The 57,671-nt window shown below is 58.7% G+C and carries 36 protein-coding genes; 12 read left to right on the top strand and 24 right to left on the bottom strand.

Annotated elements, in window-relative coordinates:
• Positions 1-74: 74 nt before the first annotated feature.
• Entirely contained in the window at positions 75-1,133 is a 1,059-nt protein-coding gene (locus tag OK351_RS11760) for a 3-isopropylmalate dehydrogenase (protein WP_265159116.1), read from the bottom strand.
• 236 nt (positions 1,134-1,369) lie between these two features.
• Here OK351_RS11760 and OK351_RS11755 point away from each other — a divergent pair, with 236 nt between their 5' ends.
• Entirely contained in the window at positions 1,370-2,503 is a 1,134-nt protein-coding gene (locus OK351_RS11755) for a sensor histidine kinase (protein ID WP_265159114.1), read from the top strand.
• Between the two features lie 5 nt (positions 2,504-2,508).
• Complete coding sequence (locus OK351_RS11750) at positions 2,509-3,198, top strand: response regulator (RefSeq protein ID WP_265159112.1); 690 nt, start codon at positions 2,509-2,511, stop codon at positions 3,196-3,198.
• Positions 3,199-3,257: 59 nt separating this feature from the next.
• On the opposite strand, the gene metG is transcribed toward OK351_RS11750, so the two are convergent.
• Both metG and OK351_RS11740 read right to left on the bottom strand, forming a co-directional pair.
• Positions 3,258-4,814, bottom strand: a complete 1,557-nt coding sequence (gene metG / locus OK351_RS11745; RefSeq protein WP_265159110.1) for a methionine--tRNA ligase — start codon at positions 4,812-4,814, stop codon at positions 3,258-3,260.
• Positions 4,815-4,871: 57 nt separating this feature from the next.
• The gene (locus tag OK351_RS11740; RefSeq protein WP_265159108.1) at positions 4,872-5,879 is read right to left on the bottom strand and encodes an NYN domain-containing protein; all 1,008 of its coding nucleotides are present in this window, start codon (positions 5,877-5,879) and stop codon (positions 4,872-4,874) included.
• Positions 5,880-6,384: 505 nt separating this feature from the next.
• On the opposite strand from OK351_RS11740, the gene OK351_RS11735 reads away from it, so the two are divergent.
• Positions 6,385-7,320, top strand: coding sequence for a polysaccharide pyruvyl transferase family protein (locus OK351_RS11735; RefSeq protein WP_265159106.1), 936 nt, complete (start codon positions 6,385-6,387; stop codon positions 7,318-7,320).
• A 465-nt stretch (positions 7,321-7,785) separates the two neighbouring features.
• Here OK351_RS11735 and OK351_RS11730 read toward each other — a convergent pair whose 3' ends face one another.
• The 7 genes from OK351_RS11730 to OK351_RS11700 all read right to left on the bottom strand — a co-directional run bounded on the left by OK351_RS11730 (position 7,786) and on the right by OK351_RS11700 (position 20,845).
• The gene (locus OK351_RS11730) at positions 7,786-9,195 is read right to left on the bottom strand and encodes a LicD family protein (protein ID WP_265159104.1); all 1,410 of its coding nucleotides are present in this window, start codon (positions 9,193-9,195) and stop codon (positions 7,786-7,788) included.
• A gap of 61 nt (positions 9,196-9,256) precedes the next feature.
• Positions 9,257-13,093 carry a CDP-glycerol glycerophosphotransferase family protein gene (locus OK351_RS11725; RefSeq protein ID WP_265159102.1) on the bottom strand — a complete coding sequence of 1,279 codons (3,837 nt, stop codon included), beginning with the start codon at positions 13,091-13,093 and terminating at the stop codon, positions 9,257-9,259.
• A gap of 34 nt (positions 13,094-13,127) precedes the next feature.
• Complete coding sequence (locus OK351_RS11720) at positions 13,128-15,698, bottom strand: glycosyltransferase (protein ID WP_265159100.1); 2,571 nt, start codon at positions 15,696-15,698, stop codon at positions 13,128-13,130.
• A 250-nt stretch (positions 15,699-15,948) separates the two neighbouring features.
• Positions 15,949-17,547 carry a phosphoglycerate dehydrogenase gene (gene serA / locus OK351_RS11715; protein WP_265159098.1) on the bottom strand — a complete coding sequence of 533 codons (1,599 nt, stop codon included), beginning with the start codon at positions 17,545-17,547 and terminating at the stop codon, positions 15,949-15,951.
• A 324-nt stretch (positions 17,548-17,871) separates the two neighbouring features.
• Positions 17,872-19,122: a sulfate adenylyltransferase subunit CysN gene (gene cysN, locus OK351_RS11710; RefSeq protein ID WP_265159097.1), complete on the bottom strand. Its 1,251-nt coding sequence runs from the start codon at positions 19,120-19,122 to the stop codon at positions 17,872-17,874.
• 1 nt (position 19,123) lies between these two features.
• On the bottom strand, positions 19,124-20,053 hold the full coding sequence (cysD, locus tag OK351_RS11705) for a sulfate adenylyltransferase subunit CysD (RefSeq protein WP_265159095.1): 930 nt from the start codon (positions 20,051-20,053) through the stop codon (positions 19,124-19,126).
• Between the two features lie 45 nt (positions 20,054-20,098).
• Positions 20,099-20,845, bottom strand: a complete 747-nt coding sequence (locus OK351_RS11700; RefSeq protein ID WP_265159093.1) for a 3'(2'),5'-bisphosphate nucleotidase CysQ — start codon at positions 20,843-20,845, stop codon at positions 20,099-20,101.
• A 190-nt stretch (positions 20,846-21,035) separates the two neighbouring features.
• Between OK351_RS11700 and cysC the strand changes: the two genes are divergently transcribed.
• Positions 21,036-22,202, top strand: a complete 1,167-nt coding sequence (gene cysC / locus OK351_RS11695) for an adenylyl-sulfate kinase (protein ID WP_265159091.1) — start codon at positions 21,036-21,038, stop codon at positions 22,200-22,202.
• Between the two features lies 1 nt (position 22,203).
• Here cysC and OK351_RS11690 read toward each other — a convergent pair whose 3' ends face one another.
• The gene (locus OK351_RS11690) at positions 22,204-23,967 is read right to left on the bottom strand and encodes an SLC13 family permease (RefSeq protein WP_265159089.1); all 1,764 of its coding nucleotides are present in this window, start codon (positions 23,965-23,967) and stop codon (positions 22,204-22,206) included.
• Positions 23,968-24,227: 260 nt separating this feature from the next.
• A complete protein-coding gene (locus tag OK351_RS11685; protein WP_265159087.1) occupies positions 24,228-29,297 on the bottom strand; it encodes a PKD domain-containing protein in 5,070 nt (1,689 codons plus the stop codon).
• 468 nt (positions 29,298-29,765) lie between these two features.
• Here OK351_RS11685 and OK351_RS11680 point away from each other — a divergent pair, with 468 nt between their 5' ends.
• Genes OK351_RS11680 through OK351_RS11660 form a run of 5 tightly spaced genes read left to right on the top strand, consistent with a single transcriptional unit; the run spans position 29,766 to position 34,915 of the window.
• Positions 29,766-31,034 (top strand): O-antigen ligase family protein, encoded by a 1,269-nt coding sequence (locus OK351_RS11680; protein ID WP_265159085.1) that lies wholly within the window; start codon positions 29,766-29,768, stop codon positions 31,032-31,034.
• Positions 31,031-32,254 (top strand): hypothetical protein, encoded by a 1,224-nt coding sequence (locus OK351_RS11675; protein ID WP_265159082.1) that lies wholly within the window; start codon positions 31,031-31,033, stop codon positions 32,252-32,254. Before OK351_RS11680 ends, OK351_RS11675 begins: the two co-directional genes overlap by 4 nt.
• 3 nt (positions 32,255-32,257) lie before the next feature.
• Complete coding sequence (locus OK351_RS11670) at positions 32,258-33,127, top strand: sulfotransferase family protein (protein ID WP_265159080.1); 870 nt, start codon at positions 32,258-32,260, stop codon at positions 33,125-33,127.
• The gene (locus OK351_RS11665) at positions 33,124-33,984 is read left to right on the top strand and encodes a GumC domain-containing protein (protein WP_265159078.1); all 861 of its coding nucleotides are present in this window, start codon (positions 33,124-33,126) and stop codon (positions 33,982-33,984) included. The genes OK351_RS11670 and OK351_RS11665 overlap by 4 nt, the downstream gene beginning before the upstream one ends.
• Positions 33,985-34,012: 28 nt before the next feature.
• Positions 34,013-34,915, top strand: a complete 903-nt coding sequence (locus OK351_RS11660; RefSeq protein ID WP_265159076.1) for a glycosyltransferase family 2 protein — start codon at positions 34,013-34,015, stop codon at positions 34,913-34,915.
• Here the strand turns inward: OK351_RS11660 and OK351_RS11655 are convergent.
• The 6 genes from OK351_RS11655 to OK351_RS11630 form a co-directional block, all read right to left on the bottom strand.
• Positions 34,912-35,496 carry a glycosyltransferase gene (locus tag OK351_RS11655; protein WP_265159074.1) on the bottom strand — a complete coding sequence of 195 codons (585 nt, stop codon included), beginning with the start codon at positions 35,494-35,496 and terminating at the stop codon, positions 34,912-34,914. The genes OK351_RS11660 and OK351_RS11655 overlap by 4 nt on opposite strands.
• Complete coding sequence (gene pssD / locus OK351_RS11650) at positions 35,493-35,942, bottom strand: PssD/Cps14F family polysaccharide biosynthesis glycosyltransferase (RefSeq protein ID WP_265159072.1); 450 nt, start codon at positions 35,940-35,942, stop codon at positions 35,493-35,495. The genes OK351_RS11655 and pssD overlap by 4 nt, the downstream gene beginning before the upstream one ends.
• 111 nt (positions 35,943-36,053) lie before the next feature.
• The gene (locus OK351_RS11645; protein ID WP_265159070.1) at positions 36,054-36,719 is read right to left on the bottom strand and encodes a hypothetical protein; all 666 of its coding nucleotides are present in this window, start codon (positions 36,717-36,719) and stop codon (positions 36,054-36,056) included.
• Positions 36,720-36,911: 192 nt separating this feature from the next.
• Positions 36,912-38,558: a CBM96 family carbohydrate-binding protein gene (locus tag OK351_RS11640; RefSeq protein ID WP_265159068.1), complete on the bottom strand. Its 1,647-nt coding sequence runs from the start codon at positions 38,556-38,558 to the stop codon at positions 36,912-36,914.
• A gap of 147 nt (positions 38,559-38,705) precedes the next feature.
• The gene (locus tag OK351_RS11635; RefSeq protein WP_265159066.1) at positions 38,706-40,241 is read right to left on the bottom strand and encodes a lipopolysaccharide biosynthesis protein; all 1,536 of its coding nucleotides are present in this window, start codon (positions 40,239-40,241) and stop codon (positions 38,706-38,708) included.
• Positions 40,228-41,622, bottom strand: coding sequence for a hypothetical protein (locus tag OK351_RS11630; RefSeq protein WP_265159064.1), 1,395 nt, complete (start codon positions 41,620-41,622; stop codon positions 40,228-40,230). Before OK351_RS11630 ends, OK351_RS11635 begins: the two co-directional genes overlap by 14 nt.
• 397 nt (positions 41,623-42,019) lie before the next feature.
• On the opposite strand from OK351_RS11630, the gene OK351_RS11625 reads away from it, so the two are divergent.
• Positions 42,020-43,060, top strand: a complete 1,041-nt coding sequence (locus OK351_RS11625) for a sulfotransferase (protein ID WP_265159062.1) — start codon at positions 42,020-42,022, stop codon at positions 43,058-43,060.
• A 599-nt stretch (positions 43,061-43,659) separates the two neighbouring features.
• Here OK351_RS11625 and OK351_RS11620 read toward each other — a convergent pair.
• Complete coding sequence (locus tag OK351_RS11620) at positions 43,660-44,727, bottom strand: IS110 family RNA-guided transposase (protein WP_265159060.1); 1,068 nt, start codon at positions 44,725-44,727, stop codon at positions 43,660-43,662.
• 458 nt (positions 44,728-45,185) lie between these two features.
• Here OK351_RS11620 and OK351_RS11615 point away from each other — a divergent pair.
• A protein-coding gene (locus OK351_RS11615; protein ID WP_265159320.1) for an IS3 family transposase occupies positions 45,186-46,600 on the top strand; the annotation gives its coding sequence in 2 pieces (ribosomal slippage) (positions 45,186-45,507 and positions 45,507-46,600; 1,416 coding nt in all).
• 82 nt (positions 46,601-46,682) lie between these two features.
• On the opposite strand, the gene OK351_RS11610 is transcribed toward OK351_RS11615, so the two are convergent.
• The 3 genes from OK351_RS11610 to OK351_RS11600 all read right to left on the bottom strand — a co-directional run bounded on the left by OK351_RS11610 (position 46,683) and on the right by OK351_RS11600 (position 53,727).
• Entirely contained in the window at positions 46,683-48,062 is a 1,380-nt protein-coding gene (locus tag OK351_RS11610; protein ID WP_265159058.1) for a sugar transferase, read from the bottom strand.
• A 601-nt stretch (positions 48,063-48,663) separates the two neighbouring features.
• The gene (locus OK351_RS11605; RefSeq protein ID WP_265159057.1) at positions 48,664-51,177 is read right to left on the bottom strand and encodes a response regulator transcription factor; all 2,514 of its coding nucleotides are present in this window, start codon (positions 51,175-51,177) and stop codon (positions 48,664-48,666) included.
• Between the two features lie 36 nt (positions 51,178-51,213).
• Positions 51,214-53,727, bottom strand: coding sequence for a helix-turn-helix transcriptional regulator (locus OK351_RS11600; protein WP_265159055.1), 2,514 nt, complete (start codon positions 53,725-53,727; stop codon positions 51,214-51,216).
• An 88-nt stretch (positions 53,728-53,815) separates the two neighbouring features.
• Here OK351_RS11600 and OK351_RS11595 point away from each other — a divergent pair, with 88 nt between their 5' ends.
• Positions 53,816-54,319 (top strand): hypothetical protein, encoded by a 504-nt coding sequence (locus OK351_RS11595; RefSeq protein WP_265159050.1) that lies wholly within the window; start codon positions 53,816-53,818, stop codon positions 54,317-54,319.
• An 832-nt stretch (positions 54,320-55,151) separates the two neighbouring features.
• Here OK351_RS11595 and wecB read toward each other — a convergent pair.
• Together wecB and wecC are read right to left on the bottom strand one after the other, a co-directional pair.
• The gene (gene wecB, locus OK351_RS11590; RefSeq protein ID WP_265159048.1) at positions 55,152-56,339 is read right to left on the bottom strand and encodes a non-hydrolyzing UDP-N-acetylglucosamine 2-epimerase; all 1,188 of its coding nucleotides are present in this window, start codon (positions 56,337-56,339) and stop codon (positions 55,152-55,154) included.
• Positions 56,332-57,597: a UDP-N-acetyl-D-mannosamine dehydrogenase gene (gene wecC, locus OK351_RS11585; protein WP_265159046.1), complete on the bottom strand. Its 1,266-nt coding sequence runs from the start codon at positions 57,595-57,597 to the stop codon at positions 56,332-56,334. Before wecC ends, wecB begins: the two co-directional genes overlap by 8 nt.
• Positions 57,598-57,671 lie beyond the last annotated feature (74 nt).

Below are 57,671 nucleotides of genomic sequence, written 5' to 3'. Positions count from 1 at the left end.
CAATCAGCGGAACACCCGTTCGTGGTTTGGCTTACCTGGCATCCAATTCTGCCAGATAGACCGTTATCAGTAGCTTATGCCAGCAATGCCACAATTGCATCGCCGATCTCGGCGGTAGTGCGCGGATCGGTCAATTCCTGACGCGAAGTGATCTCGGTTTCCACAGCCTGCTCAACCGCTGCTGCTTCCTTGGCCAGGCCCAGGTGGTCGAGCATCAGGGCAACGGACAGGATCGCGGCAGTCGGATCGGCCTTCTGCTGACCGGCGATATCCGGGGCCGAGCCGTGGACCGGTTCGAACATTGACGGGTAGGTGCCGGACTTGTTGATGTTTCCGCTGGCAGCCAGCCCGATACCTCCGGTGATGGCACCTGCCTGGTCGGTGAGGATGTCGCCGAAGAGGTTATCGGTGACGATCACATCGAACCGGGAGGGGTCGGTGGTCAGGAAGATGGTGGCGGCATCCACATGCAGGTAGTCGTGGGTGACCTCCGGGAAATCCACCGCAACGGCTTCGACGGTGCGGCGCCACAGGTGGCCGGCATGCACCAGTACATTGTGCTTGTGGACCAGGGTCACATGCTTGCGCGGGCGGCGTGCAGCGCGGCTGAACGCGTCACGCACCACACGTTCGACACCGTAGGCGGTATTAACCGATACCTCGGTGGCGATTTCCTGCGGGGTGCCGGTACGCACCGAGCCACCGTTGCCCACGTAGGGCCCTTCAGTTCCTTCGCGTACCACCACGAAGTCGATCGCTCCGGGGTTCGCCAGCGGGCTTTCGATCCCCTGATACAGCTTGGCCGGACGCAGGTTCACATAATGGTCCAGGGAGAACCGCAACTTCAGCAAGAGTTCACGCTCGATAACCCCGGAAGGGATCCGGGTGTCCCCCGGGGCCGCTCCGACAGCACCAAAAAGGATGGCGTCATGCTTCTTGATGGATTCAAGGGTTTCAGGATTCAGCGCCTCACCGGTTTCCAACCAGTGCTCGGCACCCAGCTTATAGTCGGTGAGTTCCAGCCGGCGACCGCTCGCGGCAGTGGCAACCTTCAGGACCTTGACGGCTTCGGCCACAACTTCCGGCCCGATTCCGTCTCCGGCAATGACAGCAATATCTAAGACGTTTCCCATACCCCGATATTAACGGACAGAATCCAAGATGTGAGAACTCATCTCAAATAATGAGATTTTTGACTTGTGTGCGGTCACGAATCTCAGACCTGGGCAGGAGGTTGGGCTTGGTGGAATTCAGTATGCTGGAGAGGCAAGTCGCCATCCTGAACAGTTGAGCAGATATTTTGAATCTTCGTAGCCCACACCGCCGGATCGATCAGTGGATTCGAAGCAATCCCCACAAGGTCGATTTCATGGCCGGGGCCGCCTACACCCTGGTCGTCTCGGCTGGAACGCTTGGCATGGGTTATGGGGTCTACAATCCCTGGTATCTGTTTGTGCTCTGCCTGCTGCAAACGGCCCCGCTGATGTACAGGCGCAGGCACCCTTGGGCCGTCACCCTGATCGTGATCGGCGGCCACTTGTTGCAGGTCGCGACCTATCCGGGTCTGCTCCCTTCGCAGTTCTCGGTCCCGATTCTTGTTTACACCATCGCCGTCTACGGCAAGCGCTGGCAATCTTTCGCCACCCTGGCAACGGGGATCGTTGGCGCCATGTTGGTCACTGGCCGGATGTTCGTGCCATACAGTGACAGTCAGCTGATCAGCTTTGACATGATCATCTCCTTTGTCGGCCTGTCACTGATAGTCCTCGTTTCCTGGACCTTCGGTGATTTGGCGCGGACCAGAAGGCTGACCATGGAAGGCCTGCGAGACCGGGCCAATCGTTTGGAGATGGAACGCCAATACGAGCGTGATTTGGCGGCCTCGGACGAACGCAACCACATCGCCAGGGAAATGCACGATATCGTGGCCCATTCCCTCTCGGTCATCATCACCCAAGCCGATGGTGCCCGCTACGCCGCAACCAAGGATCCGCAGATCGCGATCGAAACCCTGAAGACCGTCTCCGATACCGGACGCTCTTCACTACGAGAAATGCGCCGGTTACTCGGCGTCCTGCGAACCGACGAAGCCGCCGAGAACCGTCCGTTACCAACGCTGATGGACATCGATGACCTGGTGAGCACCACGCAACGTTCTGGGTTGGAAGCCCACCTGATCGTTGAGGGCGCACCCCGCCGCGAACTACCCGCCGGCGCGGAGCTCACAGCGTACCGGTGCGTCCAGGAATCCCTGACCAATGTCATGAAGCATGCCGGCGCCAATGCCTCGGCACAAGTGGCCCTGACCTGGACCGGTAAGGGCCTGGAAATCCTGGTCACGGATAATGGCCGGGGAGCCGGCGCCTTGACCCAGGACGGTGCGGGGCAAGGCCTTCGGGGAATGTGTGAGCGGGTTTCGCTCTACGAAGGTTGGGCACAAGCCGGCCCGATTACCGGCGGCGGATTTCAAGTGTCAGTTTTCATCCCATATTCGGAGGACTAATAACAGTGAACGAACCAACACCGATCAAGGTGGCCCTGGTCGATGACCAATTACTCGTTCGAAGCGGGTTTCGGATGCTGATCAACTCCCAGGAGGATATGGAAGTCATTGCCGAGGCCGGCAACGGACGCGAGGCCTTGGCCACCCACCTGCTGCCCACTGCGGATGTGGTGTTGATGGACGTGCGAATGCCGGAAATGGATGGGATCGAAACCACCGAACGGCTGCTGGGCGCCGGACAGAAGCCGGAGTCCGCCCCAAAGGTCATTGTGCTGACCACCTTTGATATGGACGAATACGCACTCAGCGCGATCCAGGCCGGTGCCAGCGGCTTCTTGCTCAAGGATGCCCCGCCCGAGGAGTTGCTGGAGTCCATACGTACGGTTAATCGCGGGGATGCCGTCATTGCCCCGTCCACCACCCGCCGGCTGCTGGATCACATGGCACCGATGCTCAAGCGCAATGTGCAGCCTAATTCCCAGTTACAGGCGCGGGTTGATTCGTTGACACGGCGAGAACGTGAGGTATTCGAGCTCATTGCCTCGGGCCGATCGAACCCGGAGATCGCCCAGGACCTTTTCCTCTCGGAAGCCACGGTCAAAACCCATGTCGGCCACATCTTGGCCAAACTGGACGCCCGAGATAGGGTCCAGGCCGTGGTGATCGCCTACCAGACCGGGGTGGTCAGCCCCTAGGCATGCGAAAGGGCATGGACCAGGAAATACCCTTGTCCTGGTCCATGCCCTTTGTCGTTCTAGTCCCGCTTGGGTTCTTCGTATCGCGGGAAGACCGGAGCCGGTGCCGGCAACTCGGTCCCGGGCACCAATGCACGCCCGTAGTTCTCGAAGGTCCGCGCAGAGCCGCTACCGACGCCGAGCAGATCCAACATGGCGGTGGTGGTCTGCGGTAGAACCGGCTGAAGCAACAGGGCGACCTGACGGACCACTTCCAACGTCACATAGAGCACGGTCTCCATGCGCGCCGGATCGGTCTTCTTAAGTTTCCACGGTTCCTGGTCGGCAAAGTAGGCGTTGGTATCGCCCAGAACATGCCATACGGCTTCCAGAGCCCGGCTGAATTCCTGACGGGAGTAGTATTCCCTGTTGATCTCCAACAGACCGGCGGCAGCCTCGAGTTCCGCCCGATCCGCCTCGGTGAGCTCGCCGGGAGTCGGCACTACTCCCCCGCAATTCTTGGCCACCATGGACAGCGAACGCTGTGCGAGATTGCCGAAATTGTTGGCGAGGTCGCCGTTGATGCGGGCCACGATGGTCTCATGGTTGTAGTTACCATCCGCGCCAAAGGGCACTTCACGCAGGAAGAAGTAGCGCACCTGATCCAGCCCGTACTGCTGGACGAAGTCGTCCGGTGACACTGTATTGCCCAGGGACTTGGACATCTTCACACCGTTATTGTGAAGGAAGCCATGGATCATGACGCGCTTCGGTAGCGGCAAACGTGCCGACATCAGGAAGGCCGGCCAGTAGATGGCGTGGAACCGTGAGATGTCCTTGCCGATGACATGGACATCTGCCGGCCAGAACTTCTGGAAGGACGCCGAATCAACATCCGGGAAGCCGGCACCGGTCAGGTAATTGGTCAGTGCGTCAACCCACACGTACATGACGTGTTTGTTGTTTCCCGGGACCGGGATCCCCCAGTCGAAGGTGGTACGTGAAATCGACAGGTCGGTTAAGCCGCCTTCGACAAAACGAATCACCTCGTTGAAACGGGACTGCGGGGCGCCGAAGGACTCCGACTCGGAATAGAGTTTCAGCAGTTTGTCCTGGTACTTGGACAGCCGGAAGAAGTAGGACTCCTCCTCGGTCCAGGTGACTTCGGTGTCGGTCTCTATGGCATAACGGATACCGTCTTCCCGGACTTCGGTCTGGTCCTCGGAATAGAAGGCCTCATCGCGTACCGAGTACCAGCCCGCATAGGCGTCCAGGTAGATATCTCCGTTGGATTCCATACGGCGCCACAGTTCCTGGGCCGCCGCGTGGTGATCTGCATCGGTGGTCCGGATGAATCGATCGTAGCTGATGCCCAGCTCGTCATTCATGGCCTGGAACGCATCCGAGTTCCGCTGAGCCAGTTGGGCCGGGCTGATCCCTTCCTTCTCAGCGGTCTGCATCATTTTCTGCCCGTGCTCATCGGTGCCCGTCATGAAGAACACGTCGTAACCGTCCAGGCGCTTGAAGCGCGCCATCGCGTCGGTAGCTACCACCTCGTAGGCATGCCCAATATGGGGGGTACCGTTCGGGTAGGAGATTGCAGTAGTGATGTAAAAGGGTTTTTGCTGTGAAGTCACGATAATAATTTACCTTAGGTAGGTCAGGTTTCAGGATTCGGGGACGGCCGGTGGAACTTAGGAGTACTTATCCAGACAGTCCCAGAAGGCGGTACGAAGTACCCGACGTATCTGCTGTTGGTCGGTTTTCCATTCACCTACGACCTGGGCGCAATCCTTCAGTAGGGTCCGGTCGATCTCCGGAGGAAGTTGAGGCCTGTCTGCCATGAGCTCGACCACCTCCTGCTGCGTGGTGCTGGCTAACCACGAACGGGCCACCTTGCCACCGATCTCCTCGGCAACCGATAATTCACGCTGTTCATACGCGGCTTTGCCGTGGAACCCCGAATGCTCTCCCCCGCTGGAGTAAACTACCTCTGCTTCGACATCAGAAGTCGTCGCTTTGCTTGCCGCCTTGATTTTTTGGGCCATGACGGCCGGCGTGGGTGCAGCAGGCTTTGATGGCTGCACTGCGTGTTCCTCGGGTGCCGAAGCGATCGAGGCCGCCTGAACCGCGTGTTCGTTATCCCACTCAATCACCTTGGTAAAGGAGCTATCAAGAAGCTGATCGGGGATCGTTTCAATGGCATCCGCGGTGAGCGCCAAATGCTCGGCTACCGAGGCCACACCCAGCCTACTTTCGTCTCGACGCACGCCCAGAAGAATGACCTTCATACCCAGATCCTGGGCTTCTTCCACGGCCTCTGCCAGGTCGTCATCACCCGATACTAGGTAGGCCACCGAGGCCGATCCGTTACGTGCGACCCCCACGAGGTCCAAGGCCAGCCGCAAGTCCACACCCTTTTGTTCGCCGTTGTAGGAGATCCGCCCCAAGCGGACTTTAACCCCTGGAATGAACCCAATTCGCTTATGCTGCTCGGTAAATAACCCATCCTTGGATGCGTCATACCAGTAGACCCGCAAATTATTCAGGCCAGTATTCTTCTTGACCGTTTGGACGATACCCCGAACCAGGGACTCATAGTGAATGGTAAATGCTGATCTAAGTGTTGTCCCAGCCGCCCTGTGCCCACCTAGCGATAATAAGAATCCGGCATCGATAAATATTGCAGTTTGGTTCATCATATTTAATAGCCTAGTCCCACGGAGGTAGCTATGGTCACAGATAAGCACCTTCAGTCCTTGGAGAAAGGAATCTAATCCATATAACCCTCCATGGACGAGGCAGTGAGACTGCAGGAGCGACCAAATCGGTTCAAAATGTGCTACTCGTCGGCAGCAAATATCCTCAGAATCAATCATCAAGTTTATACGAAAAAGGCTACATAGCACGCGCAATAGCGCCTGTGTCACCAGAAACACGCCCAACCCAGGACTGTACACACAGCTTTATACACGCCTAAGATTGAAAGTATGCTCAACACTAGACACCATCGACCCAGCGAGACCAAGGAATCTCCGATATCTGACTGACAACTTGAAACACAAAATTCGAAGACTGAAATAAAAACTATCCCTATTCAGAAAACGAATCCGAAATTACATCATTATTGATGACATACTTCATGCAACATGACTCAAGTCATCATAAGTTCTTTGCCAAAACACTTCAAACTTCCATTAGGAAACAATGAAACAAATAGCCAAAACTGCATTCAATAATTTACAAAAAACAAAAAGCAAGATAGAAAAAGTAAACATTTCAAACCCACTTAGTGGACGCAAATTCACAAAGCAAAAATTCCAAAATCCTGAAATCCTGAAAAACTACGTAGTTTCGGACAATCTCATCGAAGCTGAGGGCGGCATACCACTAACATGGTGGACACACGCTCCCAATTTTGGGGATCTGCTTTCGCCATGGTTGTTTACAATGATAACTGGGAAGCCTGTCGTGAAAGCTGACAAGTCGAAGCCACATTACTTCTCTATCGGGTCGATCGCGAAATACACCAATGAGAACAGCCTTGTGTGGGGGTCTGGATCGTTTGGCACAGAAACAAAAGAAAACTTCAAAAAGGAAACCATCTATAGCGCAGTACGCGGCCCACTCAGTCAGACTCGCATAGAATATTCCGGCGCCAATGTCCCTGACGTATACGGAGACCCCGCTCTTTTAGCACCACTCTTCTTCAATCCTCGGATCGAAAAAGTGTACGAGGTCGGTCTCGTTGTCAGATGGAACGAAAAAAAGTGGCTGAACACTAAAGTCGGCCCAAATGTTAAGCTGATTGATCTTCGTCGTGGTGATATTGAAGGTGTACTAAGCGACTTCATCAAGTGTAAAAAAATCGTTTCATCATCGCTACACGGCCTCATCATCGCCGATGCTTACAACATCCCTAGCGCATGGTTAGATTCATCAAGCCCCACAGGTGGCGGCTTTAAGTATTATGATCATTTTTTGGCAGTTAACAAGGTCAGGAATCCACAGCAATTTGATCCAACAAAACAAACTATTGTCACAGCTGAAATGTTAATTCATAATCTGAAATTTGATCATCAAGTTATCGAGTTTAATCCTGTATCGTTACTGGATGCCTGCCCGTTGCTCAAGAGAATCTAGTCCGATACAGTCATCGCCACAAGCTTGAGCATATAATTATAAATTTTCATACTTCAATACTAGTGTTATTTCAGATACGGCGATAATCGCCTGATTGCAAAACAAATGACGATGGGATACAACAAAAACATAATTCCCCGGAAAATCAAGTCGCCGAACTGATTTCTTTAGTGTCAACTATTAATCAATAGATCAGAAATACAATTAGGAAATGATACCATAAAAAATTCTTACTAAAAATAAGAGTAGGTTTGTGCGAAGCAACGTCACTCATAATTCCGTTCAAACAAAGTACTAAATGCTAACATTCCCGACGGCTAAGAACACAGGACAACCTTCCCAGACGGTTAGAACAGGCGAAACATCATAGCGATTTATCTTAAAGAGCCTATTAGCTGAAAACCATTCATATATACTAAACAATCATGATAATCGATAAGAAGACCGTCAATAAAACGGACATACCTATGATGAGAGCCGCCAAGTCCATTCGTAGTAAGGATCTGGCACAGCCCAGTCTGAACCGTATCGTTCCTGCAAGAACTCTTCCGGTCGGAAGGGAGCAGGGAATAACTGTTCATGCAACTCCACTAATTCCGATTTCACAAAGTATCGCGAAGGCAAACTGCGCCAAATCATCTTTTCCATGTGAAGCCAGGCTTGTTCTCCGTCAATGAGCACTGGAAATAGGTCAAGAACGGAGCCCGATGATTTATCTGTTATATGAAAATTATAATGTTTGCTAGGCAGCGTCTTAATTGAAAAATTTATCCTTTCCAGAATTTGTTGGATATTGTTCAATTCCGAATATAACTCTTTCTCGGTACTTCCATGAACGCAGACGATCAAATCTATATCATCATCGTGGAAGATAAACGATCCCTCGCGAACAGCTCCTAGAAGAGTACCGTATCCGAGCAGTGCTCGAATGCCATTTCTCTGAAGTTCAAGGACTACCTTTCTAATAGTGGCAAGTGTTTCATTTCTATTTCGTCTTAAAGCACCAGCATAAGAAATTCCATGCCGCGAAATCTGAAGTTGATCGACACCAGTCTTTGAGCAAAGTCTCTCGATTTCACTTTGAAGTCTAGAGAGTTTTGATCGAGTATTCAGGACAAATGAAAAAGATTTGATTCCTGTACTTGCGGAAGGTACTCTTCGTTTCTGATCAAAAAGGATTCGTGCGGCAATGTAAAAATCGGACTCTAGCCAGTCATCAGACTTGCCGGTTGGCAATATAGTTGCTAGAAGATTTGACTCATCTCTTGAAATAATATCAAGTTCTGATTCCAAATAAACAGCCGTAAGGGACGAAAGTCGTTGCCTTGAGTCAACCGAACCCATAAATAGTTCGCAAAAATCGAGAGAGTTAATATTTAATAATTTTGAAAAATAATCAATAGCATGTTGCTTATTCGCGGTACTCCCTACTCCGTAAAGATTGGAGGATCCAGACGAACTCAAAGTGGATATTCTGAGATTTCTTGCCCTAATGCCCCAACCGTCCGTGCGATTATATATACGTATTGACGATATGAAAATATTCTGATTAAACTTGATTTTCCACTTGGGGTTCAGTTCGCGATCTGTGTGGCATCCGCCTCTTGATAACAGACTATAAGGATCTCTTGTAGAATCGCTTTCCCTAAATGAGCTCTGCTTGATACTGTCAATGAATTTCCTTATTTCTAAACGTCTATTATTTCTGTAAAACTCGATTCCACGTAGATTCAAAAAACACTGTTCTTCTTCATCAACTTTTATCTCTACTTCAAGAATTTCGTCATTAACTGATATCTCTAAAAAATCAGTAGCGGTTCCACCAAAATAGCCTATTGATGGCAATACTTCTCTGATACTGTCCAACTCATTCATCTAGCATCGCGCTTTCACATACGTCGTATTGTTAGATTGTTCGATCATTTCTGGTGTCTTACTATTCTTTTGTCAGATGCACCATGAAGGCGTTAAGGGCAGCGTAAGCGTAGTCCTCTGGATCAAATGGCTTAGTCGGAATTTGATCAGTATCAAACGCCTGGAAGCCACCCAGCAAACCATCTGCAGAATTCTCAACAATTAATCCATACTCATTTCCTAGCACATGAGCGGATCCAGGAATGTTTGTGGCAAAAATCTTTTTCCCGAGCACCATTGCTTCAAGTAAGACCATTGGTTGTCCTTCATGGTTTGAGGGCAATACAAAACAATCGGACGCATTGACCATCGGATATGGGTTAGCTACGCGACCAGTAAACGTAACAGAGTGCTCGATCTTCAGTTCTGAGGTCAATGATTGAAGCTCTGCCTTCAAAGGACCGTCCCCTAAAAGAACTAAGTGCGCATTGGCATTATTTTTACGGTACTCTGCGAATGCCCTAATCAATTTTTGTTGATCTTTCTCGATCGAAAGTCGACCGCTTGTCATGAAAATAGTTCTGGTACCGTCGAATAAGTGCGCATACTCGGGATCAAGTGGTTCCGTCGACCTTTGCCTAATGTCTTCGAAGTCGATCATATTTTCACAGTAATCAAACTTTGAATACTCTGCCTCAAATGCCGTAGTCAAATTATCACGATTCACATTCCTCATTGTTTCCGAAACGGAAATCAGAGAATCATAACTATTGTACATTTGAAAGGTCAGTGAAAGATTTGGCCAACGTTTGCACCATTCCTCATACATATCATTATGTAGATAAATAATACGCGCAGTTGAGTCCTTATCCCCCACCGCAGCCGAAATACCGTTCCAGAACGGTACATAACCATCAAATTGAATTGATGCGGACACCTTTGCCGAACCGAATATTCGACGTGCTTCACGCTCAAATGATTTCATATACTCGATCCATAGCTCCTCAGAAAGTACTTCGTTGGAATCATCGATTGTTTGAGCAATCCATAGATCCTCAGGAGACATGACTCGCCCGCCAGAACGACCAATAATTTGAACATGCTGTGGAAGTCGTGAGATAGTTTCTTGCCTTCCTAGTTCTGAAAGAATTAGGCGCGGTTCTACGAGTAAGACGATTCTGTATCTTTGTGGGTCCAGCGCATTTACCAAATTAAGGAATGACGCCGACATTCCGGTCGGAATCATACTCTGTTGGAATACTAATGTTTCAAGATCGTCTGTCGTTTCAATAAGACCCCGGGGTGTCTCGTCGCGAAGCCAGAAATCTAAGACACGAGAAGCAGACTCACCGTCTTCTTCCGGGCAGAACGTGTTGAGACACTGCAGATAGACGTCGTCCGGTTTGAATTCCTTTTCTATTAAAAGGTTCACTTGTTCTTTCACGTCAATTGCCGTGGCTGCTATAGGCCCAGGAAGTTCACTATTTTTGAAATATAATCCGCGTTGCTCAATGTACTCTTCTTGGTCATACATGAAGAATATAATTGGCTTTAGTCTAGGCATAAAGTCAAAATAAATACTCGAATAGTCAGTGACAAGAATGTCTATGACACTGAGAAGTTCATTAGTATCTATTGATGACGGTGCGACTGTTGCCTGCAGATCGATGCCTCGAAGCGCTTGCTCCTCAAGCCGATGTGCGCGAAACACCAGATTTGCGTCAATTTCAGATAGTTCAGCAATATGGCTCAATAGCAGATTTGCATCCACTTCGGCTGTGTTGCTTGTTCCTCTCCAAGTAGGTGCATAGAGAACGATTGGACGATCATCCGTGATCCCGAGCATCCTTCGAATCTCGTGTCTGCGAGAGTCGTCCAAATTTAATGTCTTATCGACTCGTGGTGATCCCAATTCAGCAAGTTTTCCTGTGAACAGACCCCGTACGTCATGAGAATCGATCAGCACTTTGGTTGTGTGTGAATTTGGTGAAATAAGGTGAGTAGACTGGAGAATGTCTCGCACGAACGCAGCGTGCTTAAACATCTCTCCCCGCATATCTTTACCCAAAGTTTTATACGGCGTTCCGTGCCAGGTGTTAAGATACTGTTGGCCATCCTTGCGAATGAAATACCCTGGGAAAGTGGAATTATTGACGAGATATTTTGCACTCGATAGAACTCGACGATAACTTTCGGAATGTCTTTTTACAAAAACAACGTTAGTAGAATCACGTACGATTATTGGTATGTCAGTATTTTCATCATTTAATACCCAAACATGTTTATATTCCCCAACGGTATCCCTTGAAGATAGTTCTTCAAACAAGGCTAACGGATGACATCCAATTGATTCCCCGCCATTCGACTGCCAAAGAATCAGGTTCGGATCGATCTCCAAATCTTCAAAGTACTCTGCGTACTCTGCAATATTACGCACATTGGAGTTCTTCGTACGCTCCTCGACATTAATCCCATCCTGCCATTTGAAGATTCGGATGTTCCGCAATGCGTCTGAGGCACCATGCCAATTTGAATCGGTTGCACGTGCAATTGCGAGCATTACATATAGGCTTGGATCGTGTTTGGTCGTTGCAAGTACGGCGAGCTCTAAACAATTGATCGCTTCCCGTACACCGCCCACAGAAATCCATAATCGTGCGCGATCAACAAACCACTGACACCTATTCGATAGCGGGATTGAAATCTTAGAAGTCAACAAAGCTCGCAGATAGGCCTCATCAACTTGCTTTGAACCCACTTCAAGATCATTTTCAAATTCCTCGAATCTGGCGACCGAGTTCTTGAAAGCAACATACGCTTCCTCGAAGTGACCAGCTTCGTGAAGGGCTAGTCCCGCACGATACCACCAGTACGAATTGTTGAAAGCTTTTGCCGCATACGCATAGACTTGTGCAGCTTCACCCCAACGTTTCTGCCGCTCAAGGCTAAGGCCTAGCTTGTAGTGCCAACGCGCCGTCATCGGCGAACAGAGAACAGCGTATCTATAGTGCCTTTCTGCGGCTGCCCATTTGAACAGCCTGTCATTCGCTAGCCCAGCACGATAGTGCAACTCACCATCCCACGGACGTAATTTAGTTTCAGCTTCGTAAGCTTTTGCGGCAAGATGCCAGTTTCCGTATTTTTCATGGAATCTACCGATTCCAAACCGTTTCGCATTCGGATCACGATTGATCGCTAATTCATAGTACCGATCCGATCGGATTCCATCGTGGATCGTCTCGTAAGCAAGTCCCGCCTCATAGGCGGCATTTTGATCCTTCAGTAAATGATCAGCCGCGTAAGCCAAAAGTGGGGCTGCGTTTTCATGACGATTCATTTTTGCAAGAGCACGTCCGAAGCCCAGTTTCTCCGTCGCAGTTTGCGGTTCCGATTTCTCTAGTAGAAGGGCCTCCTCCCAGAAAATTTTGCGGCTCCGAAACTGCGCTGCTAGAAAGTTAACATATTCACGGTTCAATGGCTCTAGAACAGCAGCCTGGCGAATAGCCTCAAGCCCGCGCGATGGCTCCTTGGAAGCTAACAATGATTTACCAAGCAGAAATTGCCATCGTGCTTCAGCAGGTGATTTTTCTATGAGCGACTCGTAAACCCGGGCAGCGTGTTGGTGACGGCCTGTTCGAGAGTACAAAGAAGCCAAACGATAGAGCCATTGAGTATTACTCGAATTTAGTTCAACCGCGCGCTCTGCATAGGGGATGGCTTTGTCAAATTTCTTCAGATTAAAAAATGCGTTAGAAAGATAATAGCAACGTTCGGGATTATCTAAAGAATTTGGCATTGTCTTCTCAAGCAGTGATATAACTTGATCCCATTCAGCGCGTTTACCATGTACGCGAGCTCTTAGTAGTGTTGCGTCAAGCTGTGCGGACTGCTTTGCTATTACGGTCAGTGGATTTGTCATTTTATCTTTCGTAACAGGATATTATTTATTGATTCTAATTATCAATAATTTGTTCAAATTCTTTGACCGCTCGCTGGTTATACTTACGAACGTTGAAATAAACGTTCGAGCTTGGTCGAAGCGACTCATCAAGCATTGCGGCAGCCAAGTTTCCTACTTGAGGAGGGACAATTTTTCCAACATCTGACGGAAGGGCCCCGCTAACTGACCCGAATGATGTTGTAATTACCGGAATTCCGAGCACTAGGGCCTCAAGCAATACCATTGGTTGCCCTTCATAATCGCTGGAAAGCACGAAAACATCTGCGAAGTTCATCAATCGATACGGGTTCTTCGTATGCCCCACCAATTTTACTGATTCTGTCAATCCGAGTTCAATGATCTCAGACTCGAGTAGTTGCCTGAGTGGACCATCACCGGCAATTACCAAACGCGTATTGGGGTTGACCTGATGGACCATGGAAAATGCTTTGATTAGCCTTGAATGGTTCTTCTCTGGTGATAATCGACCAGCTGAGAAGAAAGTGAAGAACGGTTCCCTTGTGATGTGAGACTTCAGATCCTCCGTGAAGTCATCACTTATTTTTAGGTCAGGGTCAATCAACTCGGCAACGAGCTTTCCCATGATTGCACTTCGCAAAATGGGGTCGATATTACCCCGATCATCTATCTTCATTTTGGCACTTTTGATTTTCAGTGACGCCATTTTGCGGATCTTGCTGGCGTTAACTGTATTTGAAGCTGAGCAGAATCTTGCGTTTGGAGCCCATTTCTGAAGAGAACTCTCGTTGATCTCTTTGAGACCTTGCGACACGGAAACGAGGTTATCGAATTTCTTGTAGATCGAGAACGTTGCGTACAAACCGTCCTTTAGTGGCTTGTTGCCTTCGATGGAGCGGTGCGCGTCGGCGGCTAGGTCATTGTGCAACCAGATCGATCGGGACTTGGCTGGGCCATGGAGAAAGAGTGTGCCCCAGAACGGCGTGTATCCGCTGAAATCGATCATATGATCGAATGTGGCATCGCCGAAACATCGTTTCCATTCTGATTCCCAGAGGGCTTTCTGGTTCTGCAATGCAGCGGCCCAATTATTTGAGCCATTCTTCAGTACATTCAGTCGCAAACTGTTACTGACATACCCACCATTGAATGTACCGAAACGGAACATTAGGCGTGCCTTTGGATTGATTTGCGCGTAGCTATGCTGTTGTTCAGCGGTACTGCTGAATGGGCAAAGGACAGTGACGTCATACTTTGCGTAGTCAATGTTATCCAGCAGGTTCAGCGCAGAAGTCGTGATTCCGTTGGGGATCATTCCACCTGCGTAAATGAGGATGCGTTGTCTTCCGTCAGTGTGGCCGGGTTTAACCTTCATACCGTCATGATGCGACCGTAAAACGATGTCGACGATTCTGTTTGATGCCTCACCATCTTCGTATGGAACATACTTTTCTTTCATTGCCAGGTACTTGGATCTGCGTTCGGGTGTGACATCATTAAGGTCCTGTAGCGAAGCGAGAATATCGACTAGTTCCTTGGAACTCCGAGCTACTGGGCCAGGAAGTTCATCGGGCCCAACGTATAAATCGCGGTAGCGCTTGTAGTCTTCCAGATCCGGGATGTAGAAGATCACGGGTCTGTCGCGGCTGAGATAGTCAAAGAAGATGCTCGAGTAGTCGGTGATGAGAATGTCTGCCGCGCCCAGTGCGACGTTCGTCGGCATGGAGTTGGGAATAAGATATTCCTTCAACGAGACGATCTTTCCAATCGCCTCAGACACCACCTGATGGGCCTTGATCATCACGCGATACTTGCTTGTATCAATCTGTTTCTCGATTTTCGTCACGAGCGCCTTGAGACTCGCTCCATCGTTATGCGGACTGAAGTATGATTCACCCTTCCACGTCGGCGCATACAGGATGATTTTCCTGTCGTCGACGGCCGATCCAGATTTGCGGAGGCGTTCTGTGAACTCTTTCGTGGCCGCCACGGCATCAAACTGACGATCGACGCGGGGGTTACCCTCTTCGATGATCTTGCCTTGGAAGATATTGCAGAGCTTGAACGCCTGCATGTACATTTCTTCAGTCATCGCCGGCGACGAAGAGAGCAAGTAATCGGAGGCCAGGAAGTTTCGCACGATATTCTTTGCATCCGCTGCACGCCCAGGTATGTCATACCCCATTTTCTTCAAGGGAATGCCGTGCCAAGTGTTCAGATAAATCTGTCCAGGGCGTTTGGCGAACTGGGTCGGGAAGGAAACGTTATTGATCAGGTACTTGCTAGTAGACAGAGCCCGGTAATAGCTATTGGTCAGGTACTTGACGAATTTTACGTTGGGGTTGTCGGCAAATTCAACGATAATCTCGGAGTAACGGTCAAAATCGTTGAGCACCCAGACGTGCTTGTAATCCTGGAAGTCAGATCGTTCCAAGAGGTGCCGGAATATCGCTTCCGGCTGGCAGAGCATCCCGTTTCCAGAAAACGACTCATAGAGGATAGTCCGAGGCTGAAGAGGTGCCTTCTGCCAGTAGTGCCTAAGCTCCGTTCTAGCCAAACGCTTAATGCGCCTGGGCAACGTCTTCGCACTGCTCAAGTTCGGCACTGGCAATAATCCTCTACTTGTCTACGCAAATTGGACCAAACGAACACTATACAAGAGTAAACAGATCTGGCACTTACTCCCTGTGGGTGAACGTTACTTTGAATTCCAAGAAACATTATAGACAGTTAGTCTAGCCATGAGTGAAATTGAACCCCGGCCTCGGTACGATTTCATTGCCAAGGAACTTCAACGGAGCCCTTAACCCACTGATGGGCCGGTCCTTCCAAGGGCCGGCCCATCAATCTGCTGACTAGGCGTCGGCCAGGTTAACCTCACGAGCGATACTGGCGCCGATGGCAGCGCCCACAACGTCCAAAACGCCTGCTGGCAGAGCCGAGTCGATATTAATCACAGCCACGGCTTCGTTGGCCTTCTCGTCCCGCGATACCTGCATGCCTGCGATGTTCACGTTCTGCTCACCCAGGACATTGCCGAGGCTACCGACGATGCCCGGGCGGTCGGTGTAGCGGACGACGATCATGTGATCGGAGATCGGGATCTCGATCTCGTAGCCATTGATTCCCACGAGCTTTTCGATCTGCTTCGGACCGGTCAGGGTGCCGGCCACCGACAGCTGGGCGCCGTCGTTGGATGCGCCCTTGATGGTCAGCTGGTTGCGGTACTCCGGGGAATCCGGTGTGGTGATCAGGCGAGTGGCCACGCCACGCTGTTCGGCCAGTACCGGGGCGTTGACATACGAGACCTGTTCGGAAACGACGTCCATGAACACGCCCTTCAGGGCCGAGAGTTCCAGGGCCTTGACGTCCAGGGATGCGATCTCGCCGGCAACCTCAACGTCGATACTGGTCAGTGAACCGGTGGCCAGTGCGTTGAAGATCCGTCCCAGCTTCTCGATCAGCGGGATCCCCGGGCGGACGTTTTCGTCAATGACTCCCCCGGCGACGTTGACGGCGTCCGGTACCAGTTCGCCGGCCAGTGCCAGGCGAACCGATTTGGCCACGGATACGCCGGCCTTCTCCTGGGCCTCATCGGTGGAAGCACCCAGGTGCGGGGTGACAGTGACGTTATCGAACTCGAAGAACGGCAGGTCGGTGCTTGGCTCCTTGACGAACACGTCAATACCGGCGCCGGCGATTTCTTCGTTCTTCAGTGCCTCGTAGAGTGCGTCCTCGTCCACCAGGCCACCACGGGCCACGTTGACCACGAAGGCGCTCTTCTTCATCTTGCGGAAGGCGTCCTCGCCCAGCATGCCCACGGTCTCCGGGGTCTTGGGCATGTGGATGGTGATGAAGTCTGCCTGTTCCAGCAGTTCGTCCAGGCTCAGCAGGGTGACGCCCAGCTGCTGGGCACGGGTCGGGGTGATGTATGGGTCGTAGGCGATGACGTCCATACCGAAGCCCTGCAGACGCTGGGCCACCAGTGCGCCAATACGTCCCAGGCCGATGATGCCGGCCTTCTTTTCGAATAGTTCCACACCGGTGAAGGAGCTGCGCTTCCAGGCACCGGACTTCAGCGAGGCGTTGGCGGCCGGGATTCGGCGTGCCAACGAGACAACGTGTCCCACGGTCAGTTCGGCGGCAGAGATGATGTTCGAGGTCGGGGCGTTCACGACCATCACGCCGGCCTGGGTGGCGGCCTTGATATCGACATTGTCCAGGCCGACGCCGGCACGGGCGATGACCTTCAGGTTCTTGGCTGCGGCGATCGCCTCGGCATCCACCTGGGTGGCCGAGCGGACGAGGATGGCATCGACATCGGCGATGGCTTCGAGCAGCTGGGAGCGGTCGGCTCCGTCCGTCTGACGAATTTCAAAGTCGGGACCGAGGGCAGCGACGGTTGCGGGAGAGAGCTGTTCGGCCAGAAGTACGATTGGCTTGTTGTCAGACACGGATGTGGCACCTTTGCGATTTCAATGGGCTGATGCTTGCACGAAAACGGTCAACGCTGATCGTCTCCGCAATTCAGGTTAGCGCCCCGTGGCCTTGATTTCCCCGGTTTTCCGGGATATTACGCACCCAAGAGTAAACTTTGTGAAAACTTTCACTTATTCGATACACTGATTCACGTCGCGTGCTGGCGCGCCCAAAAACGGAGGTCATCGCCGGCGTCAACGTTTATATCGTGTCATGTAGCGATCGACTTTTTCCAGGGAAATCCCGGTGGGCACCGTGTCACTACAGTTCCCACCGGGTCCTCTGAACCTGACGGCCTTTTACTCGGCCTCGATGATCATCCCCGCCGCCACCGTGTTGTTGGTGATCTCGTCGATGAGGATGAACCCGCCGGTGGTCCGGTTCTTTTGGTACTCATCGGCCAGCAGCGGCTTGGTGGTGCGCAGGGATACCCGGCCGATTTCGTTGAGGTCCAGGTGGTTCGCTTCCTCATTCCGATGCAGGGTATTGATGTTCAACCCGTAGCGCAGCTCCTTGACCAGCGCCCGGGCCGTCTTGGTGGTGTGCTTGATGGCCAGCTTCTGCCCCGGCTTCATGGGCTTGTCGCTCATCCAGCAGATCATGGCCTCGAAGTTCTGTGCCACCTTCGGCTGGTTGTTCGGGCGCACGATCATGTCGCCGCGTGAGATGTCCACATCATCATCCAGGCGCACGGTCACCGACATCGGCGGGTAAGCCACGTCCACCGGGCCATCGGCGGTGGAGACTTCCTTGATTGTTGCCGGCAGTCCGCTGGGCAGCACCACGACCTTGTCCCCTGCCTTCATCACACCGCTGGCGACCTGCCCGGCATACCCACGGTAGTCGTGGTAGTCGTTGCTGTGCGGCCTGATCACGTACTGGACCGGGAAACGCACATCCACCATGTTCGAATCACTGGCAATCTGCACGTTCTCCAGGTGGTGCATCAGCGAGGCGCCCTGGTACCAGGGCATGTTCTGCGAACGGGTCACCACGTTATCCCCGGTCAGTGCCGAGACCGGGATGACCTGTACGTCGGCAATGTTCAGGCGTGCGGCATAATCGGTGAACTCGCGGCGGATCTCGTCGAAGACCTCCTGGGACCAGTCGACCAGGTCCATCTTGTTCACGGCGACCACCAGGTGTGGAACCTTCAACAGGGATACCAGGAAGGCGTGGCGGCGTGACTGCTCCACCAGCCCCTTGCGGGCATCCACCAGGATGATCGACAGGTCCGAGGTCGAGGCACCGGTGACCATGTTCCGGGTGTACTGGATATGCCCCGGGGTGTCGGCCACGATGAACTTGCGGTTCGGGGTGGCGAAGTAACGGTAGGCCACGTCGATGGTGATGCCCTGTTCACGTTCGGCGCGTAGCCCATCGGTGAGCAGGGCCAGATCCGTGTACTCGGATCCGCGCTCCAGGCTGGTCTTCTCCACCGAGTCCAGCTGGTCGGCGAAGATCGCCTTGGAGTCAAAGAGCAGCCGACCGATCAGGGTGCTCTTGCCGTCATCCACCGAGCCTGCGGTGGCAATACGAAGCAGATCCATTTTAGAAGTACCCTTCCTTCTTGCGGTCCTCCATGGCCGCCTCGCTGACCTGGTCATCACCGCGGGTGGCCCCACGTTCGGTGATGCGCGTGGTGGCCACCTCCTCGACGATCTGCGCCGTGGTGGTCGCGGTGGAGGCCACGGCCGCGGTCAGGCTCGCATCCCCGACCGTGCGATAACGCACCATCTGGGTGCGGACCATTTCGTCATCACGCGGTGTGCAGAACGGGTGGACCCCAAAAAGCATGCCGCTGCGTTCGAACACCTCGCGTTCGTGCGCGTAGTAGATCGAGGGCAGGATGACGTTCTCCCGCTCGATGTAATGCCAGATATCCAATTCGGTCCAATTGGACAGCGGGAAGACACGGATGCTTTCCCCGTGATTCAACCGGCTGTTGTACAGCCCCCACAGTTCCGGACGCTGGTTCTTCGGATCCCACTGGCCGAAGTCGTCCCGGAAGGAGAAGACCCTCTCCTTGGCACGGGCCTTTTCCTCGTCCCGGCGAGCGCCGCCCATCAACGCATTCAGCTCGTGCTTCTCGATGGTGTCCAGCAGCACCGGGGTCTGGATGCGGTTGCGTGAGCCGTTGCGTTCCTCGACCACGTCCCCGGCATCGATCGCTTCCTGGACCGATCCGACGATCAACCGTACTCCCCTGCGGGACACCTCGGCGTCACGGAAGTCCAGGACTTCCTGGAAATTGTGCCCGGTATCGATATGCACCACCGGGAACGGAATGGCCGCCGGTGCGAAGGCCTTGGCCGCCAGGTGCAGCAGCACCGCGGAGTCCTTGCCTCCGGAGAAGAGCAGTCCGGGCCGTTCGAGTTCGGCCACGACTTCCCTGATGATGAAGATCGATTCGGCTTCCAGCGCGGAAAGCTGGTCGAGTTGATATCGCATGCCCGTTGCTGCGGCATTTTTGAGTTTCATTGAGAAATCCCCCAAGTTCAATGAAGACAAATGGTGTTGGTGGTCTTATCCGTAGGTCCGGATGGTCTCTAGCAGGGTGTCCTTCAGCTCTGGCCGACAGACCAGCAGGTCCGGCAGGTATGGATCCGCCCGGTTGTATTCCAGTGCGCTTCCGTCGATTCGGCTGGTGTGCAGTCCCCTGCCCGCCGCCACGGCGACCGGTGCGGCCGAGTCCCATTCGTATTGCCCGCCGGCGTGGACGTAGGCGTCGACTTCGCCGCGGACCACGGCGCAGACCTTGTAGCCGGCCGATCCCATCGGCACTAGGTCGATATCCAGTTCGTTGGCCAGATGGTTGACAATATCCGGTGGCCGGGTACGGGAGACCGCGATGCGGATCGGCCTGCCGTTCAGGGCCGGTCCCCTGATGGGATCATCCCCGCTGGCCAGCACCATTGATTTGCCGGGAAGTGCCACGGCGCCGGCAACCAGTGCCCCGGATTTCCAGAGTGCAACGTGTACGGCCCAGTCGTCACGGAATTCCGAATACTCGCGGGTCCCGTCCAACGGATCGATGATCCATACCCGGTGGTTGTCCAAGCGTGACTTGTCGTCCAAGGCCTCCTCGGAGAGGATCGCGTCCTCGGGATAGAACCGGCGCAGTACCTGGTCCAGGTAGTCCTGTGACGCCCGGTCCCCGGCGTCCTTGAGCGCGCGCCCGTCCAGGCCGAGTTCACCGGCTTTCGTGCGTAGGTTGAGCAATCGTTGACCGGCTTCTTCAGCGATCTTGATGGCACGGTGCAAGTCCCCCACTGAGCTTCCCCCCTTAGAGCCCCGGAAACAGTCAAGGCATTCCCCCGAAGCGCTTGCTGTTCCGTAATAGTATCCATGTTTGCCCCTCCGGCAAAAGGGTTTGGGCCAGACAGGTATTTATCGGCTCCTCCCTAGCCCATTTCCAAGATCGAATCTAGTCTGGGATGCAGGCCGATATTTCTTGGGGGGAATGATGGGGAATTCACACGACCAGGTGCTCAACGCGCCAAGCGTCCAATTGGATCCGGGGCATCTGGATCTGGTCGAGCTGGTGTTGGGCGGCTTGCTGGATGCCTCGGCCCTGGCAAATGGCATTCTTCCGTTCTGGAACGATCCGGTGGTGCGGGACAACGCAGCCGGACAGGTGGTGCTGGCGGACCCGGATGGCACCGCGCTGGCTCTGCTGGGCTACCGGTGGCAGGAGTCAGATCGGGATGCGGGGATCCCCGCCACGGTCCGAGGGGTGCGCCGGCTGGCCCGCGCCGAACACGGCGCCTTCCGCGCACTACGGATCACCGAACCGCTGGATAACCAGCCGGTGGTGCTCTTTGACCGGGCACCGTCAGCCGGAAATCTGGCCGCGTTGATGCAGCGCCCTGAACTGCCCTCGGGTCTGCGCCTGGTGTTGGTGCGGCATAGTTCCGAGGCCCGGGGTCCCGAATACGCTCAGGCCATGGAACAGCTGCAGGCCGCGGCCTCGCTGTTCCCCGAGGCCGGGTGCGGGCATCTGATCCTGCCTGATGGCATCCAGGCCGCTACACCACTGGAACGTTTGTCCTCGTACCGGCTGGCGGACTTCCGTTCCGGTGGCATGCAGCTCGCTGCGGGCACCGACGGGGTGGTGGTGCTGTTCAGCGGGCTTTCTGGTTCGGGCAAGTCCACCCTGGCCCGTGCGGTGCAGGAGCGGATCCACCAGCATCTGGGGCGACGGGCCGTGTTGCTGGACGGGGATGACATCCGCCGGTTCATCTCCAAGGGATTGGGGTTCTCCCGTGAGGACCGGGAAACCAATGTGGAGCGGATCGGCTGGATCGCCGCCCGGATCGCCGAGGTCGGCGGGATCGCCCTATGCGCGCCGATCGCCCCCTTCGCCGCCACCCGGACCGCGGTTAGCCAACTGGTCCGCCCGGTGGGCCGCTACTACCTGGTGCACGTCAGCACGCCGCTTGAAGTCTGTGAAGAACGTGACCGCAAAGGCCTGTACGCCAAGGCCCGGGCCGGTCTGCTCAAGGACTTCACCGGGATCGACTCGCCGTACGAGGTACCTGAGGATGCGGATGTGACCTTGGACCTGTCGCAGGTGGATGTCCCTACGGCCGCCGACCGGGTGCTGCAGCTGCTGCGGATCCGGGTATGACCTAGAAGGGCCAGACCAGAGGCACGATGCCCAGGGTCACCGCGGCGGTTAGCAGGCTCATGGGGATCCCGATCCGGATGTAATCCGAGACCCGGTACCCTCCGGGGCCCATGACCATCAGATTCGTCTGGTAACCGATGGGAATGATGAAACTGGCCGAGGCGGCCACCATCACGGTGATCGCAAAGGGCATGAAGTCGGATCCCACGGTGTCGGCCACGGCCATGGCAATGGGAAACACCAGAACTGCCGCGGCGTTGTTGGTCAGCAGTTCGGTGAAGCACAAGGTCAGCAGGAACACCAGCGCCAGCGCACCCCACGCGCCGACACCCACGGACAGCAGGCTCTGGGCGATCGTGGCCGCGGCCCCGGTCTTGACCATAGCCGCTCCCAGCGCGAAGGAGGCTGAGATCACGATGATCACCTGCAGGTCGATATGCCGCCGGACATTGCCCACGGTCAGGCACCCGGTCACCAGCATGGCCGCGGCAGCCAGCAGGGCCGCCTGGATGACTTCCAGTACCCCGAAGGCGTTGAGCAGCACCATCCCGAGCAGGATCAGGATGGCCCAGGGGGCCTTGCGGAAGTTGGCCGGGGCCGTGGTACTGATGTTGCTGACCAGCATGAAGTCCCGCCGGTACCGGTAGTGGCGCACGAAGTCGGTACCGGTCTCCATCAGCAGGGTGTCCCCCACCCGCAGCTTCACATCCCCGATCTTCCCCCGCATCATTTCCCCCGAGCGGGAAATGGACAGGATCACCGCCTGGTAGCGCGAGCGGAATCGGCTCTCGCGGATGCTTTGGCCGATACCGGTGAAGTCCGGACCCACCACCGCCTCCACCAGCCGACGCTGCGAGTGCCGGATGGCCAACTTGTTCACGTCCCCGGCGTTGGGTTCCAGTCCGCGGACCTGCCTGAGCTCATTGGCGCATTCCGGGGCACCGACGAAGATCAGCACATCCTCGGGATCCAGCACGAGTTCCGGGGTGACCTCCACCACCATATGCTCATCGCGCTCCACCCGGGTGAGGTAGCCGTGGGTCAGGCTGCGCAATCCCGCTGCGGCCACCGTCTTGCCGGCTACCGGCCCGCGTGGAACCACCTTGAACTCCACTGCGTACTCGCGCGCGCTTTGCATCTGTTCCAGGGCGCCTTGCCGGTCGGGCAGCAGCTTGTCACCGACCAGGGTCAGGAACACCGCGCCGATCACCGTCAGCGGCAAACCGACCGCGGCGATATCGAACATCCGCAGCGACACGCCTTTCTCGGACTGCAGTAGCCCGTCCACCACCAGGTTGGTACTGGTCCCGATCAGGGTGATCGTTCCACCCAGGATCGCCATGTAGCTCAGCGGGATCAGCAGCTTGGAGGCAGGGATCCGCAGCCTCGAGGCCCACTCCTGGATGGCGGGCAGCATCATGGCCACCACCGTGGTGTTGTTCAGCAGGGCGCTGAGTCCAGCGACCGGTAGCAGCATCCGCGCGTAGGCCCCACGCACCGACGACGGGCGGCCCAGCAGGTTCTGGGCGATCCATTGCACCGCCCCGGTCTCGCTGAGTCCCGCCGCCACCACGTAGAGCACCGCCACGGTGATCACCCCGGTGTTCGAGAAGCCGGCGAGCGCCTCGACCGGTGTCAGGATCCCCAACAGCATCAGCGCCAGCGCCGCACCCATCAGGATGATGTCCGCGGCCAACCTGGTGGCCGCCAGCAGTCCCAGGACGGCGGCAACGATGATCATGGTCAGGATCGCATCGAATCCCACAATACTCCCCCTGTATTGTCCTGCACCCACCTCGGATGGGCCGGGCCGCTCCGCCCGGTCTTCCGGCACGAGGCCCGTCCGGTAGGTACCGGGTGGTCGCTGCCTCCATCCTCGCAGAGCGTGCGTGCCCGCGTCTACGGCCGGTACCTGCCGGTTGTCGCCCCACATGACACGGATCGCGCCGCAGGGGTACAGACACACCGGTGGCCCCCGCTCCCTGCTGAGGGATCGGGGGCCACCGGGTACTTACCTGGTGTGACCTAGTCCGCGGCCCCGAGCACCACCGTGCCCATGACCGCGTTCGCGGTGCTGCTGTCCGCGGTGCCGGTGACACCGCCAACGGTACCGGCGCTGACCGGACCGCCGGAGTCGGCCATCATCCAGGACAGGTGGCCTGCCCCGGTACCCGCACCTGTCTGGCGCACATCCAGGGAGGAAGGCACCGACCAGGAGCTGGTGGCCGCCGTCTTGTCTCCCCAGTAGGAAAGCACCCAGCTGCCGGCCACGGCTTCGGCGTCCGGCGTCACGTGCTGGTTGGAGGCCCCGGCAGGGGTTTCCATCACGAAGGATGCCGCCGTGACCGCCGCGTTGCGGTATACCGAGACCGTCAGCGAAGCCCTCGCGTAGCCATTGAGCGACACCGTGACGTTTGATCCGGCATCAGCCGCCGTGGCGACCTTGGAGAACATGTAGCCCTCCATGGACGCCGTGGACACGTTGGCCCTGGCTTCCCAGCCCGCCGGTACCGAGGCCCCGGAGTTGAACAGGTTGGTGGTCAGAACCGCCACCAACACATCCCCTTCCTGGACCCCCGAGGGCAGCTGGACCGAATGATTCAACGCGTTCGTGGTGCCCGCGTTGGCAGCCGAGGCCACGAAGTCGACATCGGATACCGGTGGCGGACCCTCGTCCTCCTCCACGGTCACCGAATAGCTCTGGCTGTCGCTGGCCCCTTCGGGGTCGGTGACGGTCAGCGTGACCTCGTAGGTGCCCGCCTCGGTGAAGCCATGACTGAAGATCTCGCCTACCGCCATGTCGGTCCCGTTGACCGACCACGCATATTCGAGCAGTGACCCCTCAGGATCCGAGGAGTCGGTTCCATCGAAGATGCATGCCAGGAAGACGCAGTCCCAATCGAAGGCCGCGTTCGGTGCCGCATTCGGACCGCCGCCACTACCCGGTGCCCCGGCCAGGACCACCGTGGCCATCACGGCATTGGCCGACGCCGAGTTGGCGGTAGCCACCACGCCACCGGCGTCCCCGGCGGAGACGGATCCGTTCGAGTCGGCTAGCATCCAGGACAGGTGCCCGGCACCCGTTCCGGCTCCGGTCTCCCGGGCGACCTTCCCGCTGGGCAGCTGCCAGGTGGAGGTGTTGGCGGTCTTGTCCGCCCAGTAGGACACCAACCAGCTGTTCGCCTGGGCGTTGAGCACCGGTGTGGTGTGCTCACTACCCGAGGAGGTTTCACTCTGCATCGCGAACGAGGCGGCGTCCACTGTTGCATCCCGGTAGACCGAGAGCACCAGCGAACCCCTGACGAAGTCCGAGCTGCTGACCGTGACCGTGCTCCCGGCGTCGGAGGCGGTGGCAACCTTGGAGTAGATTGCACCATTCATTCCGTTGGTGGAAGCATCGGCCCTGGTGTCCCAGCCGTTCGGGGCCGTGAGCGAGGTGCTGCCGTTATTGGTCGAGAGCACCGCGATCATCAGGTCCCCTTCCTGGACCGAGGATGGGATGGAAACCGAGTGGTTGCTCGCCGTGACGGTTCCGCTATTCGCTGCCGAGGTGACAAACGAGACGTTGTTCCCCGGTTCCGGACCCGGATCCTCGTTGACCGTCACCGGCACCGTTTCACTGGCCGAGTCGCCCGAGTCATCGGACACGGTCAAGGTCACCTGGTAGGTGCCCGAGGCGTCGAAGGCGTAGGTGGTGACCATGCCCTCACCGATCTGATCATTGCCTATGCTCCAGATGTAGGAGACGATCTCCCCATCCGGATCCTCGGCGTCCTTGGCATCAAAGGTGCAGGACAGGAACGTGCAGTCCTGGGTGAAGGTGGCCACCGGCACCTGGTTCGGTGTCGGTGAGACCGTCACCTCGGTTTCCGCCGTATCGGTGGCGCCGGCCTCGTCGGTCACGGTCAGGCTGACCTGGTAGGTGCCGGCTGCGGGGAACTGGTGGATGAATTCCACCGCGTCGCCGCTGCCGCCGTCACTGGTCGACCAGGCGTAGGAGACGATCTCCCCTTCCTGGTCCACCGAGCCGCCACCGTTGAAGGTGCATTCCAGCTCGTTGCAGACCTGGGAGATGGCTGCCTCCGGCGGGGTGTTCGGGGTCAGCGAGACCTCGATGTCCTCCTCGGTGGTGTGTGATTCCCCCTCGTCGTCGGTGACAGTCAGCAACACCGTATAGGTTCCCTCGGTGGCGAACTCGTGGGAGAAGTCCACGCCGTCACCGCTACCGCCATCGCTGGTGGTCCACGTCCAGGAGACGATCTCCCCATCCGGGTCACCCGAATCAGCGCCGGAGAAGGTGCACTCGAGCTGGTCACAGCTGGAGGTGATCACGGCCGTTGGCGCCTGGTTCGGCGGTGCGGTCACGTTCACCGTGGTGCTGGTACTGGCGCTTGCCCCGTCGTCGTCGGTGACCGTCAGGGTCACCTGGTACTGACCGGTTGCCGCGTAGCTGTGCTCCACCTCGACCCCGGTGGCGGTGTTCCCGTCCCCGAAGTCCCAGTCGTAGGACACGATCTCGTTGTCGTCGGTGGATCCGGCGGCATCGAAGACGCAGTCCAGATCCGTGCACTGGGCATCGATATCCGCGGTCGGCGGCTGGTTCGGCAGCGGCGGAGCACCGTCGCTGTCCATCGAGATCAGCGCGTTCGCGGACCAGTTCACCCCGTGCTCGGCCGGCGAACTGACCACCTGGGTCGGACCGCTGGCGGTACCGTCGGTCACCGTCTGGGTCCAGTCGGCGGCCAACAACTCACCGGCGGCGTTGGCCAGGTAGAGCGTGTCCTCCGCCAGGAACATGCCCCTGACGTTGTTCCAGCTGATTCCCGAGCCCATGGTGGCCACGGTGAACCGTTCGGCCCCGACAATACTGCTATCCAGGTCCAGGTACCGCATGAACAACTGGTTCTGCCCGTTGAGGGTGAAGTAGATCCGGTCGTGCTTGAAGAACAGCCCGGTCATGTTCCCAATCTCGGTGGCGAAATTGCTCAACCCGTACAGGTTCAGCTCGGTCGGCGCACCGATGGTCGAGCCGTTGAACGGACGCGAGACGAAGGTGCCGTTGCTCATGGCCAGGTACATCTTGCCATTGGCCACGAATCCGCCCTTGACATCGTCCCAGGCCACGGTTCCGGCCAGATCGGTCACCCCCTTGGAGCCGGCCACCGTGCCGTTGAAGTAGATCTCCTGGGCCTGGTTCGCCTCCCCCGGATCCGGGGCCTCGGCGTCCAGATCCACGATCTCAATGCCGTTCACCGCAGGGTTTTCCACCACGTGGTCGAAGGACAGCGAGATGTTGCCGTCACTGACCACCTGCTTGGTGTACACGGTACCGATATTATGTCCCGGGTTCGCGTTCAGGTCGATATTGCTAAAGGCCCGCTCACCCTCGATATCCAGGTGGTAGACGCGTGAGCCCGGAGCCACGGTGCAGTCACACCGGTCGGCCAGGTACACGCGTACTTCCACGTTCTTTCCGGACTGGACCGGGAAGTTGTACGCCATCTGCGGTCCGCCGGCAGGATCCCAGCGCTCGGAGGAATAGATCGCGCGCGGTGTGGACTCGGGTACCGAACTATGCACGTTCGGCACCAGATCGTACCCGGCGGCATTGTTTCCGGTGCTGCGGTAGGTACTGCCCGGAGGGTTGATATCGCCCATCCAGTCGATCCCGCCGTCCTGCGCACCGATGGTGTCCCCGCCGGTGTTGATGCGGTAGAGGTAGCGCTCATCCAGTGCGGTGTCGCCACCGGCCTGGAGTACGTCCACCGGAAGCCCCGGTGGCTCGGAGTGCGGGATCTCACTGCCGCCGGCCAGCGGGAACAGTGCGATGCGGCCCTTGTAGATGTACCGGGCAATGCGGTCGGTATCCGAACCGACCCACAAGCCGTCACTGGTGGCCAGCAGGTCGAACACACCGCGTCCGCGGTCGCGTCCCGGGTTCCAGGCGATCGGCATCCCGTTGGTGGCGCTCAACGCGCCAATTCCCTCACGTTCCACCGCACCCTGTCCTGCGGCGTCGGCACGGAACGGGTTGTTGACCCAGCGCATGTGGCCGCCGAAGTACACGGTGTCACCCGTGGCTTCCACCGCGTACACGCTATCGCCGCCGGTGTAGTCGACCCACACCGGGTTGACGCCGCTACCGCTGTGATCGGATTGCCACCGCGAGATGGTGTCACACAAGGTGGGCGGGCCGCTGCCGTAGCCGCCCATGGATGAGAGCACGAAGTAGCTGCCGTCGGGGGCGAAATCCAGGTCGTTCAGGTAGTAGGCGAAGGACGGGTAGCAGTTCGGCGTCCACCGGTTGGTTTGCCAGTCGGCCACCGTGGTTTGGCCACCGGAGATATCCAGCATGCCGACCTGGACACGGTCCTGCCCGTCGATGGTGCGGAAGTTGCCGGTGGCGACCAGTTTCTCGCCTGCTGCGTCCACATCGAACTTGTGCACGAAGGTATTGCCACCACGGTGGGTTCCCTCGAAGGCCACCGTGGTGTTGGCGGACAGGGCGCCGGTGGTCGCGTTGACCTCGGCCAGCCCCAGCCGCTGCTGACCGCCGACGGTGCTGAACTCCCCGCCGAAGAACAACCGGTTGCCCACCAAATTGATATCGTGGACTACCGCGTTGACAAATCCCGGATTGAACTGGCTGACCCTTTGCCCATTGGAGAGGTTCAGTTGCATCACCTTCGGCGCGGATTGGCCGTTCAGGGTGCCGTACTGTCCGCCGATATAAACCGAGGTACCGTTTGCCGCGGGAACCACCGCGCGGACGGTACTGTTCAGGTTCGGTGCGAAGCTGGTGCTGATGGCACCGGTGTTCTTGTTAAAGGCAACCAACCGGTTCCTGGTCAGAACCGGTCCTCCGCTGGCCGCCTGGACCTGGGTGAATGAACCACCCAGGACGATCGTGTCACCGACTTCCGCGATGGCAAAGACGATTCCATCAAGAACGTGCGGTGTGTTGTTCCGTGGTGTCGTCGAGACCACCGTGTCGTAGTGTTGTTCCGCCGCGAATGCGGCTTGGGCGTTGATGCCCGTTAACCCCAAGACCATTGCGAAGCCCGCGAGGGCCGCAAGAAATCTCCTGAACCTCATGATATTCCCCCAAACCAACCCCAAGATGTTGGCCCATGCCGAGTGACATAAAACTGCCAAGGTCAGGCAGTTGCCCCAATTATGCTCATCGCAGCACGTGGCGGGTAATAGTGGTCACATCGGGCTAGTACTCGTTTATTCCCGAAAGTACTTGTTTTGCCACTCCAACTCGTACTCGATTCTTCCGGTACTACGTGTTTCGCAGCGGAGCTTCCCTTATCGCTCCCCCGACCCCTTCCAAGATGTTCACCTTCTCGATACGCTGGCGACAGTTTCAAACTCGGTTCCACTTGGTAGGGGCCGGGTTCGGTTTCTAACTGGGGATGTAAACCGATGAAGCCACCTGTATTTGGGGGGACAGATGACGCTGCGCGAATGTCGTGGCGACCGCGGTCGGACGGCTGGTCCGACCGCAATCCAGCGTGGCCATTGGTCATTTTCCTGGGGGCGTTTCCACTGTGGTGGATCATGGGTTTGGGGAGCCTGGGTTTCCTTGTGGTCGGTGCCCTGCTGGCCTACCAGTTGCTCAAGCAACCGCAGATCGCCGTTCCGCCCGGATTCTGGATCTGGGCGCTATTCCTGGTCGTTGTCCTGCTCGGGGTGTTCGTCCTGTGGATTCCGGTCCCCGGACTCCTCCCCGAAAGCGGTGTCTCCCGGATCCTGAGTTGGGCTTTCCGGTTGCTGTGGCTTCTTTCCAGCACCGTTGTTCTGCTGTTTATCGGCAACGCCTCGCAGCGGGCCCTGCCCGATCGAACCGTCATCGTGCTGCTGGCGATGCTCTTCGGTGTCACGGTACTGGGCGGATACGCCGGCATCTTCTTCAGCTCGCTGGATTTCCCGTCGCTTCTTGAGGCGGCCCTGCCGCATGCGATCACCTCCAATACCTTCGTCAATTCCCAGATCCATCCCGGTTTGGCCCAGGTGCAGGACATCCTCGGGTACAGCAGCCCACGGCCGAAGGCGCCGTTCGAGTACGCCAACTCCTGGGGCGCCAACTACGGACTGCTGCTGCCCTTCTACCTGTTGTCCATCCGCTACTTTCCGCGGCGCTGGGTCAGGATCCTGCTCTGGCTCGGACTACTCGTGGCGATCCCGCCGGCAGTGTTGTCACTGAACCGGGCCATGTGGCTGGGTCTGGCCGCGATGGGAGTCGTCCTGCTGGTACGCATGACTCTGCGGGGCCGGTTCATTGCCCTGGCGGCGGTCTGCATCTCGTTTGTCACCGCGACCATCCTGCTGATCAGCACCCCGCTGTGGGATATCATCCAGTCGCGGATCGAAAACCCGCACAGCAATACCGGCCGGAGCAATCTCGCCCGGTACACGGTGGAGACCACGTTGGCCCATTCCCCGGTGATCGGATTCGGTTCCACCCGGGACCGCCAGGGCAATTTCTTCTCCATCGCCGCCGGGGCCACGGCCGATTGCCACCAGTGTTCCCCGCCGCAGTTGGGTACCCAGGGCTCCTTGTGGTTCCTGATCTTTTGCACCGGGTTCCTGGGCACCGCCTTGTTCTTCGCCTTCTTCATCAAGCACTACTTCCCGGTGTTGACGGTCAAGGACCCGCAGCACTGGTCCATGCTGTATCCGGCGATCTACTTCCTGTGTGTGCTGCCCACCTATGACACCATCACCACGTCCCTGTTCATCCTGATGATGGGCACCGGGCTGTCCTGGCGGTGGTTCCGGCAGGCACGGGCAGGGCACCTCGAAACAACCGATCTGAGGCACCGATGACCAATTCCACGACCGAACGCCTGGATTCCCTGCTCGATACGCTTACCGAGCTCTTCCCCGAAGGCGGGGTCGGGCTGGATCCCGGGCTCCGGCCGGGTACCCAGGGTTGGAGGCTGGTGCCTTCGGCCAGGAACCCGCGGCTGGCCGTACCGGCCACGGTTCCGCGGGCCGCCATGTCCAGCGCTATCCGGCCGTGTGCCAGTGACGGGTTGCTCCACAAGGCCCGCCGGTATGCCTTGGCCGCCGTGCTGCGCACTCCGGTGGCCGACCGGCTGATGACCGCCGGGATCACCACCGGGCAGTTCTCAGGTTCCATCGCCGAACATCTCCACCAGGTCTTTTCGCAGCCGGTGTGTTTCGGGTTGATGACCGGTTCGGCACGCGCCAACCGCAAACCCGTGCTGGGAATCTTCGATCTGGACGGCCGGGAACTGGGTTTTGCCAAGATCGGGCTGTCCAGCCTGGCTGCGGATCTGGTCTCCAACGAACACCTGGCGTTGAGCGCCATGAACTCGGTCCGAGGCCAGGGCATCCAGGTGCCACAGATCATTTCCTTTGGCAGCTGGGCCGACAGGCCGGTGCTGGTGATGAGCGCACTGCGCCCCAACGCCATCCAGAAGCCGCTGGAGCTCCCTGTGGACGCGGCCCGGGCGATCATTTCCAGTGCCCCGGTCACCACATGCACGCTCAGTGATTCGCACTGGTACAACGCCATCGTGCAACAGCTGGACCAGCTGGCCACGGTTCCCGAAGCGCAGCGGCTGGTCGCCATGGTGTCCCGGCTCGCACGCCACGAACCGGACAGGATCCTGGCCTTCGGCGCCTGGCATGGGGATTTCGGGGCCTGGAATATGGCACGCACCACCAGCGCCCCGATGGTCTGGGACTGGGAACGGTATGCCCGGCACCTGCCTTTGGGGCTGGACCTCTACCATTTCTCCGCTCACGACCACCTGCGCCAAACCGGCAATATGCCGGTGGCGTTGCGGGCCCTGGCAGGCACCGAGGTGAGGCGCACCGTCAACAACCTGCACCAGCAACATGGCGGGGATGCCCTGTCCGGTCCCGGAGGATCGCTGGTGCCGCTGCTGTATCTGGCCACGATCGCCGCACGGTTCATCGAGGACGGGCACCGGCAGCGGGTCACCGCCACCTTCGAGTTGGGGCGCTGGCACCTTGAGGTCATGCACGAACTGCTACGCAATACATACAAGGGGTAGGACATGTCCAAGCAGGAATTCGTGGTGGAAGACACCATCCAGCACTCGGCCCGCCAACTGGCTCGGACCACGCTCGTTGGCTTTGGCCAGGCCACCGCCGGGCTTAGGATGCAGCCTGGATTCATCATCGCCGGCGCCCAGCGTTGCGCCACCACCAGCCTCTTCCGGATGCTGGCCCGGCACCCCCAGGTGCGCCCGCCGATCCTGAACAAGGGCATCCACTTCTTCGACACCGCCGATCGTTTCGCCCGTGGCCCCCGGTTTTATGCCGGCCATTTCCCGTTACGCCGCCCCCTGGGTCACCAACGTATCAGCGGCGAAGCCAGCCCGTATTACCTGTTCCACCCGCTGGCCATGGAACGCATCGCGACGGTGGCGCCCGAGGCGCAGGTCATCGTGTTGCTGCGTGACCCGGTCCAGCGGGCCTTCTCCGCCTACAAACAGGAAAAGGGGCGCGGATTCGAAACGCTGCCCTTCGAGGAGGCCCTGGACCGGGAAGAGGAACGTCTGGCGGGCGAGGAAGCACGGATCATCGCCGATCCCGGCTACCAGTCCTTCGCCCACCAGCACTTCGGGTATGTGGCCCGGGGACGCTATACCCACCAGCTGCAGCGGGCCGAGCGGGCCCTGGCACCGGGCAAGCTCACCATCCTGGACGCCGACGCGTTCTTCCGCCCAGGGCTCCAGGGCTGGGATACGCTACTGGAGCGGATCGGCCTGGAGCCGTGGCAACCCAACGAGATCATCCACTCCAATGCCCGGCCCGGTGCCCGGATGCCCGAGGGGTTGCGAAAGGCACTGGGGAAGACCTTCGAGACCGAGAACGAGGCGTTGGTCAAGTACCTGGGATACACCCCGAGCTGGTTGCAATGATCGCCAAGGTCGCCGGTCGCCGGCGCAAGCACGCGGGTCAGGTCGCCGACAGTGACACCATCGCCTCCGTTCTGGCCAGACCCCTGCACCATCCGGCCCGCACGCTGTTGTGCTTCCTGGTTGTGTTCAGCCTGGGCGGTGTCTTCTACCTGCTGTCCCCGGCCAAGTACTCGGCACGTGTTGATGTCGTGGTGGTGGCCATCACTTCCCCGTCCCAGAGCATCTCGGAAAGGGACATCTCCATCGACTCGGCCGTGCAGATCCTCTACTCGGACGCGGTGCTCGGACAAACCGCCCGCGCCCTGGACTACCCGGGCCGGTCCACGGGATTACTCGACGAGCTGACGATCTCGCCCCTGATCAACTCCCGGCTGCTCAAGCTGTACGTGGCCAACGAGGATGCACGGCTGGCCTATGACGCGGTTAACCTGTTGGCGCAGAATTTCCTGACCGAACGCCGGGTCCGGTTGGAGAACCTGGCCGAGGTACGGCGCGGTGAACTCGAATCGCACACCCACGCACTGCGCAACCAGATTGCCGAGCTGCAGAACCAGCAGTTCTCCGAAGCTGATTCCCGGGAGTTACGACGCCAGTTGTCGGACCAGATCACCGACATGGAATTCGCCGTGGCGGCCATTGACACGATTCCGCCCGAACCGGGGTTCATCTCCCGTGAGGCGGTCATGCCAACGGTGGCCTCGCGGCCGCCGGCCACAGTGTACTTCGCCTCCTCGTTGGCCTTGGCCATCGTGCTGTCCTTCATCGTGGCACCCAACAGCCGTTCACAGATCACGATCCAGCGATTGGGCGGCCGGAAAGCGCCACTGTCACAACTATTTGGGGGTATCAATGCCTGAGAACCATGAACCGAGTGCCTATCCACCAGTGAGCCTGGTGATTGCCACCCAGGACCGGATGCAGCTGTTGCAACAGGCCATTGACGCTGCCTGGAACCAGGACTATCCCGGTCGTCTGGAAATCACCATCGTCTATGACAACCACCCGGAGCATCCCGAGCTGGCCAGGTCCTCCCGAAACCGTGAGGTCCGGGTCATCAGCAATACCCGCTCCCCGGGATTGGCCGGGGCACGAAATTCCGGGATCCTGGCGTCCTCGGGCGAATTGGTGGCTTTTTGCGACGATGATGATGCCTGGAAACCGTCGAAGCTCACCCGCCAGGTGGAGCTCATGCGCTCCGAGAACGCCCAAGGCTGTGTCAGCGGAATCGAAATCAGCTACGGCGGGAAAAGCATGGTGCGTATCCCGAAAGTGGACACGGTGGACACCGCATCGGTGACCCGCGACAGGCTCACCGGAGCCCATCCCTCCAGCTACCTGTTCCGGCGCCCCTTCCTCACCGGCACGGTGGGACTGGTAGACGAGGGCATTCCCTACGGCTACGGAGAGGACTACGACCTGTTGATCCGCGCCGCGACACACGGACGGATCAGCGTGCTTCCCGAACCTGCCGTGGATGTATTGTGGCACAAGGGAGGTTCGAAGTTCTCCCGCAGGTGGGAGGCGATGGAAGCGGGAATCAGCTTCCTGATCACCAAGCACCCGGAATTGACCGCATCGCGGCAGACGGCCTCGTGGTTGCACGGTCAGCGGGCCTTTGCCCTGGCTTCGCTCCGGGACAGGCGCCGTGAGGGCGCACAGGTCGCGGCCCAGTCGATCCGCCTGAATCCACGCCAACCGCGCGGTTACCTGGCACTGGCGGTGGCCGCTGGCGTACTGAACCCGCAATGGGTGGTGGACCGGCTCAACGAGAAGGGCCGGGGAATCTAGCCGCGGCGGGAAGCGATGACTTGTCCGATCCTGCGCAGCACACGGCGCGGACCGCGCTGCGAGGTGGCTAGGGTGTGCTCGATTTCCCCGGCCAGTTTCTCACCTGCCGTGTCCGGGTCAGCGATCCGCGGCTCGGTACGCAGTGCCTGTGGATCCGCGAAGGCCCGGTCCAGTTGGCGATGCAGTTCGGAGCGCTGGTCCACGAAGATCGCGTTGCCGTGATTTGCCATGACCTTGGTGAATTCCACCTGGTGCCCGTCGACCACTTCCTTAAGCTCAGGCACCCGGGGTACTGCAATGGGCACTACGCCGACTTCGCGCACATCCAGGATGGAGCCCGGCCCGCCCTGGACCACCACCACCTCGGCCCGTTCATAGATCCCCAGCAGCTCGGCCCGCGGAAGGCGTTCGCGGCCCGTCCCGTTGCGTGGCGGTCGGCTGGCTCCGTGCTGGACGAAGACCGACGGTGCCACGTCCTGCTGGTCCACCCACTCGTCGATCCAGTCGATCAGCCGGTCGAAAAGGTGGTGGTCGGTCCCTACCGAGACCACCAACTGGTATCCCGCCTCATCGCCGCTCATAGCACCGCCCCGATGTTCACGGCTTCCGGATAGTACTTCTTCTGTTCCTCCCACTGCACACAGAACAGGTCGGTGATCGGATAGCAGATCCTGCCGCTGAGTGTAGGCATGGTGATTCGGTCAAAGCATTCCAGGTAGACGGTCTTGATGCCCATGACATAGGCGATCAGGAAGAACGGGACGCTGGCTCCGGCCCCCACCGACATGATGACATCGGGTTTCTCGCGGCGAAGGGTCCTGATCGCCAGGAAGAAATTGCGGATGGCATTCGGGATATGGCGGGTGGTCGGCCAGTAGCACCAGGTTACTTCCTCCCCGGCGAGCGCGTTTTCGACTTCCGGGCGCTGGAACGTGACCCAACTGCGATGGTGTTGTTCCCACCAGGTACGCAGCGGCAGCAGCTGTGCCAAGTGGCCACCCGGTGAGGTGACGAATAGGACTTTCATGACTTCCCCCCTATAACCCACCGGCCAACGTCCCGTACCAGGGTCCACGACGTTGGCCGGGGCAGTTTCCCCGGTACTTTCAGGCCGGGCCCTACCCAGGCCAGCTGACCGCTACCAGGACCATTCCCATCCATAGGATCCCTGGTAGCCTCCCATGCTGAAACTGGCGCTGCCCGGTCCTTCCGGCACGTCCAGGATCACCAGGCCGCTCGCGTTATCCCCCGGATCGATCGGGGATGGCACCCGCTCGTCTTCCCCGATACAGGTTTCGGCGTTGCCCACCGGATCCGCGATACGCTCGCCGTCCGCATCCCAGGCGCGGAACTCGTGCACCGTAAGGTAGAAGTACGGGAACCCTGACTCGGGTAGCTCCTCATCGGCGTTGACTTGGAAATCCAGGGCCACGAACTGGCCATTGATCGGTTCCAATGCGTCGTCTGCGGTGCATTGGAAATCGGTGGTTACGTTCTGTGCGATGAACTCGGCGAATACGGTGTCGGACTCGGGCACTTCGAAGAGCGCGGTTTCCTCGGCCTCGATGTCGACGTTGCCGCGGTCATTGACCCCGAGTTCCTCGAGGAACTCGATATCCTCTTCGACCGGCTCCTGCGCGACTTCTGTGGCCAACGGGTCGATCGAGGTATTCTCGTTGATTTCTTCCGAGGCTTGGCCCGGCTCGGTATCCGCGGCCGCGCCCGGATCTGGTGAACTGGAAGTGCATCCTGCCAACGCGGCTGCAAGTGCCAACCCCGACAAGAGATGAACGGTCTTCTTCACGTAAGCCTCCCCCAAGACTAGTTAGACCGTGATAGGTCCCGAATGAATCGGTGTCTTGATCTTAGCCCGAGGACCGGTGCGCTGAATAGGCTTATCTGCAAGGAAAAACAATGCGGGGAGCCGCAACCACCTTGGTGATCGCAGCTCCCCGCGGTTATCTCAACGGGTCCACAGACCGATGAGATTCAGGTTTCACTTCTCCAGGTAGGATTCACGGGCGAGGTTAATGTATTCCTCGTCCAGGAAGTTCCGGTAAGCGGTCAGCGAGGAGGACTTGGAGTCCACCCGGGTCACACCGACATGCAACTTGTCGCCACTGGGGGTGTAGCCCATGCTGTCCCAGTAGACCAGGGCCTTGAGCTTCGGAAGGTCCTCCAACTGCTCGCTGGCGGTCTTCCAGAAGTCGGCCTTGTAGTTCGGGTATGCCCCGTCCTCGTCAACGCCCCATTCGGCAAGCATCTGGGGCTTGCTCGGGTACTTCTTGGCAGCCCAGTTGTAGAATCCCGGCCAGGACTTTTCGTTGTCGGTACGGTTGACCATGCCCTCCATGTCGGTCAGCCACACCGGTGGCTTGCCGAAGGCGTAGGGGTCCTGGGCGATCCAGTCCACCACGTCATTGCCCGGGTACAGGTCATCGAACCAGGACATTTCGCCCCACTTCTGGATCCCGGTGTAGTTCATGACGGTAACCATGTTGTCTGCACCGTTGGCGCGCAGCACCTTGACCACGTGGCTGAAGAAGTTCGCGAAGTCCTTGGCGGTCTGGCCCGAACCGGCCTTCTGGTTGACTTCGTCTTCCATCTCGGCATTCAGCGACAGGAAGAACTTCTTCGAAGCGTTCTTGTTCATGTGCTTGGCCAGCTTGACCAGGTAGTCGTCCGCCTGGCCGTCAGCAACCTGCTTCCAGGTCAACCCGTTGGGCTTCCAGTTGTAGAAAAGGATGCGGTTGGCGTTTTGCTGGTCCTGGCGGTTCAGCTCCACGGTGTTCGGGAACATGGCGCTCTGCCCGCGCTTGTAGTAGTGGGCAATGTCCATGGGACGGTCCGAGGTCTTCTCGAAATTCAGCAATGCCTGGTCCCAGGACTCGCCCTTAAGCGGGTTGGCGGCTGCACCGAACCAGATACCGCAGGTGGGTACCAGGATCTCGGAAACCGTGCAGTTCTCGGTGCTGGTGTCCGGCTTGGTGTTATTTTCCGGGGCTTCGCCCGTCAGCGGGCCGGTGGAGTCCGGTGTGGGTGCCGGGGTCGCGGTTTTCACGCTAATCGACGGGGCCTTGGCACCACCAACTTCGCGGGAATCAATACGGGTGATACCGCCATCGGTGCGTTCGAGCACGATGTTCAGGCCGTTGGAGGCCGATTCCAGACCGGTCAGCTTGATGTTCAGGGTTTGCGCTCCTCCGCGGACATCAACAGTGGAGACCACGTTTCCGGGACGGGGTGCATTTGCCGCGGTGAGTCCGCTTTCGCTCCATGCGGACGGGCCCTGCAGGATGCGCAGTTTACCAGCGGTGCCACCGGTCACGTTCAGCTTGAGCTGCACCTCGCTGCCCTTGGCCACCTTGGTGGTGGTATGAAAACGCAGGAATGCGACCCGGTCGGCGCCGGTGTTGTTGCCCACGGCAATCTTCTTGTTGTCACCGTTGTTGTAGTTGCTGCGGGTCGTCACGGTGTAGGTGTCGGCCGTGGCAGCACCCGCGGCCGGAGCCGCGTCGGCAGGGGCTGCCAGCGGTGAGGCCGCGGTGAGGCCTGCCGCCAGTAGCGCACCGGTCATCACGGTAGCCATGGCCGCGTTGGTCCCCTTGAAGCGGGGGAATGAAAATAGATTGGCATTCGCCATATGTTCAGTCTCCAAGATTTGGTCTCTGCCCTGCTCCCCAGCCTGCAGAACCACAGCGGTAACCCGCCCTATCGTTACCAAACTGTAATCTGAGAAATCTTGAATAAAAAGTCCAAAAGTTGCACTAAGCGCGCACGCAAGCTTTTCTCAGCTATCACGAACAGTACGCGGCGGCATTAACACCTCCCGCTTGAACCAGAGGAAACCAAGATAGAAACTGCCAGTCAGGATCGAAATCCCGAATCCCGTCCAGGGCTGGCCGTGGAACAGGGTTCCCAGCCATCCAAGCATCCCGAAAATCCCAAAAAGTGAGCTTAGCCACGTTGCGAGTCGCCCGGTAAAGATCCCAATATCCAGGTGCCTGTGGACCTGCCACAGGCATAGGAAGTTCTTGGCGATGATGGCAGCCGCCCAGGCGAGGCCTGCGCCCAGGATGCCCCAATGCGGGATCAACAGGAAGCACAGTGCCAGGTCCACGACCAGCGCCACCGTGGTATTGAATAGCGACAACGAGCTCTTTCCCGCCATGAGCAACAGCACATCCAACGGACCGACCGCCGTGGCGATCAACATGGCCACGGATAGCAGTCGGAGTACCGGTCCCCCGGCCTCGTACCCGGAACCGAAGACCAACGCCATCAATGCACCGGAGTGCACAGCGAAGACCAGGTAAATCGGCCAGACCAGGGCGACGGACCAGACGGTCATCTGACGAACCACGCTGGTGACCGCACGGACCTCTTTCCTGGCCAGCAACCCCGCCAATTGCGGCTCGCTGACCTGCTGCAGGGCACTGGTGGCCACCTGCCCCAGCACCAGGAAACGAGTGGCCGCTGTGTAGATGGCAGCCGGTGCAGGTCCGAGCAACACCGTCACGATGACGATATCCGCTCGCTGGATCATGACCTGGGCCATCCGTGCCAGGCCACGTGGACCGGTAAACCTCCAGAACTCGGAGCGCAGGCCCTGACCTGATGAATTCTCATCATGCCAATTGTCCTTGTTGCGTTGCAACGTGCCGAAGGTGGCCGCGGCAGCGAGCACCAGGCAGAGCAGGTAGGGACCGGCCCAGGCCCAGGCCAACCAGAGCAGGCTGGACTGCGACAGGCCGGCTACCAGGATCAGGACCATCTGGAGGGTGGGACGCAACGCGCGTTCTATGACGATGGTGGGCTTCATGACAGCGTATCCGCGGCAGATGGCCAGCAACTGTTCATAGAGCACCGCCACGGGCAGGACCACGGCCAGGACCCGGATGACCAGCGTTCCCTGTTCCGGGGATTCCGCACCGAAGACCCCGGATAGCCATGGTGCGGCGGCCCAGCCGGTGAAGGCCACCAGGATGGTCATTCCCAGGGAAGGCAGCATCCCGGCCAGTACAGTGGACCGGTTGAGGTGCCCCTGGCCACTACCCACATTCCAGGCGATAAATCGCACCAGCCCCTGATCAGCCCCCAGGTGGGCCAGGGCCAGGGCGATGATATAGAAGGAGGTTGCCGCGAACAGCAACCCGGCATCCTCGGCCGGCCAGAAACGGGTGACCAGAACGATCAACACGAAGTTGGAGACCGACCCCAGCAGGGCGGCGCCGAGGTTCGCCGCACCACTGCTGGCGATCCGCTTCAGAGCCCTGTTGCTTCCTTCCAGCGATGGGCCGGAGTGGGCCGGTTTATCGCCCGGCACGTTGCGGGCCTAGGCCGGATAGCGGCTCGAACCTGTCCTCCAGAATGTTCGAGAGTTCATTATGTGAGGCCTGGACCCAGGACTGCGAATAGAGCAATGTACCGGCGATCGCGGCACCGCGCAGTTCCAGGAAGTTCGCCGTGGCGAATACCGTTGTGATCGAGTCCTTGTTATTCGCCACGGTGAGCAAGGTTTGGTCGCTGGCCCCGGCGATTGCGCTGGCTATGGCCGAGGCTCCCTGGTGGACGACGAAGATCACCAGGTCGTATCCCGAGCTCAGGTGGTCGATCAACTGCTTCAGGGATTCGGCTTGCACCAGGGCCGCCATTTTTTCCGGTTTGCTGCCCGAGGCCATCACGGCCAAGCGGCCATCACCGAATTTCTTGACAGTCAATGCCTCACGCAGCGCCAGCCCGTCATCAAGGACATCGCTCAGACCTCGGGTTTGTTCCGGCTCCCCGGCCAAACGGGCGGTACTGACCACGCAGACACGTTTGCCTGTGGTGGCCAGCGCCAGGGCGATCCCTGCGGCGATGGAGTGGATCTCCTCATTGCTCTGGTTGCCGACCAGGGCCAGGGAGCCGGGGTACGACATCTGTGTAGAGATCACCGGAGTGATCCGCAGGTACTTTTCGGGCACGCTGCCCGGGGCGCGTTCCCTGGATTTCTTCGTATCGCCCAGCACGGCGAGCACCGCCGGGGCCTGGTGCCGATCAAGGTCGCCGGCATCACGGATGCGCTTATCTCCGTGTTCGACGATCAAGGCGGCCACGAACCCTAGTGCGGTGAAGCCGACGAACACCACCAGTGCCAACAGCATCGGATCGATGCCTATGGGCTCTTGCGGGGCACTGGCCGGCCCGACGATATTTCCAGGGTCGACCGATGACGTTTCGGTCGTGGTCCTGTCAACCTTCACATTTGCCAGTTCCTGGGCATACAGCCTGACCTGCTGTTCCAGGTCGATCACCCGGGCCGGGTCCGCCCCGCCGTTACGCGCTTGGTTGTAGGCGTCATTGGCCGATTGCAGCAGCGCATTAACCGATTCCTCGCGGGTGGTCAGCAACTGGCCCTGGGACTCGATCACACTTTGCGCCCGCTCGGTACGGAATTCCATGAAGGACTCGGTGATTGCCTGGGCTCCACGTTGCGCGACCTGCGGGTCCGGGCTGGTGAAGCTGATGTTCATGACCTGTGAATTGGATGGCACCTCGGCGAACGTGTTTTGGCGTAGCGATTGCCGGGTCGCGCCGGGTATCCCGGATTTGATGAGCGCCGCATCCAGGACGTCATCGGTGAGCACCACCCCGGACTCGGTCGTCATGGCCGCCAACTGTTCACTGCGTGAAGAGGGCGTGGTCGGCGAGAACGGATTACCCATGAGTGGATTAATGAATACGTTAGCCGTGGATGTGTACTCCCGCGGTGACACGGCGAACGTCAGTCCGCCCATGACCACCCCGAAAATGCCGAACCAGGCGATCCAACGCCATCGACGCGTCAATGCTCGTCGAAAAAAGTCATTCCCTTGCGTACTGTCGAAAGACATAATTCCCCCAAGTTCGGGGCCCCCAATATACTTCTTCCCCATTCCAGTTATTGTGACACAAGTCATCGGGAGAAGGCAGGGGGTAGCCCCTGATTTTGTCAAAGCGGTGAAAATGTTCGTTTCGCCCTACCAAATCCGGTGACGCGGTGGCAGACTCGAGGGCAAGTCTTTGACATAACACCGCGCCGGTTGGGGAATCGTCGCACCACACGCTCTTTGGGGAGGGCATATGGATCCCTTGGGGGAAATCAATGACCGGCACAAACGCCCGGCTGTAATGCGAAGGGAAGCCAAGCAGCTGCGCACCCTGTCCGGGGTAGCGCCGCCATCATCCGGTCAACGACGTCCACGGGTCCTGATGCTCGGCGGCTTTGGCCGCAGTGGCTCGACCCTACTGGAACGGTGTTTGGCCCAATGTGAGGATTTTGCAGGTTTGGGGGAACTGCTCCATCTGTGGGAGCGCGGACTGCGTGATAACGAACTTTGCGGCTGCGGCGAGCCGTTCGGGCAATGTCCCGTATGGCAGCAGATCGGCCAGCAAGCCTTCGGCGGATGGTCCGTCCTTGACATGGATCAGGCGGTTTCAGACCGGCTGGGGGTGGTGCGCAACCGGTTCCTGCCGGAACTGATCGCACAGCGGGGATGGGGCTCCCGCCGCATCCCGCGCCAACGGTTGCTGGACAACCTGCAGAAGCTGTACGAAGCCGCCGATCAGTCGGTTGCAGGCCGCGTCCTGGTGGATTCGAGCAAGCATCCGGCCTATGCGTACCTTCTGCGAGCGCTGGATATTGATCTTCGGTGTGTCTTGGTGGTGCGGGACCCGCGAGGTGTGGCCTTTTCCTGGGCCAAGGTGGTCAAGCGTCCGGAAACCGGAAGCCGCGACGAGGAAATGCCGCGCTATTCAATTCCAGCGTCCATGTTCAACTGGACCACCTACAGCCTGCTCTTCCATGCCCTGTCCCTGCTCAAGGTCCCCGTGCTGACCGTCCATTATGAGCACTTCATGACCGATCCGCGGCAGACCTTGCTGCGCATTCACCGGTTTGCCGGGCTGGAAACAGCTGTGGATCGGTTGCCTTCTTTCACGGGCCGGCAGATCCATCTGGATGCCCATCACACTGTGGCTGGCAATCCGATGCGGTTCAAGGTCGGTGAGATCCGATTGAAGCTTGATGTGGCGTGGAAGGAACAGATGAAAGGCATCGATCGGTTCCTGGCTAGCACCTTGAGTTTGCCTTTGCGTCTGTACTACCGCTTGAGAGGTCAATAGGCTTCTCCAGGCGTACCGGGGCCCGGGCCATGTGGCCCGGGCCCCGGTACGCCCGGAGGGAAACCGGTCGGTGGGTTCTGAACTTGCCAGACCGGAATCCCGCAGGCGGATGGAGGGGGACCGACAACGGCTGGGGGGATGAGTCCCCGCTGGGCGAGGACTCTCGTCGCCGGTCCCGTCCAAAGAGACGGCGGATATGAATAGCGTCTGGGGAACGCCAATAACAAGCGAACTTCCCGCCTGCACCGTCCGGACTTCTCTTGGTGTGCACACCGCGACCGTGCAAGGAAGAAGGTCCATACCTCCGTCTATGTCAAAACTACAAACCATGGGTCGAGGCCACACGCGTAGTTACTACTTGTTCCCACTTGCTCGTCCAAGTGATTCGTCGCCTGTGACCCGCACCATGATGAGATGAGGTCATTGCAGGCTCAAGAGAGGGTAAAAACCTGTCCCCACGACGGTACTGCCTCGCTCCACGAGGCACCCGCACTGTGCACAGCCGACCCCCGGATTCTCCTGGCCTAGGCCCCGCAGGCCGATTGGCCCAGGCCGACAGGGCTTAACGGGACAGCGGCACCCTGACCCTTCTATATTTGTCAAGCCGGTAACACCTCCGGAATAGCGGCATTGAGGATCCGGTAGATCTTCCTCGCGAGGTAGCGTTTGATGCATCGGCGGATCTCCCGAAGGCTCTTGCCTTCCTGGGTGCGTTTCTCCACGTAAACGCGGGTTTCTTCGTCATAGGCCATCCGGACCAGTGCTGCGGTATGTAGCGCCTTATTGAGCTTCCGGTCCCCGCCACGGTTCAGCCGATGCCTGACCGTATTCCCTGAGGACGCGGGAATCGGGTTCACCCCGGCCAGAGACGCGTAGGCGGCCTCTGATCGCACCCGGCCCTGGTGCGACCATGCAGTCAGACACACGGCCGCGACCACCGGTCCAATGCCCTTCACGTCCAGCAGATCCTTAGCTTCGCTGAGCTTGACCAGCTCGGTGATCTTCTCGGCGTTGGCCTTCAGGTGATCATCCAGCTCGGTCACCCGCACGGCGAGCCGGACGGCTTCAGACCGGGCGACCTGCAACTCCAGAGCCTCGTCACGGGTCCGCCACATCGACACCTCGCCGATCTGGGCGCCGCTCATCCGTTTGCGGGCGTCAATACCCAGCGGGTTCACCCGGAGCAGGGCGGTGAGCGCGTTGACGTGCCGGGTCCGCTCGGTGGTCATCGCGTCCCGTGCGGTCACCAGCACCCGTAGCGCGGCCCGGGCGCCCTCGTTGAGCCGGGGGCGGCGTAACCTGTTGGTGTCCGTCGGCAGGACGGTGGAGGCGATCCGGTACGCGTCCATCGGGTCGGATTTGCCGACCCCGTGCCGGGCCTTGGCATCCATCCGGGCGGCCTCGGCGACCGGGTACCCGGCATCGGCGACGGTGCCTGCGAGGATAGCGCCGTAGGACGCGGCGCCCTCGATCACCCACAGGGTGCTCGCGTCCCCGCCGGTACGCCGTCCGACCCAAGCCAGGGCTCGTTTGATCCCCGTGTCTGAGGTCGGGAAGTCTCGGGTCTCGATCAGTTCACCGGCAGCGGTGAGGATGGCGTAGACGTGCTTCTTCGCGTGTGTGTCGACACCGACGACAAATGGGTGGGTTTGCGAGACGATAGACATGGTCGCTTGCTCTTCTCTTCATGGACGACAGGGCAATCGGCCGCGTGCGGCCGGTACCGGTCCGGGTAGAGGTCACCGTCGGAGCATTACTGTGATGAGCCACGCCACCAGCTGGTGGCGGGCAGCCTTCTGATCAGGCTACCGGGGTGGGCCGGGCAGGTGCCGGCCGACCACCCCAGGCTCGGACAAGTCAGGGCTACGGCACCCCGCGGGGCCAAGTCTGTCAAGAGTCACGAGACAAGGGTAGGCGGCTGGTTCCTACTCTGCCAGCTGATCCCAGACCAGCTACTCCCAGACTCACAGTCTGTCAGGATGGGATGAGACCAGCCCTTCATAGCAAACCCCACTTCCGTGACAGGGCGAGAACCAGGAATAGAACCTTCGTGACTCCCAGTACCCACACCACCTCAGCACCGACAGCGGTGACCGCATTGCGTCCGGTGGCAGAGAATGGGTCCATGACCCAGGAACCGCGCCCCGAGGCCCCGAAACGCCGAATGATCACCCCGGCTCAGAAACTTCAGTACCTGACCGGGTACGAGCAAGCCATCCAGTCCAATGAAGGTGGTGCGTTCCTGCGGTCGAACGGGCTGTACTCCTCGCAAATCGCTGAGTGGCGCAAACTGCGCGATGCCGGAGTTCTTGAAGGCAAGCAGGCCGGGCAGAAGATCGGGAAGCTGAGCCGGGAACAAGCAGAAATCGCTCGGCTCAAGCGGGAGCTGGCCGATCGTGAGCAGAAGCTGGAAACCACCCAGACCGCTTTGGACATCATGGGAAAAGCTCACGCGCTCTTGGAGCAGATCTCCAGGAGCGCGGAGTCGGACGGATCGAAGCGCAACGAACGTTGAGGTCCGCTTACCGCCAGCTGGTGGCCGCGAAGATCCCGGCCCGTCAGGCGTCCGCGCTGACCGGTATCAGCCGGGCCAGCATGCACCGCGCCGGGCAGGCGGTGGCGCGCGGGACCAGCGGGCAGAAGCATCTGGCGGTGCGGCCAGTGCCAGTGAACAAGCTCAGTGAGGCCGAGCGCCGGGTGATCCTTGAGGTGCTGAACAGTGACCGGTTCGTGGATCAGGCACCGCAACAGGTGTACGCGACCCTGCTCAGCGAGGGACGGTACATCGGCTCGGTGTCGAGCATGTACCGGGTGCTGCGCCAGAACCAGCAGGTTACCGAACGGCGGCGGCAGGCCCGGCATCCTGCCCGGAAGGTCCCGGAACTGGTGGCCCGCCGGCCTTGCGAGGTGGTCAGCTGGGACATCACCAAGCTGGCCGGCCCGGCGAAGGGCACCTACTACGACGCCTATGTGATGCTCGATATCTACTCGCGCTACATCGTCGGTTGCGAGGTACATGCCCACGAATCCGGTGTGATGGCCGAGCAGTTCATGAAGAGCATCTTCGGTATCCACGGGATCCCGAGGGTAGTCCACGCCGATCGCGGACCAGCGATGACCTCTAAACCGGTGACCGCGTTATTATCGGACCTGGACGTGCTCAAGTCCCATTCACGACCCAAGGTATCTAACGATAACCCCTACTCGGAATCGGTTTTCAAGACATTGAAGTACTTACCGGTGTTCCCCGAACGCTTTGGCTCGCTACAGCACGCCAGGGTGTTCATGGCCGAATTTGTTCAGAAGTATAACCATCGCCACCGGCACTCGGGGATCGGGTTCCACACTCCGGCCGATGTGCATTACGGGCTCACAACCGAGGTGGACCAAGCGCGCTTGCAGGCGCTGGAAGCAGCTTGGCAGGCGCATCCGGAACGGTTCAGCCACACCCGGCTGCCCAAGGCGTTACAACTACCCGAGGCCGCCTGGATTAACGAACCACAGCAACAGGAAGCAAAAGATAGAAAACTAGCCGCGTAAAGACACGCTGGTCTCACTCACCTTGAAAATTTCCGGCACACCAGGTATATCCGATGTGCCACTGACCGATCAACTATGTACCTCAGTAGGCCCCGGAGGGCTGGACCATCACCTTGAAAGTGCGCCACATGATCATGATGTCTCCGGTGAGTGACCAGTTCTCCACGTAGTAGAGATCCAGTCTCACGCTTTCCTCCCAGTCCAGGTCCGATCGTCCGTTGATCTGCCACAGCCCGGTGAGTCCCGGTTTGATAAACAACCTGCGACCGGTGTGGCCTTCATAGCAGGCCACCTCGCTCGGCAGCGGCGGCCGCGGGCCCACAAGGGACATATCCCCACGCAACACGTTGTAGATCTGCGGCAGTTCATCCAATGAGTACTTGCGTAGGAACGAGCCGACCTTCGTGATCCGCGGATCGTTCTTCATCTTAAACAGCAGCCCGTTGCCTTCGTTGAGTTCCTTGAGTTTTTCCAGTTCGGCCTCGGCATTGACGATCATCGAGCGGAACTTGTACATCTTGAAAGTCCGCCCATCGCGCCCGACCCGCTCCTGGCTGAAGACGGCCGGTCCCCCATCCTTTCGCACCAGCAACGCAATAACCAGGAACAGCGGGGCCAGGAACAGCAGGGCGATACTCGACAGGACAATATCGATGAAACGTTTTACTACGTGGTGTCCACCGGCAAAGCTGGGGACCTCGACATGCATCAGGGGAAGGCCGTCCACCGGGCGCATGCTGATCCGTGGCCCTGCCACATTGGTCAACGAGGACACCACGATCACGTTCGTCCGGGTCTTTTCCAGTCGCCAGCTCAGATCCTTGAGGGCATCGGTGCCACCACGCAGCGCCCCGGCCACGATGACCGAGTCGGCCCCGACCATCTGTACGGCGTGTTCCAGGTGGTCCATCCCCCATAGGGTGGGTACCGAGTCCTCGAAGCGGGTGGTTTCCGAGTCGTCGTCAAGCACCAGGGCACAGATCTTGTAGGCTGGGCCGGCATTCTTTTCCAGCTGCCGCACCACGTAACCCACGTCCTTGCTCTGCCCCACGACAACTACCTGCGACAGGGCATAACCCGTCTCGGACTTGGCCCAGAGCCAGCGGCGCCAGAGCCAGCGTCCGGCCAGCAGCAGGAATGTGCCGACCGGGAAGATGACCAGGATCTGTTCACGTACTCCACCGAGATCCAGCACCAAGGCCGCCAGTGCCATCGTGCCCATGGCCATAGCGCTGGAATCGATCACTCTTTTGTATTCCTTGGCTCCCACCCCGATGTACTGCTGCGCCCGGGTGCGAACCAAGGCCAGGAAGCTGCCCCACACCACCACGGAGACAGCGGCGAACACCACATTGGTGGCCTCCAGGGCCAATCCGCCCACCAGCACGGTGATGCTGAGCAGAACGAGGCTAAGAAGGTCCGAGATGACCAGGATGCGGGTGTATTTTTGACGCCATTTCAATGCGGAAAACTCCACTGCGGGCAACGCAGGCTGACCGGTCTGGGGTTTTGCATGGACCCCGGAGCTTGACCAATTCCGAACTAGATTTCGGCTCCCCAATGTTTCAAAAGCTTGCGACACGCCGTCCCCCTCGTTGGCGGTGCCGATAACGTGACACGTCCGCTTGCACAATCGCAACTGCGGATCGTGTTTTTCACGAGTATCTTCGGCTCCCCAAACGCCTAGATTTTCCCCAATATTCACCCTCGAGTAAGCGATAATTTGCTCAGCGGGTTCATTTTGAAGTCTATAAATCCGGCTCACTGGGCTCACGGGTAAACGATCACCCTAGTTTTCTCAGTATGGTTTCACTGTGCCTCGTCCCATACTCGGTTTGCCTGGGTAGGCTCAAGTAGTTATTACTCGGCCACCGGTTTCTGGTGACTTTCTTCCGGGTTCCGGCACGGTTCCGTGCCCGGTCGCCCCCGTGGGGGCAGATGCTGCTTTGAGGTGCGGAGAGTCGATACGAATGGTAAATGGCTATTCGATATCCGACAGGCTAACCGTAGGTGCCCCAAACGGAGCAGGGACCGACAGGGCAGACGCATCAGGATCCATGGGACTATTCGCCAAAACTCAGTTCGGAGCGTTGGGTGATGCCCAGTTTGGCGAAGATCCTATACAGGTGCCCTTCGACAGTTCGCTGTGAAACGGTCAGTAATCGGGCGATCTCGCGGTTGCTCAGTCCCTGACGAACCAGATCGACAATTTCCTCTTCCCGTGCGGTCAAACCACTGGCGCCAAGCACTTGTGCCATGATGCCCCATGGTTCCTGCCCAAGGTCGTGGAGCCATTCGTGGATCCGTCGGATTGCGAATCCGCGGCTTCGCGGATTGTTATGCGCAGACCAGTACTCCACGATCCGCGCGCAGAGCTCCAACGCAGTGACCTTTTCCCCGCTTTGATGCAATTCGGTGGCGTACTCTTCCATCAGTGTGACCTCACCACTGGCCACACAGTGGGCAACCTTCTGGTGGATCTCCAACAGGCGGCAACCAGGCGGAACCACCAGTTCCTCATAGAACCGCGCGCTACGGGTACGCAACAATTCGTCATTGCTGTAGGTCCACACGTGGTAGTGCAGTGCGTCTTGCAGAAGTATCCCGAAATGACTGGCCTGGTCCAACAGGCGCCCTATGGTGCCCGACGACGGTTTCTCGGACTTCAGTTCACCTAGCAGCCTGGCTTCCAGTTGCCCTTCCAGCCACCAGAGCTGGGCACCGTAGGGCAGCATTCGGGCCCCGGTTCCCTTCGGCTGTAGCCATTGGGCTTCGCTCTTGGCGGGTATGCCATTGGACCTTTGATCCGGCTGCTGGGTGAGGACCACTGCGGTGAGCGCACTGCACGGCGCAGTGAGGCCTTCCGGGTCATGTAATGACAGTTCCGCCGCGGCGTCGACAAGCAGCCGCCGGGCCTCGTTGACTTTCCCCTCATGGGCCATGACCAGAGCACGCAAAAACTGGATACTTCCGTGACAGCGCACGATCTCGTAGCCATCATGCAGTGTGAAATTTTCCACTGCCGCCCGCGCATCCCGGTAGTTTCCGCTGGCCAGCAGTGAATGAACCAATACCACTAACAGCGACAATCGATAGTGGCAGGCCGGCGCCACAACGCAATCCCCGTCAACATGGTGATCGGCCAGTTCCAGTGCCTCCGACACCCGACCCGCGCGGTAGGCTTCCCGGGCTCGCTCGACCAGAGCCAAGATCCTGCAGTCCTGCCATGGGCCTTCGACCGGGTCGGCCACCTCATTGGACCACTGCGGCTGGTCATTGCCCACTTGTACGGCTACCGGGAAGCTGGCGGCCTGTCCGCCCAGGCCCTTCTGATTCCAGCGCACGACACAGTCCAAGTTCGTCGACAGATCCCCCGGGCATGCTTTCGTACCCGGAGAAGCGGGCAGCGGCACCGCCACCGCCATGTGAAAGTGCCCAAGTCCCAGCAACGCCCGGATACGATATGTCCCCCAACGCTGGGATTCCGACTCGTCCCGTTGCTCCACCAGTTCCATGACGAGGGCGTGCTCATGCGTTCGAATCCCCGTGTCAAGAATCTGCTGAAGCAGTTCATCGGGCAACTGTTGTCCCAGGCCCACGGCCCAACGGGCCAGTTCAAGGTTCGCAGGCAGCTGCTCGCCCAAGACCGAAACGAAGTGTTCGAAAAGTGCCAAATTATGACCAGGAAGCATCCCCTGTCGGATACCCTGCGCGTAAAAGCTGCTCGCAATCCAGGCCTTCCCGTTCCGGATTCGAACCAAAGCCGTCTGGTGGTGGTGCAGCGGCTCAAGCATATCCAGCGTTTTGAGCTGCATCAAAGACAATGGTCCGCATAGGCTCAACAGTTCCATGACCGAACGAAGACCCGGATTTTGCCGGTATAAAAGCTCCTTGACCACTTCGCTGGCATGCTCATCGCAATGCAGTTTCTGCTGTTTCAGTACCCAGAATCCGTGGGTCTGGACTAGCGCATCTTGGCGTTTGGCCAATTCCAGGAAGCCGTGGACCAGCAGGTGGAATCCGGCGGTCGCCTGGTGAATGATCATTGCCGATCCCCTGCTGAGACGGCCACCGAGATAGGAGCGGCAATAGTCTGCCACTTCATCCACGGTCAAGGTGTCAACCCTGATCCGTGTCAGCCGGGCCACCGACATCAATGCTTCGAGGGACAGCGGGTCGTGGTGTTCCTCATTGCTCAAGACAAGCAGCTTCACGGAACCGGAACGTACCAATTGCCCTAGCACAAAGGCGCTGGCCGAATCGATGAATTGGGCCTCTTCCACCAGGATCAGCACCTGGCCGGCCGTTTCGGACTCGGCGAGCTGTCCCCCCACGACGGCCAGTGCCTCACGAATGGCAATCACGTCGTTTACCGGCTCGGTAACACCGGTCAACAGTGGAGCCAAGGCACCATATGGCGACTCCGTCAGGGCAGCGCTGCAGATCAAACGGATGGGCGGCATGATCAGGTCAGCGGAAGCCAGCAGGTTCCTGACCATCACCGATTTGCCCACCCCGAACTCCCCGCTGAGCAGTACACCCGCACTGCCCTCGGCGCGCAGGGACTCCACGGTCATCTCGTATTCTTTTCGATTCCAGAACGGCATGTCCGTCTACCGTGCAGCTTCCACAGGTCGGGATGCGCCGGTCAGGGCGCTCAATTCCCCGCGCCGGCTGATGCCGAGCTTCGAGTAGACCTGGTAGAGGTGCCCCTCGACTGTTCGAACCGAGACGCTGGCTTGTTCGGCAATTTCCAGGTTCGAGAGTCCGCTGGCTGCCGCTGAAGCCACGAATCTTTCCCGTTCGGTGAGCACGGTCAACCGGCCGAGATTGGCATACACCTGGGGGTGAACCAGCTCCGGTTGCAGCGACATCATGAAATTGTTGGCCTTGCGAGACGCCTGACGTCGCTGTCCGGAGTTCATGAGCTGGAAGATTTCCGAACCATCGTCGGTGGCGTAGGCGACAAATCCCAGCGAAGCCAGGGAGCCGACCGCGCTGGCCAGAGTATGCGAGTCACGCATTTGGGCACCGTCGCTAAGCGTACGGAAAGCCACTGCCAGTTCGTGGTGCTGTTCGTGCTGTAACTGCCTCAGGTGTGGGGCCGCATGGAAACCACCATGCCTAATGACGCTGGCCCACAGGTGCGACGCGGTAAGTTTTTCACCCCTGAGCTCGGCCCAGCGCGCCAGTTTTTCCAGCTCCACTGCCGTGCCGTGTCCATTGTCCCGACTGTGCCGGGCGACCAGTCGAAGTGACTGCCAGAGGCATTCGAGTCCCAGCATCGGGACGGCCTCCAGCTCGGCACTTGACAGGTTTGTTGTCGCGTTGATCGAGCCTTGTCCGGATCGGTCAGTGACATAGAGATCCACTGAATCAATGAAGATCTGCTGGATTCTGGTGCCGCTGCGGTGGATCTGCAGTTGCAGGGGGGCAATGATCTTCTGCGCCTCGGCATAGTTCCCGGCAAATCCAAGCATGACGGCGTGAACGGTTTCGGCGTAGGCGATCAGCTGCATATCAGGAAGCGATCCGGCCAGCACCAGCTGAATCAGTTTGCGTCCTTGTTCCCACTTCCCTAGTGATATCGACGTATTGATCATGGAACGCAGGCTGGGCCCCATACATTCGGAAATACTGTATTCCGTTGCTTCCTGGCCCAACGGTTCCAACAGCACCTCTAGCAAAGCCTCGGCTTGTTCGAACTGGTTGGTGCGGGACTGGTACTCGGCAAGCAGAGCCAGCGCACGGTACTGCTGGCAAAGATCCAGCTGGAACCAGCAACCGGACGGCTCGATGGGATCCAGCGCCGACAGGATCTTTTCGGCTTCCGCCAACCGGCTGGCCGCCAAACACAGTTCCAACTGCAACAGCCGGGCATGACCTTCATCGGGATCGCCGGTACTACCGGCTGCACCTGGGATTCGCGCATCCCGATCAAGGAATCGTTGAATCATGGCAATACCGTCGTTGGTGGCTCCCCCCTCAGCCAGGGCTTGGGCATCGCGTCGAATCCGGGCCCATGGCCTTCCCGAATCGGGCTGGCGATCGGCCGGGCGCTCCTCGGTCTTTGGGGCATCGGTGGATGACCTGCTGCGATCATTGTCCGAACCGTTCACCTGCCACTCGTTCATACCCCCCTGCATGGCGATCAGGCTGCTGGCGATGGCCGGGTTGGCGATTCTCCAGTGCCCCGCCGAATGCTGCAGCAGACCCCGGGCGAACAGGAAGTCGATGTCCTCATCCCGTGCCCCTCCCGGCTCCTCCTCGGGAAGCGCTCCGGCTACGGCCACCCGTTCGAGCAGTTCACGTTTACCCAGGCTCAGCCGTTCCAAGCGGCCAGCCGTGTGCTGTTCCATATGGGATCCCACGGGAATCGGGTCACTGCGCAAGGCGGCGGCCTCCCCCTTGACCTCGAACATGTCCGCTTCACGGCAATCCAGGACAACGGCCCTGAGCGCTTCAGAACTGCCCGCGGCATATTTCCAGAGCCTGATGGCGGTGAGGTAGGAAACATTCAGATCCAACATCATGGAGATCTGGGTGCGCGCTTCGTTCAGCGTCAGTTCGTTGAGTTGGAACACCTCCATCAGGCCGCTGCGTACCAGCGCCGCGAGGTCCTCGGACAGGGCATCGGCCAGGTCATCGATGACAACCATCTTGATGATGTTGTTGCTTACCAGCTGACACAGGACAGCGGTGGTCAACGGGTCGATGAGCCCGACATGTTCCACAATGATCAACGGGCGTTCATCAAAACCGCTGAATTGCTGTTTGAGGAAGCCGAAAACCGCCAGCGGCGATTCCACCCGATGGTCCTCCAGCCCGGTGAGCAGGAACTGGATGGCCCCGTAGGGTTTGGCGCTTCCGTAGTAGCTGCCCGACACCCAGGTTGGTTCCAGCGTCACCTCGGGATGCTGGAAGGCGGCACGCACCAGCTCACGTTTGCCGGTGCCAAACGCACCCCGGACCACGTACCCGCCGGACGATGACTGTTGCGCCAGTCGCTTGAGCCGGACCTGGACTTCCTTGCGAACCAGACTGCTCTCGTGTTCGGCGCGCCAGCAGTCTTCGGAATGCCCGTCCCAGTGATTAAGCCAATTCTCGGATGCCGAAAATACACCCATTTACCCCATCCCCCCAAAGATCTGGATAAACACCGGGCCATCCCCCACAGAGGCCCGTTAGGTCTTTGGGGACATACTACTAGCATCAATGCGTGAAAACGAGGTTCTGGCTGATCCCGTTGGACAACGTGCAGGGATCGGTGCCGTGCCGAAGCACTCTTCACTCATCGGGGTTCACACGCTCCGACCCGCAGACAGAACCTTTCGAGGATTTCGTGTGACGGTTACGACCGCGTCGATCCGTATCCCATCGCCCCAGATCCGTTGTTCCTTGCAATCCGGATCTTTGGTGATCCACGACGACAATCCCAGCAGGCAGTCGGAGCCCATCAACAACAACGAACTGGCAGTGGAAAACCGGCATACGAAGAACCCGCCTTCCACGCCATCATGGATACGTGGAGCTGAACAGAAGCAGCAAAGCCAGCTCAAGGGTGTTTCGATGGCCTTCGATTGTCAATCTGGAGAGCAAGGAGACCCTGGGCACCGCAAGACTCAAGACCCTCCACAAGCAGCACTGGCAGCAATGGGTGAAATGCTCCAATGTGAAACCGTCAAGTCCAGGGGGTCCCCACCCACTTTGGCAGGTTGAAGCCCGCGCAAAGACAATTGCTAACATGGTTGATAAACCACGGCTTTCCGAGGTCGGGTTCTAATCCATGTGGCTATGGAAGGCATCTACAGCCAGATCTTGGCCAATGAAATGGCGAGACTCTGAGCCGGACAGGCAGCGATCGCGGTAGTAGTTAGTACAGGATGCTTGAAATCAGATTTGGCAAGCCGCCTCATAGCCAAAAGGCCGTATCAGCGGTGTCACCGGAGCCAGTGACTTCGTTGTGGCAGGTTACCCATCGATCGTGTTGCGAGGAAGTTCCTACGTCCCGAGCGTTCACGGGTAGATCCCAACACAGAGTTCACCATTCTCGTGGGAACGGGCATTGCCCATGCGACTCGAGGGCCAACGACGTTCTATGGGAGACTACGGCCGTTCTTAAGCAGACAGCCCTACAACCGATCCACCGCAATACGTTGGACCAAGTCTGGCCATGGGCAGGCTATAAGGCATCCGAAAACAACTGCGGAAACGGCACACCGGAAACCCGTCTCGCCTCCTAACAGGCGCAACAGAACTATCCAATTGAGAAGTGCTCTGAAAGTCGAAGTCTGTCCGGTTCGGCACCCGAACAGTGGACTACGTATTAATGGACGCCCGCCATCCGGTAGATATCTGATCCTTCATGGCCCGGCTGGATTCCCGTTTCAACAGCACGTGTGTAGAAGCGTACACCTGCGCGGAACCTGAATTACCGTAGGATCACGAAGCACGATTCGCTCAGATCAATAGGATGCTGTGGAGGTTCACTGGATCGCTGCAGGAGAACACCGTGTGCTCCTGCAGCGACCATGCTCAGCTTCCGAAACGACTACACGAAGACTGGGTTCGTGGCTCCCATGGTGTGCAGGTCTTGGGAATCGAATTCCTCCAGCCTTTCACCGACCCCCAACAACTTCGCGATCGCGGCCGCGGTACGTACTGCCGCGCGACCATCCCCATACGGATTGACCGCGTTCGCCATCCGGTCATAGGCCGCGGGGTCATGCAACAGCTCCAGAACCGAGGCGAATATCCGTTCCTCGTCGGTGCCGATCAGCCGTACGGTACCGGCATCCACGGCTTCGGGACGCTCGGTGTTCTCGCGCATCACCAGGACCGGCTTGCCCAGGCTGGGCGCTTCCTCCTGGACGCCGCCGGAGTCCGTGAGAACCACGGCGGCGGCATCCAGCATCCGGGTGAACTCGCCGTAGCTCAACGGTTCGGTCAGGATGACATTGTCCAGTCCTTCGATCTGCGGAATCAGTGCCTCACGTACCACGGGGTTGCGGTGCAGGGGCACGACGAACCGGGTGCCGGGTTCGGCGGCGGCAAGCCGTGCGACGGCACGGCCGATCCCTCGCATGGGTTCCCCTTGGTTCTCACGGCGATGGGTGGTGATCAGGACGATGCGTTGGCCGCTGGCCACCACCTGCTCCAGAACCGGGTCGTCGAAGGCCACCTGCTTTTCCACGACGCCGAGCAGGGCATCGATCACGGTGTTCCCGGTGACGACTACCGCACGCGGGTCGATTCCCTCGTTGAGCAGGTTGCCCCGGCTGATCCCGGTGGGAGCCAGGTGGAGGGAGGCGATCTGCGAGGTGAGCTTACGGTTCGCTTCCTCGGGGAAGGGGGAATACAGGTTGTGGCTGCGTAACCCGGCTTCGGCGTGGACCACCGGGATCCCGCGGTAGAAGGCCGCTATGGCCCCGGCGGTGGAGGTCGTGGTGTCGCCCTGGACGATCACGGCATCTGGCTGTTCCTTCTCCAGCACCTCGTCCAGTCCCCGGATGGTCTTGGTCAACACGCCGTTCAGGCTCTGGCGCGGTTCGATCACGTCCAGGTCGTACTGTGGGGTGATGTCAAACAGGGTGTTGACCTGGTCCAGCATTTCCCGGTGTTGTCCGGTGACCGTGACCACGCAGTCAAAGAGGTCGCTGTCCTGTAGCGTCTTGACGATCGGGGCGACCTTGATGGCCTCCGGACGCGTTCCGTAAATCGGCATGATCTTCTTACGCATGGACAACCTCCAGCGGGTTCACCTGGAGATGACGCCACAAGCCGCGGGTATCGATAACCTGTTTGCCACGCAGCGATTCGGGGTCCACGTCCAGGAACTGGTCGTGGTCAACCAGCAGCGCGATGGTGTCCGCCTCGGACAGGGCCTGCCCGGTTGGAACCAGCTGGACGTTATCCAGTCCGGCCAGGACCTCCGGCAGCTGTTCCACATGTGGTTCGGCCACCAGGAAGCTGGTCTGCGGGCAGTTTTCGGCCAGATTGCGCACGATTCCGATGGCCGGTGACTCGCGCAAATCATCGATGTTCTTCTTGAATGCCAGCCCCAGCAGGGCCACCGGCCCACCTTCCGTGGCCGCTTGGGCGTCCGTGATCCGCCCGATCACCCAATCCGGCTTGGCGTCGTTGGTGCGCCTGGCCTGACGGATCAGCGTGGCGTCCTCCGGCGCGGCGGAGACGATGAACCACGGATCCACGGCGATGCAGTGCCCACCGACCCCGGGGCCGGGCTGCAGGATGTTCACCCGTGGATGGCGGTTGGCCAGTTCGATCAGTTCCCAGACATCGATCTCCAGCTTGTCGGAGATCACCGATAGTTCGTTGGCGAAGGCGATGTTCACGTCGCGGTAGGAGTTCTCGACAAGCTTCGCCATTTCGGCGGTTTTCGCATCGGTGGTGAGGATGTCGGCCCGGCAGAAACTCCGGTACAGGGCCTTGGCCGCCTCGGCGGCCTGAGGGGTCATTCCGCCGACTATGCGGTCATTGGTGACCAGCTCCTGCATGACATAGCCGGGAAGGACGCGTTCCGGGCAGTGGGCGACAAGCAGGTTACTGGTGTCGAGATCGGGACGGGCGTTCTGCAACCGGGTCATCAGGTGCTCGGTGGTTCCCGGAGGGGCGGTCGATTCCAGGATCACCAGTTCGGTGCCCTGCAGATGTGGCGCAATGCCGTCCGCCGCTTGTTCGATGTAGCGCAGATCCGCGGTGTAGTCCTCGTTGAACGGGGTCGGGACAGCCACGATGTAGGCATCCGCTGCCGGAGTGGTCAGTGTGGCGCTGAGCAGGCCGTTGGACACTACCCGTGCAACGTAGTCGCCCAGTTCCGGTTCGACAAAGGGCACCTCCCCCTTGGCGACGGCTTCGACGGTACGCGGGTTGACGTCCACACCGTGGACCCGGAAACCTTGGGATGCGAGAATGGCCGCGGTCGGCAGACCGATGTACCCCAAGCCAACTACTGCTACTTCTTTGATGTCAGTCACGCGGACGACTTCCTCAGTTCTGTCTTCGATCCGACCCCTGCGCCGGGTTGAATCTGGGTTGCTCGGAAGCGCGG

The sequence above is a fragment of the Glutamicibacter sp. MNS18 genome, assembly GCF_026107515.2.
GTDB lineage: Bacteria > Actinomycetota > Actinomycetes > Actinomycetales > Micrococcaceae > Glutamicibacter.
This window is presented reverse-complemented; position numbering and strand designations above follow the sequence as displayed.

Excerpts from the sequence above, each read along its gene's own strand:
- OK351_RS11600 (WP_265159055.1), bottom strand. The coding sequence starts at position 53,727 with ATGGGTGTATTTTCGGCATCCGAGAATTGGCTTAATCACTGGGACGGG.
- OK351_RS11740 (WP_265159108.1), bottom strand. The coding sequence starts at position 5,879 with ATGATGAACCAAACTGCAATATTTATCGATGCCGGATTCTTATTATCG.
- OK351_RS11665 (WP_265159078.1), top strand. The coding sequence starts at position 33,124 with ATGATCGCCAAGGTCGCCGGTCGCCGGCGCAAGCACGCGGGTCAGGTC.
- OK351_RS11685 (WP_265159087.1), bottom strand. The coding sequence starts at position 29,297 with ATGAGGTTCAGGAGATTTCTTGCGGCCCTCGCGGGCTTCGCAATGGTC.
- OK351_RS11595 (WP_265159050.1), top strand. The coding sequence starts at position 53,816 with ATGCGTGAAAACGAGGTTCTGGCTGATCCCGTTGGACAACGTGCAGGG.
- OK351_RS11670 (WP_265159080.1), top strand. The coding sequence starts at position 32,258 with ATGTCCAAGCAGGAATTCGTGGTGGAAGACACCATCCAGCACTCGGCC.
- cysD (WP_265159095.1), bottom strand. The coding sequence starts at position 20,053 with ATGAAACTCAAAAATGCCGCAGCAACGGGCATGCGATATCAACTCGAC.
- OK351_RS11730 (WP_265159104.1), bottom strand. The coding sequence starts at position 9,195 with ATGAATGAGTTGGACAGTATCAGAGAAGTATTGCCATCAATAGGCTAT.
- wecB (WP_265159048.1), bottom strand. The coding sequence starts at position 56,339 with ATGCGTAAGAAGATCATGCCGATTTACGGAACGCGTCCGGAGGCCATC.
- OK351_RS11640 (WP_265159068.1), bottom strand. The coding sequence starts at position 38,558 with ATGGCGAATGCCAATCTATTTTCATTCCCCCGCTTCAAGGGGACCAAC.
- OK351_RS11760 (WP_265159116.1), bottom strand. The coding sequence starts at position 1,133 with ATGGGAAACGTCTTAGATATTGCTGTCATTGCCGGAGACGGAATCGGG.
- OK351_RS11655 (WP_265159074.1), bottom strand. The coding sequence starts at position 35,496 with ATGAGCGGCGATGAGGCGGGATACCAGTTGGTGGTCTCGGTAGGGACC.
- OK351_RS11755 (WP_265159114.1), top strand. The coding sequence starts at position 1,370 with ATGGCCGGGGCCGCCTACACCCTGGTCGTCTCGGCTGGAACGCTTGGC.
- pssD (WP_265159072.1), bottom strand. The coding sequence starts at position 35,942 with ATGAAAGTCCTATTCGTCACCTCACCGGGTGGCCACTTGGCACAGCTG.
- OK351_RS11735 (WP_265159106.1), top strand. The coding sequence starts at position 6,385 with ATGAAACAAATAGCCAAAACTGCATTCAATAATTTACAAAAAACAAAA.
- cysC (WP_265159091.1), top strand. The coding sequence starts at position 21,036 with ATGATGGGGAATTCACACGACCAGGTGCTCAACGCGCCAAGCGTCCAA.
- OK351_RS11675 (WP_265159082.1), top strand. The coding sequence starts at position 31,031 with ATGACCAATTCCACGACCGAACGCCTGGATTCCCTGCTCGATACGCTT.
- cysN (WP_265159097.1), bottom strand. The coding sequence starts at position 19,122 with ATGGATCTGCTTCGTATTGCCACCGCAGGCTCGGTGGATGACGGCAAG.
- OK351_RS11630 (WP_265159064.1), bottom strand. The coding sequence starts at position 41,622 with ATGGGTAATCCGTTCTCGCCGACCACGCCCTCTTCACGCAGTGAACAG.
- OK351_RS11725 (WP_265159102.1), bottom strand. The coding sequence starts at position 13,093 with ATGACAAATCCACTGACCGTAATAGCAAAGCAGTCCGCACAGCTTGAC.
- OK351_RS11605 (WP_265159057.1), bottom strand. The coding sequence starts at position 51,177 with ATGACCGTGGAGTCCCTGCGCGCCGAGGGCAGTGCGGGTGTACTGCTC.
- OK351_RS11620 (WP_265159060.1), bottom strand. The coding sequence starts at position 44,727 with ATGTCTATCGTCTCGCAAACCCACCCATTTGTCGTCGGTGTCGACACA.
- OK351_RS11680 (WP_265159085.1), top strand. The coding sequence starts at position 29,766 with ATGGGTTTGGGGAGCCTGGGTTTCCTTGTGGTCGGTGCCCTGCTGGCC.
- OK351_RS11625 (WP_265159062.1), top strand. The coding sequence starts at position 42,020 with ATGGATCCCTTGGGGGAAATCAATGACCGGCACAAACGCCCGGCTGTA.